The following is a 57,671-nucleotide window of genomic DNA, read 5'->3' on the forward strand; positions in this document are numbered from 1 at the left end:
TATCATGCGGTTCGCGCGTCCAATCATCGACCATATCGAAAAAGAAGAACGCCATGATGATTATAGCTTATTACTAAAAAAATACCTGGAACTATACGAACAGAATGGTGGCTTAACTCCTGAAGAAGAGCAGGAATTTTTACGGCTCGACCGCGAATCTAGTCTGGCCTGGCGTAAATCGCGTCTGACTTAACTGCAGGATCACCATCTGAAAGTTTTAGGGTTAAGCTCGATGGTTTGCGCTCCTTCTGCCATTTGATTGATAATGCGTTCGTAGTCGATCAGATCCGTATGCTGAAAACGGGACATCATAGGGTGGTCAAAAGATTTAAAATCGTTGATCTCCCGTTCGCCTAATAAAAATACAGAAATGATGTCCCCGTCATTTCCATGTTCCTGGATGAAAACACGCTCCGCTTGTTCCTGATAAAATTTGCGGATCAGGATGGAGTAAGCCGTTTTACCGTCTTTGTTTTCATAGGGGATCAATAAATCTGCATGATGTCCCTGCAGATCGCGAGTAGCTGTTACATGCCCCTTACCAAACTTCGCGACCGCTTTCAGGTTATGCTTTTTCTTGTCAGGATACATCGTGTGAACGATCTTGGAATCTTTATAGGTCAATAAATGATATTTTTCTGGCGGATTGTCTTTGAAACCATAACTGCCGGTGTACTTGTCAAATACATCCGGACGATGGTTCGTCGTCACATTTTTATTTTCAGGCTCGAAAATCGCGTCAGCTATTTTGGTAATGTGAATACCCGGTGCCATATCCGGGTGAAATTTACTGGGCCGGTCCAGTTTGACCTGGCCATCATCAGTCGTAATCCAATAGTTTTTATAAATATAAAGAGTATGACGCTCTCTTAAGTGTTTGTAACCGGTATGCTCATTACCTACCGTGAAGATCAGCTTTTTTTCCAAAGAAATCGTACTAATGGAAGCAGCGGTAGCCTTTCCATCAATGACCGTAGTATCCAAATACCGCTTTTCATTGTCGGTCGCTTCTTTGATGATAGCGGCTAGCTCTGCATTTGTAAATAATTGTTCACTCATTGTTGATCACTAATGTAAGTTTTCTGGCGCGTTTGTTTCTAAATCAAAGTCTGTTTGGAGGGCGGTTAAATTGGTATCAAAATCATATTTAGGGATTTTCCGGCGCATGTGTGCGGCGAAGGACCGGTTGTATTCTAAATAGTCAAAGGGATCTTTACCGTTGTGATAGCGTTTTTTCAAGTTGTTTACGCTTTTGATATAGTCGTTTAGCCATTGGCCAAATAGCGCGGGATCTTTTCTGAGTAGATAATAATAGGTCATCAAAATGCTTCCGTTGATCATGGTGATCGGGCGAATGTTTAAAAAAGCATTGAGGTAAGTGGCTGTGCGTTCAAGCCATTGTTCGTTCACGTATTCATTGACGCCGTTGATGTCGAGGTTGGCATCGGAATAGATAATGATCGGATAGACCTGCAACCGTTTACGTTTTTTGATACCTAATGAATCCATTAATTCCTGGTCATTGGCGAGGTGCCCGATCTGCCGGACCAATTGACCAAGGCCTTTGGCTTTCTGGCCGCTTTGTTTGAAAGCCAGGAAATTCCGGTCAACAAAATCCTTAAAGTCCTCAAAGCTGCTACGGTCAAGTCCGTTAGCATTAAATTCTGTCATTTTGATCTCGAATACGAATACCTGGTTCCCGGCACTAACGATATAGTCCTGATATTTTTCAGTATGGACAATGCGATGATTCCATTTACTGAATATCTTTTGAATAAAACGGCCAATGTAATATTCTTCAAAATACTTCAGGCCCAGGTAGCCTTGGTAGTCGTTGTAGTTTTTGAAAATGATGCCATTAACAAGCGAACTTTTATGGTAAAGCGAATAAAAGATGCCTTGATCTAGGCCGAAGCTGAAATAGTTGTAATCGAGCAATATTAGGCGTCCGTCCTCCAGTTGATAGAATGGTTTGGGAATTACTTGTTTGTGTAACGATAACGCCCCTTTGGTCAAGTCGGCTTTGCTCATTACGAATTGTTCCAATACTGGCCATTGGGCACCATTCCTGTCCAGAATATGCCTGGATTGCTTATCGCCTGCGTGTATGACCCGAAACATGTGCAAGATAAAACTGGCGAGTTTCCAAACCGTTCCGATCTCTAATGCCGCACAGTATTCTTGCGCTGCCGCCTTCAACTTCTCGTCATCAGTAAGAAACTTACTGATGAATGTGAACTTCAATAAAGTATTTAATTTCAGATAGGTTTCACGTCGGATATAAAATTGCTGTTGAATATTGCTAATAAACAAGTCGGCAAAGCTGGTCATTGTGAAGTCTTGGTCATAGAAATGCTGGTTATAGGCCAAGATAGCCTGAAAAAGATCTTTGCCGAATTGACGTAGGTCTGGTGGCGCTTCAGCAGCAACGTAATGCTCCATAGCATCTTTGATGATCGCTGACATGACTTGGCCGGAAAAGACAATGCTGTCCTTTCGGTCAAACAGTTGCATGAGTCGCGGCACCAAATCATCTTGGCCTTCAACACCATCAAAGATCGCCTCTTCAAATACGCGCATGTTTTGCAACAATATATTGGGTTGCAAGTAGATAATGGTGTTAATCTTAGCTATTCGAACTAATATTAAATCGGTCGGGTAAGACCTCAACAAATCAAATGGCCGCTCAGGCGGTGCTTGATCATATATCTGTGAATAATCAATGATAGCACGTAGATTGGTTCGGCCCATTAGTTCAGGTCATCAAAATGAATAAAGTCCTTGTTTAATAAATCCATTTGCTGTCTGTTCAATTGTTGCTTGACACTTGGGTAAAGTTCCAGAAGCTGACGAGTGGCCAGTTGTAAATAAGGAATAACATAATTTATAGCTAAATTGATATAATGTAATTCTGTATCTGTTTCCACGCCAGTACCCCGGCGCTGTTCGATCGTTCGGTAAAACGACATGGGCAAGGTATGTGTCTGTATCGAAAGCAAGCGATACACCGCTTTCAAATCTGACCGGCCGGTTCCCATACGGTGCTCTATCGCCTCCCGGTTGAGATAGAAAGCGTGTTCGCCTTTTAACATATTCTTTTGCTCTCCACCCGTGAAGTTCAGGAAGAAACTATTCTGCTTCAAAACATTGCGCAATTCATTTGCCTGCTGTTCGAACTTCGGCAGATCTTCTTCGATCTTGAAATCTGAGAATATTTTTTTCCGGGTAAGGCAGTCATGTAAATTAAAAAGCTGCACCCGGCATGCCCATTCTTCAGTTGATACCTTTTCAATAGTCAAATAAAAGAAGGCATGATAATTCTCGATCAGGTTTCTAGAAAGTGTAGAAATGGAGGCGGCATCCCAATTGTTAAATGCAGAAGGGAATATACCATTACCAGGCAATAATTGGATCATGCTCACGCTGGTCACGCACAATTTGGAAAACAATACGGACGCCCAAAACGCCCGATCATCTACTGGTTGGTGGTGAATACTGCCAGATACCAATGCAGCCAATTGTACCTGATCTTCAAACGCCTTACGGGCGTAGTCGTAGGCTAGTTTTTCCAGTGAGGGCATGATAGGTTTTTCAGAAATCATAAAATTAAAATTAAGAATTTTCACAAACCAAATGATCGTCTGCGCAGCCTATTTGCGTAGCTTTACAATAGATAATAGTAATATGAGCGTCGAGAATCAAGACCAGCGAATGGAGAATGTCATATCCAACTACTTGAAAATGGAGACGAGCTATGCGCTCCTCATCAATGGAAGGCGGGGAATTGGGAAAACATTTTTCATCAAAGACAGAATCATTCCTCGCGTAAAAAAGACCGAGGTTTTTCACGATGCCAGTAAAAAGTACAAGCCGATCTATATTTCATTGTATGGATTGAAGAGTATGGACGAGGTTTTTACACTAATGACTATTGAGTTTATGCCGTGGTTGAACAGCAAAGGAGCCAAAATATGTTTATCCATAGGCAAATTAGTTACCAGGGGATTGCTGAATATCAACAAAGCAGGTGATGTCGATACTTATCTTAAGGATCTGACCGGAACTGCAAAACATGCGATAGACACGAAAGATTTTGTGATCATTTTTGATGACTTGGACCGTATCGCCAAATCACTGGAAATCGGTGAGGTCGTTGGTTTTATCAATTCTTTGGTGGAACACGAGAATAACAAGATATTGGTGATCGCGGATGAAGAGCAACTAGCCAACGAGGCTTACCTTGCTGTTCGTGAGAAAACGATTGGTACCGGTTATAGCGTAAAATAAGCCTGATGTGGCGAAGATGTATCCGGTCAACTGTCAGATCTTAACGTCTTTTAATCAATCAACCCTTTATCATTGGCCTCAGCAATTAATATTGAACATCTATCAAAAGCGTATCAACTAGGTAATTTTGGCACCGGCACCATCTCCCGGGACCTGGAACGATATTGGGCCCGCATACGTGGCAAGGAAGATCCATTTTTAAAAATTGGCGAAGTTAATGACCGAACCACCAAAGGTAAAAGTGACATGGTTTGGAGCCTGAGATATCTTAATTTTGAAATTGAGCAGGATGATGTTATTGGTATCATAGGCCGAAATGGCGCGGGCAAGAGCACTTTACTCAAAATATTAAGTCGGGTGAAGTCCCCGACCAGCGGTTCAGTAATGATAAAAGGACGTATAGCTAGTCTGCTGGAAGTGGGCACCGGCTTTCATCCGGAATTAACCGGCCGGGAAAATAACCAGCGCGTCATCCCGGTTTTCCAAATATTCCAGCCCGGCCCCCCTTTGTTCCTGCACCTCATTCACTATTCCCGCACCGGTAAATTCTCAGGATAGATTCCGGTTTGCATCGGTGCCTGCACATTGGCATACTGTAACCCCAAATGAACCACTAAACCAGCTGTCGCGTCCTCTCCATTTATCAGTCCCTCCCCGATGAGCTGGCAATATAGGCTGGCGTTTAATGTTACCCCAGATTTAATGACAATAGCGGATTGATGATAAGAAAAACAAGGGCTTCCGGAAGATTGGGATCCGATTTGCTGTACGGACGAGGTTTTCGAGAAAATAATATGAGCGGCGATAAGGTTAAAATTATAAATGTAGGCAACGTCATTCTTAAACTCAATATCGGTTCCACCCAAATCAATTGTACCGAGATCGAAATTGCTGATAGCGCCCAAAACAATAATTCCCGTAGAACCGCTTCTGATCATACTTCCTCTGGTTATCGAACTAAGCCCTGCTGCATGAAGATCATAATTTTTGTCCTGTTGCAGGCAGAATCAAATAAAAAAGCTGTGAAATAGCTGATGGTTTTATTGAGATCAGGCAATGTAATAACCTTATTTTGGGCATAAACTTCAGCGTGCCCGGGATGCCATTTATGTAGCCAAAGCCACCTGTTGCATTTCATAATTAAGTGTAAATCAGCTTATCAAATTACATTTCCTCCTCATCTGGAATTTAAAAAGCGTTCTGCTCTTCCAGAACGCTCTAAACTATCAACTGACCTATAAAGAACGAAAGAGTATTTTAAGGTTTTTACCATTTTTACAGAGCTAAATGAAGTGCACAAATATTAGCTCGTATGACCACTGGTTTGTTTTATTTTCCACTGCTTTTTTCCGGCAGCAGCACCAGCCGGATATAGTTCTTGCCGCTTAAATACTTATTAGCCGTGGCTTTTACACTTTCCGGAGTGACTTTCGATAAGTTGGCGTCATAATCATTTACCTCGTGCAGATCTTCCTGATTCTCCAGGTTTTCTATTAAATAACTCATCCACCAAATATTAGATTTCAGGTCAGTTTCCCGGCTGCGCTGATCCTCGGCCTTGTACTTGTCAATATTTACCTGCAGGGGGCCGGATATTTTTAGTTTGTTTATCTCTTCCAAAGCAGAAGCAATGAGTTTTTCTACGTTCTGGGGTGCACAGCCAAATGAAATGTTAAAGTTGTAGCGGGGGTGCGGGAACTTACTCACTTCTTCCCATACTCCAGGGCTGTATACACCGCTTTCATCTTCCCTCAGGCGTTCCGTGAGCCTGATCTGCAGGACTTCTTTTAGTGCATCCAGTTGTGTTTTTTCAGCAGCACTGTAGTCGAAAGTGCCCGAGAATACCAGGTTGACCCTGGCTTTAGCTTCGGTGCCTTTATAAACAGTTTTCTCAATCCTTCCTTCCGGCGAGTGTATGTTCAGATCTTTATAGTTTTCACCCTTGTAGGTAGAAGGCAGACCGCCAAGGTATTTTTCGAGTAAAGGCTTGATTTCCTCAATCCTAAAGTTGCCGATAAAAACAAAGGTAAAATTGGATGCATCTGCGAATCGTTCTTTGTATATCTCAAAAGCACGGTCCGGGTTGATCTGGTCCAGTTTGGCGACCGAAGGACCAGTACGGCGGGCATTGCCCTGGTACAAAACAGCATTGGACGTATCTGCAAAAACACTGTTCGGGTCATTCGCCCGATTAACCAGTCCTGCTTTATTTCGGCTGATAAAACCAGCGGCCAGGCTTTTGTCTAATCGAGGTTCGGTGAAACGCGCATACGTCAATTGCATCATGGTTTCTATGTCGCTGGTCGCTGAAGCGCCGCTAATAAGCGCGTAGCGTTCGCTGATTCCCAATCAATGAAAGAACTTCAAAAGTGCTGGAAATGCTATCCCAGAATTACATCCATTCGAGAATTCGTGGTATGGCCTTTGAGGCGCTTGCATCGGTACATGTGGACGATGCTCCTTTTATTTGGAAAAAAGCCTTGCAGGATAAAGACGAATACGTAAAGCACCAGGCCCTTCAAGCGCTTGAAGGGGTAAACATTTAATTCATCACTGAACAAATAGGATAAATAATGAAACCCATTTTTATCGTCGGTGTTTCCGGCACCCTGGGTCAGGCCACCGCAAGAGTATTCTTAGCTCAAGGCTGGCGGGTAATTGGTACAACACGTCATCCTGACAAGCTGACTGAGTTATCGAAATTAGAGAATGTTAAGCTATTCCAGCTTGATGTCACTAACGTGGAACAGATTGAAGAAACGATTGAGCAAATTATTCACAGGTATGCCATTGATGTTTATTTTAACACCGTTGGCCAAGCACTGATCGGCCCCTTTGAGTGTTACACTGATGAGCATATCAAAGATCTCATTGAAATTAATTTGCTGGGGGTATTAAGAATTTCTAAATACATCATCAAATATTTCCGGGAAAGAAAAAGGCCGGGGGTTGTCTTGGTGACATCATCTGCAGCAGCGGTGGCAGCCCCCGCCCTGACCTCGGTGTACTGTGCTACAAAATGGGCCATTGAAGGTTGGGCAGAATCCGTGTCACATGAGCTGGCACCTTTGGGAATAGCAGTTAAAACAGTTTCACCCGGTGGTATTCATACCCTATCCGGAACAGGGTCATTAACCTGGGTAAATCACGATGCTTACGTTAATTTGTTAAAAGCTGTCATGGCAGGATTCGATGATAATCGTTTTATAACTTATTCTGATCCCTACGTTATTGCCAATGTAGTATACGAAGCCGCAACTGACGACAAAGATCAGTTGAGATATTTTGCAGGCCCTGATGCCTCAAGCGCACAGGCTTTAAGGCAGGAGTTCGAGGCAGAGGGACACCGTAAATTGCTTCGAGATACCCTTTTTAATTAATTTACATACCGAAAATCCCACTTCCTTTCTTTTTCAGAAAATAAATAGTGTCTTTAACCCAAGGGGGCAAAACAAATCCCCTGGGTTTACTTGTTCTATGAACGCAGACGGAGACCCGGCACGCTTAACAGCAAATCTTATTCTGGCATCCCTGCCTGCAGGAACAATGCCAGTTGAGAAAGAAGAGATATCAGCTTGTTTTTTCTCTTCGTCTAATCCTTTCACCAATTGGATTTCAGTTGGTATAAGCGCAAATGATTTTTCTAATTGCTGCTGATAGTTTTGAATTATACCCGATCCTGGAGGCTGTCAAAGCCTGAAATGTCAATTCCCCTTAACTCATCGACCACGCTTTGCTGGCATTCTATTCCCTGCAACAACCCCGCAATGGCAGCTACGGCTTTAGCCATTTTTACCACCTTCAACATTGTTTCTTCCTGTCATACGCAGTCATTGCTTGTACTCAGCAAACCAACCTTCGATTACGCCATCGGTGACAAGTCGTTCCGGATCAGAAGAAATATTTGATAATGACCATCTGAACCCGGTTTTAAAATAATGCTTTCCAGCTGATTTTACTTTTTACCATATGGTAAAAGCCAGCTGTGGAGATATCCGGAACTTTGTCTAACAAACAGACAAAAATTAATCATGTCAAACATAAAAAAATCCTTAGAAGGGAAAAGAGTGATTCTAATGGGCGCAAGTTCAGGAATCGGATTCGCTACTGCAAAAGCGGCAGCTGAAGAAGGTGCTAATATCGTTATTGTATCCAGCAATCAGCAAAGAATTGATACTGCCCTTACTGAATTACCTGCAGGCAGCGAAGGTTACGCTGTTGACCTCAGCAAAGAAGAAAACATTAAAAACTTCTTTAGCAAAATCGGAAGGTTCGATCATCTGGTATTTTCTGCCGGTGAAAATCTCACTTTAAACAGCATCAGCGAAACAAATATTGACCAGGCCCGTGATTTCTTCACCTTACGCTTCTGGGCTCCTTTCGCTGCCATTAAATACGGCGCCGCATCGATCAATGAAGCGGGATCAATCTCTTTAACCAGTGGCACCGCAAGTGCGCGCCCGGGAGCGGGCTGGTCTGTAGCATCAGCCATTTGTGGCGCTATTGAAGGCTTTGTCCGGGCTATGGCAGTCGAGCTTGCGCCTGTTCGGGTTAATTGTGTTGTTCCTGGTGTAATTAAAACACCGCTCTGGGACAGTATACCGGCAAGTGACCGTGAGGGCCTTTATCAATATGTGAGTAACTCCGTTTTAGCAAAAAGAGTGGGTGAAGCTGAAGATGTTGCTGAAGGTTTCCTGTATCTGATGAAACAAAAACACGGTACAGGTCAAAGTTTAGTCATTGACGGTGGTACCCTCTTAGTTTAGTACAAACAGTTATTATTTACTCAACCTTAAAAAAGCTTGTTTATTACAGCACCATAAAATAGTCCCCCAGGTAAATGCTGTAATGTCAATCGTCCACAAAAAAATGCTAAAAATTGGTTATCAGGCTCACCGATATCGGTGATATAAGCAATGCCCGATTGTCCATAATATTGCACTATATCAATAAAATATTCTATATGAAAAAAAATGAAAGCACTACCGAAATAAAAAAACATCGTACCCTGGGTTCGTTGGAACGTTTTTTTTGGCTACTCGATCATCATCATCCCCTGCATTTCAGCATAGCAGCGGAACTGAATGGTACCGCGCCTGTTGAACAATGGTTCAAAGCGTTAAACGCCATAAAAGAGCAGCATCCCCTACTTAGGGTATCTATAAACTTAAATGAAAATAATGCCCCTGTATTCGTACCGTTGGCGGGAGATGTTCCGATACCGTTGAGAATAGTTCAGTACACCGAAAATAATTCATGGAAGGCAGAGTTAAAGCAAGAACATATCACCAGATTCAGTCCATCCGAAGGCCCACTTATACGTGCTGTGTTATATGAGTGCCCACATAGGTCTGTGATTATTTTGTCAGCACATCATTCCATTGCTGATGGACGTTCTTTATCTTATGTTTTAAACGATTTGTTAAACGCGATGAACGGCAAATTCACAGAGCCCAACGCCATGCCCCTGGCTACAGACGAACAGGTGGGGCTCATCATGGATGATCTGCATAAACTACCCATCAATGAAGCAGATTTTGTATTCCTAGAAGGAAATTCAACCGTTGAGCGGGCATTACCTCAAGTGGATACACTACGATTATCGCCGGAACTGAGCACGCGCGTCAGACAGCGCGCCAGGCAGGAAGGAACTACGGTACATGGTGCGCTGTCTGCTGCGCTTGCACTGGTCAGCAAAGACTGGAAACCACAGCCGCTTCGTATTTGGTCGCCCGCATCGGCTCGCGAGACATTAGAAAGCGGTTACAGTGCCAGTCTGCAGCTCACAACCAAAACGGTGTCATTTGACCTTGAAGAACATCGCACTTTTTGGGATGTGGCCCGTTATTCCAATGCAAGCCTAGCCGGTGTTGGATCTATGGAATATATTACAGGCTATACCCAAGAACTATCAGGTCTGATTTCCAGCGGAATTGATATAAACGGCTTAGTTGAATTCGGCGAGACCGTGATCGCCAATGAATATCTGTTAACCAATATAGGCGCTTTAAACTTTGATACCGATTTTGGCAACTTGCAGCTGGAAGCGCTTTGGGGGCCATTCGTTCTGACCGGGTATGAGGGCAGTCAAACGATAGGTGTAACAAGCATTAACGGCATTATCCATTTGGCGCTTACTACGCTGGCGCACATCGAAGCAAAACCTTTACTGGAGGCCGTTGAAGATTTGTTAATGGAAGAATGCGCGCTGGTTGACAATTTACGGTAACGTTTTTAAATGACGCCCAAAGGCTACCTGCCAGGTTGAAAAGCAGCGCCAAGACTTAATTAAAACCATAATATAATTGTTATTATACTATGTTGGAATGTGGGTAACCTGAAGGGTTATCCATATTTCAACAGGGTTCTTTAATCTACCAACTCATCTGCTCTTAGTGAACAGTTCTTGTTGGGGTGTCAGCATTTTGTTATTACGCTTATGGATGACCAATCAGTGATGATCATCAACATAGATTAAAGGAATTCTATACCTGAATTTACTTATTTCTGCATATGGGCGTAAAAACCCGCCAATGGTAAAAATATCGCTGGCTGAGGACCAGCCTCCTGCACCTGGTTATCGAAAAGCCAGTGGCAGTTAAATAATATATATATCAAACAATATAAAAATGAAAGCCAAAATATTAGTCACCGGGTTGCTAGGATTGTGTTTCATCGCTAACAGTCACCGGTCAGCAGCAGGGTCGGTCTTCAATACTCACCCTTCTCCCCTCCCGTCAAGGTTAACCAACCCAACGGCCAGAATTCAAAATAGCATGGCGGCAACCGCTAAAAATAATGATATAGGTAAAACTGTTTCGTTCGGACGACAAAAGACCATCCGGTTAATTTTTCATACCACCTTCGATGACTACACTAAAAACCTTGAAAAACTTTTGGGACGGTTTGATTCGAATATCATTAAAGATTACGCGGATAACCCCGCCGGGCTTCAAAAAAAGTTAGAGGAGAATGAGGGGGAGCAAAACCTGATGCTTTTCCGCATTGAAGACCATGGCATGTATCTGATTTTGTATGGGAAAGCTGTCAAGGCCAGGCGATACTTTATCGGAAATCCGCTTATCGCTACCAGCATGGCTCACTACGATATCCGTTCCGCGCTTTATGTCCCGATGCGTATACTTATTTATGAAGATAACAAACAGGTCCTTCATGTGGAATACGATCTTCCTTCATCCGAATTAGGACAACTGCACAATATCCACATAACAAATATCGCAAAAGATCTGGACCGTAAGATTTATACCGTATTGATGAAAGCAGATCACCCACCAAAATAAAACAACATGGTGAGGAATCTCATGCTGTCGATATAAATAACTTTCCGCAAACTATAATGCCCCGTCATTGCAGTCAACCGCATAGGCTGCGGGTAACCCATCTGTGTAAGGAATAAAGCGAATCAAATTACATTAAGTGGCCACAGAACGGCATTGTAAATTCTTGTATAGCTACCACCGTCAGTGGACCAATGTATTCACTTCCCACAATCAGGTAAAGTAGCTAATTTTATAGCGATACAAACATTGCCCGCTTTCCCGATTATTAAATTCCCCTATGAAAATCTTTTCAGAATTAAAAAAAAACTTAAAGAATGACTTTTCACTTTTAAGGACGGTTAAAATTGCGGTACTTGGTGATACGGCCACACCATTACTGGCTCAGGCCCTCCGGGGTACAGGCTTTGATACCGGTTTTGATCTTCAAATATGGGAGGCCGGTTTTAACCAGATAGAGCGCCAGGTATTCGACCCCAAATCCGAGCTATATGCCTTTGCTCCTGAAGTGGTTATCATATGCCATTCGTCGCATTCGTTATTAGCCAGATACAATAAACAAGACCCTTCGGAATATAACAGCCTGGCCCAAGACCGGCTGGCATTGATTGGTGATCTCCACATCGCTTTAAATGCCGGTCTGAGTGCCAGAGTCATTTACTATAACTACACCGAAATAAACGATGCCGTATTCGGTAATTACGCCAGCAAAACCCCATCTTCCTTCCTCTTTCAGTTACGGAAACTTAATTATGAACTGATGTTGTATGCCATCCATCAGACCAATTTTTACATCTGTGATATTTCTTCCATTCAAAATCAGTTGGGCAAGGCAACCTTTTTCCAATCATCCCTGTATATAAACACAGAGATGGTTTTCAGTATCGATATATTACCATGGGTAGCTGCCCAGACAACCGATCTGATTGGTTCGATGTACGGCCGGCTAAAAAAATGCCTGATCCTTGATCTGGATAATACCTTGTGGGGCGGTATAATCGGTGACGATGGCATTGAAAACATCCAGTTGGGAAACCTCGGCATAGGCAAAGTGTTTACCGAGTTTCAGCACTGGATAAAAAAATTAAAAAACCGGGGTATTATCCTCGCTATTTGCAGTAAAAACACCGAAAGCATTGCCAGGGAACCATTTGAAAAGCACGCTGATATGGTGTTGACCCTTGATGATATCGCCATTTTTAAAGCTAACTGGGATAACAAGGCAGATAACATCAGACAAATTCAGACTGAATTAAACATTGGCTTTGATACCATGGTTTTTCTGGATGATAACCCTTTTGAAAGGGCCCTGGTACGCAACGATATCCCGGCCCTTACTGTTCCTGAATTGCCGGAAGACCCTGCAAATTATCTCGATTATCTATATACATTGAACCTATTTGAATCCACCACACTCACAGATGAGGATGCTAACCGGACCAGGCAGTATCAAATCGCAGTGAAACGAAACGAGGAACAACAACGCTATGCTGATGAAGATACTTTTTTGCAGAGCCTGAACATGACTTCGGCAGTGGAACCTTTCAACGCTTTCAATACACCAAGGATTGCCCAGCTTTCACAACGTTCGAACCAGTTCAACTTACGCACGGTCAGGTATACTGAAACTGATATCAAAGTCATTTCGGATTCAACAGATTTTTTTAGCTTTTCATTTACTTTAACCGATAAATTCGGAGATAACGGCCTCACCTGCGCCATCATCCTAAAGAAAGAGGCTGAAGATACTTTATTTATCGACAACTGGTTTATGAGCTGCCGGATCCTGAAAAGGGGGATGGAGCACTTTACGTTAAACATCATTACCGCTTTTGCAAAAGCGAACGGCTTTAGCTATTTAAAGGGACAATACCTACCAACATCAAAAAATGAAATGGTAAAACATCATTACAGGGATTTGGGCTTTGAAGCGCATGGTGATCACTGGATACTTGACACGGGCACTTATACACCTAAAAAAAACTATGTGAATAGCAAGTAATGGAACAGCCTCTCAATTATATCTACCAGAAAATAGAAACGCTTAGCCCGATGCATAGCAAAAAACTCAAAAAGAACATTGCTTTTTTTGACGAGCGGTATTACGAACAAGCTAATTCATTTTTCGCCCGATACATTAACATACTACACCACGACCATAAAACGCTTGACTATTCGATAGATTGCTACTTACGCATGATTGCCGATGTAAACAGCGAAACAGTTGAGTTTTTGCGTACGGGTAAATATACCAGCAGTACCTTTGCAGAAGTGAACCAGCGGGTATATGCCCGGCCGGAAACCATGGAGTATTATATGCATGGCCTCATCATGTCACAGTTTTTGTGGAAACACCACTACCAGATGCTGCAATATTTTACAGATACATTACCGCAGTACATCAAGGCTACAAAAAGCTATCTCGAGGTTGGTGTGGGGCATGGTCTTTATTTGTCAAAAGCGCTGGAAATCCTAAACGATAATACCACGCTTACTGCTGTTGATATAAGCGAAACATCCATTACCCTGGCCAAAAACTTTATAAAAGATAGTAGAATAAATTACAACCTAAAGGATATTTTTGAGTTTAATAACCGCAAAAAATACGACTTTATTACGCTGGGCGAAGTATTGGAACACGTAGAAGACCCGCTAAAGTTGTTGCAAAAACTAAAAACCCTGTTGAGCGATGAAGGTATCTTGTTTTTCACCACGCCTACCAACGCCCCGGCTATCGATCATATTTACCTGTTTAATACTGTAGGCGAGATACAGGATATCATTAAAGCGGCAGGTTTCGAAATAGAAACCGAGCGATCACTCCTATCTGAAGAGGTATCGCCGGAGCGGGCCGCCAAACTTAAAATAGCTATATTATATGGGGCCTTTCTAAAAAAGAGCAAAGCCTCCTGAACAACATAAAACAACTACGCACAGATGGACAAAAGTGAGATATTAAAAACGGTAAACGATATTTTTATTGATGTACTGGATGATGACACCATAGTGTTAACCTATGAAACCACTGCAAATGATGTGGAAGAGTGGGATTCCTTAAACCATATTCAATTGGTCGTGGCTATTGAAAAGCAATTTAGGATCAGGTTTACTTCGCAGGAAATTCAGAGCTGGAATAATGTCGGTGAACTGGTGAACTCTATAAGCAACAGGGTCCATTAACCGTATATGAAATTTCATCACCTGGGGCTTGCCTGCAAAAATATAGCAGCGGAAATTGCCAGCATCCGTAAAATCCATAACGTTACAACTATAAGCCCGATCATTTTTGATCCGGAACAAAATGCCGAATTGGTCCTACTTACCTTAACTGATGGAACCCGTATCGAACTGATTGCCGGCAAACAGGTCGAAAGCTTTGTGAGAAAAAATATCACCTATTATCATATATGCTTTGAGGTTGATGATATCCATGCCGAAATTAAACGTCTTATTCGTGAGCACGCCCTGTTAATTTCACCACCAAAACCCGCCCTATTGTTCAATAGCCGCAAAGTCGCCTTTCTGCATGTTTCCTACGGATTAATCGAATTGTTAAACTCAAAATAACACCGGGATGCTGTTTACGTCTATCACCTTCGTTATCTTTTTTACCCTGTTTTATTTTTTATACTGGTTTTTTTTCAACCGCAGCCTTAAACTGCAAAATCTGTTGATCCTGACAGGCAGTTACGTATTTTATGCCTGGTGGGATTGGCGCTTTCTGCTCCTACTCATTGCCAGTTCATTGCTGAATTACTTTTTAGGTATCGGCATGTTTAACAGCAAACAAGAAAAATTTCGAACTATTTTGCTTTGGATAGGTTTGCTGCAGGGCCTGGGCAGCTTGCTTTTTTTCAAGTATTTCAACTTCTTTGTTAAATCTATCGTTACTTCATTTAACGCGTTTCACATCAGGCCGGATATCTATACGCTGAACATTATACTGCCATTAGGCATCAGCTTTTATACTTTCCGTACCTTAAGTTATTTACTGGACATTAAGCATGGCAAAATTAAACCCAGTACAGACTGGATGGTATTTTTTTGTTACGTATCCTTTTTCCCGTGTGTAATATCTGGCCCTATTGACCGGCCCAAAACGCTCATACCCCAGTTAGCAAAGAAAAGGGTATTTGATTATACCCAGGCTACAGATGGGATGCGTCAGATACTCTGGGGCTTATTCAAAAAAATTGTGATTGCCGATAATTGCGCGGTGTTTACCAATGATATTTTCGAGCATTATAAAACCCTCCCCGCCAGCTCCCTGCTATTTGGCGCGTTTCTGTCCCTTATACAGGTTTATGCAGATTTTTCGGGTTATTCAGATATAGCCATTGGTTTATCCAACCTTATGGGCTTTAAAATTACCCGAAACTTTAATACACCATTTTTTGCCCAGAACATGGCCGATTTTTGGCGGCGTTGGCATATTTCCCTAACCAGCTGGCTTACCGATTATGTATTTACACCACTCAGCATCTATTTGAGGAATCTTGGAAAAACAGGGCTTATACTAGCTATAGTGACCAATTTTATGGCCATTGGTATCTGGCACGGTGCCAACTGGACCTTTATCCTGTTCGGTTTTTTAAATGGCTGTTATTATATCCCGCTTATCTTACGGGGAACTTTCAATAAGCAGAAGAAGATCGTTACCCGTAAACCTCTGCCCGCATTGTTAAACATGGCTGCTACATTTATCCTGATCATGTTCACTTTTATTCTTTTTCGGGCCGATAGCCTGGCCCAGGCTTTTGATTATTACCAAAGGCTTTTTTCACGTTCCCTATTTTCTGCACCGGTCATTATCGAAAAAGTAAATACCGCTGCAACATTGGTCTGTATGGTGATCATGTTTGGAGCCGAATGGCTGCAGCGTGATAAACAGCATGCCCTTCAGATCGATTGCATCAAAAAGTTCCCGGTGAGAGCGATCATTTATTATAGCTTAATACTGATTATTCTCACGTTTACGGCCACTCGCCATACCGACTTTATTTATTTTAAATTTTAACATGAAAAGCATGGCAATCAAATTCTTACTTAAAACGCTGCTGTTCGTGCTGCCGCTGCTGGTTATTTTTGAGGTGTTGTTTCGCCTGGGTTACTCCCCCATTATTACCAATTCAACGCTTTTTGATTTTAAAATGATCCGTTTGCAAAAGCGACATATTAAAAGTTTAAAAATGTTATCTATTGGTTCATCGGTAAGCTTATATGAATTAAATTCGAATATCATTATACAAAATCTGCATGTATCCTATTATAATTTCGCTTCCTGGGGTTTGCAGATCAGCGATATGCGGGTGCTCCTGAAAAGTTTTGTAAAGGATTATCGGCCCAAGTATGTCATCATTGGTTCTTCCATCGGTGATTTTATATCCCCCTCCAATGATACTTATCTCAACTACGTCAATACCAATGCGTATGTCAGGAACAATTTCCCGGAGATATTTTATTTAAAAAACTACAATTCCGTACACCAGATCATCCGGAGAAAACATTCTGCTTACCCCGTTCAGTTTGATAACTGGGGAGGTGCCACATTAACCATACAAGCCAAAGATATCAACCGCGACAAATGGAATGAGCATAATATATTCCCAACCCAGTATACGCCTGACCAGTACCGGGAATTAGATAGCCTGGGCGTATGGCTTAATGCCCAACACATCAAACTCATTTTTGCCCAGGCCCCCATTAAAGCGTCTTATGCGAATACCCCTGCGTCCAAACAAATTTTACAGGATCATTTTGATAAATGTCGATCCGTTGTTGAAAAACACGGAGGCTATTATTTCAACTATTATAACACCTCTATTTTTACGGACAGCTTGTTTTTTGACCAGTTTCATCTCCAGGCCGCAGGTGGTAGGCTTTTCACCAGGCAGCTTGTTTCCAATCTTAAACAGATTATCAAATAAACACATTCTACGGCACGTTTTCTATAAGGAGGTTTAAAGTATTCCAATGGCGCCAGTCCGTACTAAACCTAATATCCTGATTTTTTAAGCCGGTATCGCTTTTCCCTATGGCCAATAAAAGTATCATCAATTGACGGATCGCACAACCCTAAACCGCTATTAAGCATCAAGATTAATATATCTTAAATGATTTCGTTATTTTAGTGCTCCCAAAATAGGCTATGGTTATTGCTAATAAACTTTCGGATAACGATTTGCTTGCTCAAGTAAAACTTGGAGATAAGGCGGCGTTTACTGAAATTTATGACCGGTATAACGGATTATTGTACTTATTTGCCCTAAAAAGAATTCATGACCGGGAAGAAGCGAAAGACCTGATCCATGAATTGTTCCTCAAATTATGGACAGATCATCAACTGATTAATGATACGATAAACCTTCGAGCGTACTTATATACGTCCTTAAAAAACAGGATAATTAATTCTTTTACCCGGCAAAGAGTTGAAAGCCGCTATATTGATTCGTTTCAACACTATCTTGATACTGTTGACAGTGGTACGACGGACCATTTGGTCAGGCATAATGATCTGCTTGCTTTTATCGAGTCAGAAATCGCCAATCTGCATCCCCGTACACGTCTTGTATTTGAATTAAGCAGGAAAACTAATCTTTCCCGAAAAGAGATCGCCCAAAAGCTGGATATTTCGGAAGAAACGGTCAAAAGTCATATGCACAACGCCTTGAAAATATTGAAGGTAAAATTAGGGCCATTGTTCTTTTTGCTCTTTTAATACATCCAGGTGCTTCATAACACGCCACTATATGATTCTGTCCTAAAGTCAAATAAGGGAAACCTGTAGCCTGGAAATGCATTACCAATGATTATACATCTTTTCTATCTGTAAAACGGAAAATAAACTACCATGAGCGCATTTAGAGCTCCATCTGAAGCCATTATGCAAACGAATCGCCTGTTTGGTTGAAACAAATGCAACATTGCATACGCAAAGTATCCAAAAAATACCTGCGCCTCCATTATCGGTAGAAATTTCGCTCACAATAACGAAGAATTACGACATCGATATAAATTAATTCATTTTCCACTCACCCTTCCCCCTCTTTAGATTGTTATAGTGTTAATTCAGGATAAAATCCTGTTAACGCGATGAAAAAAAAGGTTGCCAAAGTAATTTTAGCAAAATATAAATCAGGTGAAGTAAGCAAAGAAGAAGGGGAATTAGTTGACAACTGGTTTTTCAATAAAATGGCCAGTGATCATAACCTGACAGACGAGGAGCTCCTGAACGACCTGACCGAGATCAGACAGCGATTTGACTCGGAACTGGTCCCCCACAGGAAAGCAATTTTATGGCCGCGTTTTGCTGCAGCTGCAGCCATTTTAATTTTTATCGGTGCTGCATTTTTTTACAGCACACGTCCGGGCCATACAGGCGACCATCCTATCGGTTTCACAAAAACCGATATTCTTCCCGGAGGAAACAAAGCGACCCTGACTTTAGCTAATGGTAAAGTAGTGGTGTTAAACGATGCCGGTAAGGGTACCGTTGCACGGGAATCCGGTGTGAACATCACCAAAAATGCACAAGGTGAGATTACCTATTTAGCCGAGCGCACTGACACCCAAGATGGTCAGGCAAAGTACAACACCACGTCCACCCCGCGTGGCGGGCAATGGCATCTCACACTTGCCGACGGCACCCATGTCTGGCTTAACGCGGCTTCAGCCATCAGATATCCCACCGCATTTTCCGGCAAATCCCGGGAGGTGGAACTGGATGGTGAAGCGTATTTCGAAGTAGCGCACAATGCATCCATGCCTTTTAAAGTCATCAGTAAAGGTCAAACCGTAGAGGTATTGGGGACCCACTTTAATATCAACAGTTATCCGGATGAACCTTCCATAAAAACAACGCTTTTAGAAGGAAAAGTAAAAGTCTACAGCAATGAAAGTGCCTACAAAATCCTACTGCCCGGACAGGAAGCCAGTAACAGCAACAGCCAGATCAGCGTAACTGACGCGGACACAGAAGCAGCGCTAGCGTGGAAAAACAACAGATTTCAATTTACAGGTTCGGATATTAAAGGACTAATGCGGCAATTTGCCCGTTGGTACGATGTCGATGTACAATACCAGGGCGATATACCGGAACATGAATTTACCGGACGAATTTCCAGAAATGTCAGAGCTTCCGATGTTTTTGAAATACTGAAAAAGTACCAGCTCAATTTCAAAATTGAAGGGAAAAAAGTGACTGTTTCCAATAAATGACCCTATTCAACTAAACAGATTGATAAACAATTAAACCCAGAATCATGAAGAAATTTTTACGAAAATAGCATCAACAGGGGGCTCAAAAAAAGCCGGAAGTGGTTCGAAGCACTTACCGGCAAATGTTGGGCTAACCCTTCCCGCATGGCGGGTAAAATCCATTGACACAGAATCAAGTATTAACCCAAACAATACAAATGTAATGAAATTAAGTGTTCTTAGCATTGTTGTGCCCGGAAGTGCGCAGCGTTATTTCTATAAATTTTTGTTGGTTATGAAAATAACAACGCTCCTGTTGATCATAGCCCTTGTCCATGCAAGCGCCGCGAGTTTGAGTCAGGTCAGGCTTTCAGAAAAAAACACTTCTCTGGAAAAGGTATTGAATTCTATTGAAAAACAAACCGGCACCAGCTTTTTTTATGACCGGAAAGATATCCGTGATATCCATATCAGTATCCATGTAAATAATGTTTCCTTAAAAGAAGCATTGGACAAATGCCTGGGAGATCTTCCGCTTACTTATGATATAAAAGACAATACCGTTTTCCTGTCCAAAAAAGTGACTCCGCTTTTGGATAAGGTAATTCCTGCTTTTAAAGCAATTGATGTCCACGGACGGGTGATCGATGAAAAGGGGCAGCCACTGCCAGGTGTCACCATAAAGATAAAAGACGGTTCCCACATGGTCATGACGGACAGTAAGGGGGAATTTAATTTAAAACAGGTTGGTGATAAAGATATTATTGTCATTTCCTCCATAGGCTTTGCAAGCCAGCAACTCAATGTGGCAACTGAACTGGGTAATATCGTCCTGATCGTGAACAGTTCTAAACTGGACGAAATACATGTAATTGCCTACGGCACGGAAAGCAGTCGTTATGCAACAGGATCAACCGCTTCGGTTTCGGCCGCGGATATTGCGAAGCAACCCATTACCAATGCCCTGATGGCCCTAGAAGGACAGGTTCCCGGGTTAGTGGTCACGCCCTCCAGTGGTGCTCCGGGCGCTTCCGTACAGATCCAGATCAGGGGGCAGAACTCTCTCCAAAATAGCCTCACAAATGCCGGGAAACCCTATGACCAACCCTTGTTTATTGTGGACGGAGTTCCTTTTGCACCGCAGAATAACCAGATCAACAAATTAGGTTCACTGGCCAACAATTTTTCTAATTTCAATACCTTCGACACCTTTGGCGGCCTCAGCCCTTTTAACAGCATTAATCCGGCCGATATAGAAAGTATTACTATCCTAAAGGATGCGGATGCTACTTCTATTTATGGAACACAGGGTGCAAACGGCGTTATCCTGATCACAACAAAAAAAGGCCAGGCAGGAAAAACAAGAGTCGAGACCTCCGTCAATTCGGGAGTGAATGTGAATACCCGGCAGGTCCAGATGCTGAACACCCAGCAGTATATCCAACTGAGGAATGAAGCCTTTAAGAACGATGGGCTCACCCCTAATAATATCCCGTCAGATCCGGCCTATGCCCCCGATCTTTTTGTCTTTGATCAGCATAAGAATACCGATTGGTTTAAACAGTTCCTGGGCAAAACTTCAAACAATACGGATGTACATGCCAGCCTTTCCGGTGGCTCGCTCGCCAATACCTTTATCATCTCAACCGGGTATACACGCGCCGATTACAATTTCCCAGGCAATTTCGGAGAGAAGCGCTTAACGCTGCATTCCGGCTTTCACCATAAAAGCGCAGACAGCAAGTTAATCGTAGATTTCACCACGGACTACGGTTACGATCACAATAACTCTGCGGGCGACCCATCTTTAACCAAAGCTGTGCTTGCCCCACCAAATCTTCCTGACCTGATCAATCCTGCCGGTAACCTGGTATGGAATTATAAAGGCGTAGATCTCAATTCCTATCAATACTACAGCTACTTAAAACAGGTCAGCAACCTGCAAACCTATAATTTAAATAATTCACTTCGACTTGGCTATCAGCTGTTCCGGGATCTCAAAATTGGTATTGGCATGGGCTACAGCAGATTGACAACGAACGAATCTTCTTTAAATCCCGCTTCATCTCAGAACCCTCAATACGCATCAGCTTATGCCTCATTTGCCAATTCCGGGTTCCAGACCATCAATATTGAACCCCAACTGGATTACCATCATTTCTTCGGAAACAATGAGTTGAGCTTTCTTGTTGGCGGGACCTATAAAAAGGAACTAAACGACAATACCCAAATGCAGGGTTATAATTATACCGATGATGCCTTTTTAGGCTCCATATCCGGTGCAGGTACCATATTTGCTTCAGCGACCAATAATATTTATAAATATGTCGGCGGTTTTACCAGGCTAAAATACGTTTATGATCAGAAATACATCATTAACCTCACCGGCAGCAGGAACGGATCGAGCAACTTCGGCCCGGGCAAGCAATTCGGATTTTTTGGATCTGTAGGGCTCGGCTGGATATTTTCACAGGAAACTGCTTTTAATAAAGCACCCCCTTTTATAAGCTATGGAAAACTCTCGGGTAATTACGGAACAAGCGGCTCTGATGGCATTGGAAGTTATCAGTACCAGGCTTTCTGGCAACCCGTTAGCTCGGTAAGTCCTTTCCAGGGAATACGCCCCTACAAACCGCTCAATTTATACAATCCGGATTATAGCTGGGATACCAAAAAAGCCCTGAATATCGCTCTGGATCTTGGTTTTTTCCACGACCGCATTTTATTTAAAGCGACCTATTACGAAAATAAGACCAGCAATCAGCTGATCAACTATATCCTGCCCAGCCAAACGGGTTTTAATGCGGTATTGCAAAATTTTAATGCCACCGTGCAAAATAAAGGCCTTGAATTTACCTTAACCGCCAATACTATTGCTGCAAAGGAGTTTTCGTGGAATACCACGTTCAATATTTCCGGTAACCGGAATAAACTATTGGCGTTCCCGGGTCTTGCGGAATCCCCGTATGCCACCATTTATACCATCGGGAAACCCGTTTCGGAGATCAACGGCTATAAATACAAGGATGTCAATCCGACTACCGGTGTTTTTGAATTTTACACTGTAAACGGGGCCGTGACCTCCAGTCCAACATATGGAACAGCAGCCCAGGGTGGCGACCTGGTTCCTATTGCTGATAACCAGCCCAAATTTACCGGCGGATTGGGAAATACATTGACCTACAAGAACTTTAGCCTTTATTTTTTCTTTCAGTTTTCGAAACAAACCAGTGTGAACTACCTGGCCAGCATTTATAGCCAGAATGCTATCCCGGGTACGCTTACCAATGAGCCTGTCGCTATACTCGATCACTGGAAAAACCCGGGTGATATATCCAGTATTCAGCGTTTAACCGCAACGACCTACTCAGACGCTGCCGCCGCCGCTTATAGTTTCCTGCAATCCTCCGGGGCCTATAGTGATGCTTCCTATATCCGGCTTAAAACGCTTGCCTGTTCGTATACATTGCCAGGTACCGTTCAAAAAGCGCTGAAACTTAGTAATTGTCGCTTTTATATTAACGCGCAAAACCTCCTTACCATCACCGGCTTTAAACTGGGAGATCCGGAATTACCCGGAGGGCTGTTCAGCTTTCCATTACAGCGCACAATTGTTTTTGGTTTATCTGCTGATTTTTAATAAAAAAACGATGAAAAAAATAATGTATATACAGAATCTGAAATCGCTGGCACTTATTGTACTGCTTACTGCACTTTCTTTCTCCTGCAAAAAGTTAATCGAAATCCCTGCGAATCCTTCCGACAAGATCCCAACCCAGCTGGTTTTCGCGGATAGCGCCGATGTAATGAGTGCGGTGACAGGAGTTTACAATGGGTTTAATGCGGCCGGCACCGTGGGTATTCACAGTGGCGCCATAACCCGCTCAACCGGTTTGACCGGGGATGAATTAACCCCTTCCCAAGTTGGGGACCCTATCGCGACACAATTGTACCAAAATGCCATTCTTCCTACAAACTCGATAACCGCAAACCTGTGGAGCAGCGCTTACATCATGTCCGGCTTATACCAGATTAATGTTTGCCTGGAACAAATTCCCGGAAGTAAAGCCCTTAGCCCATCGCTTAAAAATCAGTTAATCGGGGAGATCAAGGTGGACCGGGCGTTGTACTATTTTAACCTGGTTAATTTGTTCGGACCGGTACCACTGGTTACCTCAAGCGACTATTCGATGACAAAATCATTGCCAAGGGCCTCCATCGATGATATCTATAAACAGATCATCACAGACCTTACTGATGCGCAAAAACTATTAAATCCCGCCTATTCATCGCCGGGAAGGGCAAGGCCTAATTTATATACGGCGGAGGCGCTACTGGCTAAGGTATATCTATATCGTGGTCAATGGGCCAGTGCAGAAATCGCCGCCACCAGTGTCATCAGTTCCGGGCAGTACAGTCTCAATAAAGATTTGAATACGGTATTCCAGGATGGCAGCAGCGAAGCGATATGGCAACTACCCGCAATCGGCCCTTACAATCAAACAGCAGAGGCGCAGATATTTGTACCCTATGCATCCTCAGCCGTCCCTACTTTTCTCATCAGTCCTGCATTACTCAACACATTTGAGCCGGGGGACATGCGCAGGACTAACTGGATCGGTATCAATTCTATTAGTGACGGTAAAGGTTCATCTGTACCCTATTATTATCCCGCAAAATACAAGAACAGAAACCTGAATGATCAGCCGGCAGAAGATTATATGATTTTCAGACTGGCAGAGATCTACCTGATCCGCGCGGAAGCACAGGCCGAACAAGGAAAAACCACAGCAGCATTAGCTGATCTGAACCAGGTGCGTAACCGTGCAGGCCTGCCGAACAGCCCGGCGACCGGCACGACCACTTTACTTTCAGCGATCATGCATGAACGGCGGACAGAATTGTTTTGCGAATGGGGCAACAGATGGTATGATCTAAAAAGAACAGGAACCATCGACGCGGTGCTCGGCGCAGAAAAGCCGACATGGAAACCAACCCAGGCGCTGTACCCGGTCCCATTGGCGGAAATACAAAGCAATCCATTTTTAAAACAGAACCCGGGTTATTAAACTCAATTCGTCATTTACTGGTAACTGCCGGCCCTGGCCGGCAAGGAATTATTATTTCAAAAATTTTATACATGACAAATCAAATTCTAAAAGTAGAGCAGCTTTCCCACAAGTATAGTAGCTCCTGGGCCATCCGCGACATCAATCTGTCCATCAATAAAACGGGGATACTCGGATTGCTGGGATCAAATGGCGCAGGCAAATCTACGACCATGAATATCATATGCGGCGTACTGAACCAGACCGAAGGAAATGTATTCATTAATGGCATCAACATGCGGGAAGAACCGGAGGAAGCCAAAAAGCTAATCGGTTTCCTGCCGCAAAATCCGCCGCTTTACCTTGACCTTACCGTTGATGAATATCTGACACACTGTGCATGGTTAAGGCTAATGGACAAGAACGCCATTCAACCCGCGCTCGAGGATGCCAAGGAACGTTGCGGTATATCCCATTTCAGCAAAAGACTCATCAAAAATCTTTCCGGCGGATACCGTCAGCGTGTAGGAATCGCCCAGGCGATCATACACCATCCCAAATTGGTCGTACTGGATGAGCCTACCAATGGGCTGGATCCAAACCAGATCGTGGAGGTAAGGTCCCTTATCAAAGATATCGCTAAGGAGCGTACCGTGATTTTTTCTTCGCACATACTCTCTGAAGTACAGGTCTTATGCAATGAGATCACGATGATCGAAGGAGGAAAAATTGTTTTCGCAGATACGATGGATGCCTTTAATAATTATGTAGAGCCGCACAGTGTCCTGGTTGAAATGGAAAATCCGCCGGTAGCAGCGCATTTGTTAAGAATTCCGGGTATCACACATGTTGACTTTTTGACGGAAAGGCAGTTACGGATATTTTTCACTGGCAACCGGGACATTACGGAGACGATTATCGAAACCAGTGTCAAAAACCATTGGAAGCTGAGAGAAATCAGTCTGGATAAGAGCTCCATTGATGAAATATTCGCCCAATTATCAAACAAAACCCAACAAAGAAGTAAATGAAAACAACATTAAGAATAGCAAAATTAGAACTTAATACGCTGTTTTATTCGCCTATTGCATGGCTCCTCTCCATCGTATTTCTCGTGCAATGCGCATTATCCTATATTTCAGGAATTCAGAACCTACTCGTTAATCAGCAGCTTGGAGGGACTTATTTAAGCTACCTTGATTTTTCAACATTGCAGGTTTTTGGCCCCCGATTTGGCCTGTTTGGAGGTGTTGTCGGAAAAGTCTACCTGTATCTACCCCTGCTAACGATGGGGCTGATCAGCCGCGAAACCAGCAGCGGTACGATCAAATTGCTTTATTCCTCTCCCGTAAGGATCAAACAAATCATTTTGGGAAAATTTATCGCCATGATGGGGTACAATCTTTTACTGGTGTTTATTCTTTTCATGCTTGCCGTTGCCGGTATCCTGAATATTCATGCAGCAGATGCCGGGTTAATATTTTCCGGTATCCTCGGGATATATCTGCTGTTATGTGCTTATGCCGCTATAGGCTTGTTCATGTCCTGCCTGACTACCTACCAGGTGGTTGCAGCGATCAGTACATTGGTGGTTTTTGCCATACTTGCATACGTTGGCACCATTTGGCAGGATGTTGATTTTGTAAGAGGCCTTACCTATTTCCTTTCCATATCCGGACGTACGGACCATTTATTACAGGGACTGATCAGCACTAAAGATATTTTATACTTTGTTCTGATCGTCTGCATGTTCCTCAGCTTCGCGGTTATCAGGCTTCAATCCGGGAGGGAATCCAAATCATGGGTACATATCACCGGGCGTTATCTCCTGGTTTTTTTCTTCACACTGATTATTGGCTATACGAGTGCCATACCGGGTCTGATCGGCTATATTGATGCTACAGCGGATAAAACGCAGACCATAACGCCAACAACACAAAAGATATTAAAGGACCTGGGAGACGAACCTTTGGAAATCATCTCCTATGTCAACCTGCTTGACCAGCGGTACTGGATTGGAAAGCCGGATCAGCGGAACCATGATTTTGACCGTTGGGAACCCTATTTAAGATTCAAAAGTAATATCAGCCTGATATATGTTTATTACTATGATTCACCAAGTGACGATCAGCGCATATTTGAAAGTAACCCCGGTAAAACCCTTCAGCAAATAGCCCAGCTTTACGCGCAGTCTTTTAAAATAAACCTTAAAAAATTCAAAACACCTGAAGAGATCCACCAAATAATCGATCTCAAACCGGAGCTTAACCGGTATGTAATGCAGGTAAAATATAAGGGTAAAACGACTTTTCTGCGGTTGTTTAACGATCCTATGCAATTTCCATCCGAAACAGAGATCTCCGCAGCTCTAAAGCGCCTCACCATCAGGCTCCCCAAAATAATTTTCGCTACAGGCGAATATGAACGCAGTAAAGATAAAGTAGACGATAAGGACTATGGGTTACTGATCAATCAGATCACCAACAGGAATGCGCTGGTCAATCAGGGATTCGATACAGATACCATATCCCTTAACCGCCAGGAAATACCTAACGGGATTGCAGCGCTCATCATTGCCGATCCAAGGACGGACTTCACTCCGTTAGCATTGTCGAGAATTCAAAGATACCTGGAACGTGGCGGGAATTTATTAGTTGCCGGAGAGCCAGGAAAAAGCAATGTCATCAACCCGGTTATCCGGTCATTGGGCGTTCAAATGATGGAAGGGCTTCAGGTTCAAAAAAACAAAGTATTCCCTCCCAATATGGTCACAGCGCTTTTGACAAAAACAGCGGCATCGCTTTCAAAGGAACTGGGAAAGGATTTCAGGGACAGCGTTGGTGTCACTATGCCCAATGTTTCCGGTTTAACCTATAACAGCCATGGTCCGTTTACCGTCAGGCCATTGTTGATGACCGACGAAAAGCTGAGCTGGAATAAATTCGACAAACTCGTACTGGATTCGGCCGCCGTAATTTATAATCCGGCAAATGGAGACCTTAAGCGTTCCGTTCCTACCGCATTAGCCCTGACAAGAAAGTTAAACGGTATGGAACAACGCATCATCATTACAGGCGATGCCGATTTTCTCGGCCTTGCGGAATATGGACGGGGGGGCACCGCCAACCGCGATTTTGCTACACCACTATTCGGATGGTTTACTTATGGACAGTTCCCTACGGACACCAGTCACCCCTTTTCAAAAGATAACAGGGTCAATTTAACAGATTCAGGAATAGTAGTCTTGAAAGTCATCCTGCTGGGCATATTGCCGGGTTCCCTGATCATTTTTGCTGCCGTTTTTCTAATCAGGCGAAGAAGAAAATAAGGATAAAGATGTTATTTACAACAGACCAGCAAACAACAGAAGATTTGAACATCTTCGGTAAACATGGGGGAGATTCCATTTTTACGATGTTTAACCATACCTCTACCCGGGGAGGAGCAGCGATTATGGAGTCCATGTTCCATTCTCCCTTGTCAAATCATAGCCTCATTAATAAACGAAGCCGGATCATTCAATATTTTTCGGCTACGGATTCATTCCCTTTTGACGCGGTACTTTTCGATATTGCAGACCAGTACCTGGCCAATACGGATGAAAGAACCAAACTGTCCTTTGAGGCGGGTTCCTTTGTAAAAAGATTAAGTAACCTGGTAGCTGAAGATCCAGCCTATAAATTCGTCTATACCGGGGTTACCGCGATGATCGAGATTCTTTCCTCTCTGCGCAGTTTTACTGAAAAACTCGCGCTGACGCAGGAAGCATCAGTAAAGGAAGACCTGGACGTCATCACCGCTTATTTGCGGTCGTCCCCGTTTGACTCCCTGCCAACAGGAAACCGGAATGGAAAACTCGCTTACACCGAATTGCAGGAAGTTGATGTGCTATTCAGATTTCGTCACCGGGATATAATTAAAAAGCTACTGCAATATATCTATCATATCGACGTGTATATTTCCGTTGGCAAAACTGCAGCGCATCGCGGCTTTACTTTTCCCAAAGCATTGCAAAAGGAACTTCATTTATTGAACCTGCAGGGTGTTTATCATCCCCGGTTAGCTGCCCCGGTTCCCAATGATTTTAATTTAACACCGTCCGGCAATGTAATTTTTCTTACCGGCGCCAATATGGCCGGTAAGTCCACTTTTATGAAATCGGTTGGCATCGCCGTTTACCTGGCCCATATGGGCTTCCCCGTCCCGGCAGACATGATGGAATTTTCCGTACTGGACGGAATTTACACCACCATTAACCTCCCTGATAATTTAGGGAGCGGTACCAGCCATTTTTATGCGGAAGTGCTCCGCGTAAAAAAGGTGGCCAAGGAACTTGCCCTGGGCAAGAACTTATTTGTGATGTTTGATGAACTCTTCCGCGGCACCAATGTGAAGGACGCTTATGAGGCCACCATCGCCATAACAACCGGGTTTGCGGAAAAAAAACATTCCATGTTTGTCATTTCCACCCATATTATTGAAGCGGGAGAAACATTAAGCAAACGCTGCGAGAACATCAGGTTCAGTTACCTCCCCACCAAGATGAATGGTCTCAGCCCGGAATACACATACACCCTCAAAAGTGGCATTACCGCTGACAGGCATGGCATGCTCATCATTAACAATGAAGGTATTATTGAACTCTTAAAAAAAGGTAAAACGCAAGCAAAATGAGTTTCATAACAGATAAACAGACATTGGATGATCTCAACATTTTAGGGAAATACAAGCCTGGTTCCATGTTCAATCTTTTTAATACAGGACAAACAGCGGGCGGTGAACGATTGTTGGAGGATATGTTCCGCTTCCCATTGAGCGACGCTGACCTGATTAACCGGCGAAGTCGTATTTTCCAATTCTTCCGGTCACATGCGCTGACATTTCCATTCGATCAGGACCAGCTTACCCAAATGGAAAGCTACCTGCAGGATAGCGGCGAACATACTTTACTGGAAACAGGGCTTCGGGTCATCAGGAAGCTGGTGTCAGCCTGGTTGTTAAAAGATGAACCGTACGCGGTCATGCAGGCCGGTTTGCTGGCAACCACAGCTGTATTACAGACCTGTCAGGTATTGCTTGACAAGCTGAATATCCAGGATCGCCAGCACCCATATTTTGATCAGGTAGCAGCAGTTGGAGACATTCTGAATGATTCCCGCCTGGCATGGATAAAAACTGAAAAGGAAGCAATTCCATTGTCATTCCTCCACGTCATCAGGTACGATCACTTGCTTAGAAAAATCCTTAAAAACGAGCTGAACATCATCTTATCATTTATTTATCATTTCGATGTGTGTCTGGCCGTAAATCAGGTAGCTATTGCCAATGAGCTCTCCTTTGGCGTAGCATTGCCCGCATCAAGAAACAGAATGGAGGCCGCTAATCTCCGTCATCCCACGATAAAGAAAGCCGTAGGAAACGTCCTGTCACTTTCAGAAAACACCAACCTTATTTTTCTTACCGGTGCCAATATGGCCGGTAAATCAACGCTGATGAAAGCCTTCGGTATTACCATGTACCTGGCTCATATGGGTTTTCCCGTTGCAGCGGAATCCCTGGAATTTTCGGTAAAAGATGGCATATATACCTCCATTAATGTACCGGATAACCTGAATATGGGATATAGTCATTTCTATGCCGAAGTGTTACGCGTAAAAAAGATAGCGGAGAAAGTCAGCCAGGGGGAAAATATGATTATCATTTTTGATGAGCTGTTCAAAGGCACCAACGTGAAAGACGCGTATGAGGCCACGCTGGCTGTTACAGAAGCTTTTGCATCCTACCGTTGTTGCTTTTTTATGATTTCCACGCACATTATTGAAGTGGCTGAAGCATTGAAAACCATCTGCCATAATATCCGCTTTGCCTATTTACCGACTGTCATGAGCGGAAATGTCCCTACCTATACTTATCGATTGGAACAAGGAGTTACATCTGACCGGCAGGGTATGATGATCATTGAAAATGAAAAGATACTTGAAATTCTATATAGTGATCAGGGACTCCACCCCAATACCTGACAAACAGCATACACAACAACAGGTGTTCAAAAGAAAAACAAATAACCAACTTAAGATCAATTTTATGCAAAAAAAAATAAGCTGGCGGCTATCCGCTCTGGTACTATCCTTTATATTTCCCATAACCATAAATGTCCATGCACAACAAAAAAACAGTAAGCCCTCCTCCACTTCAGCTGCATTACCGCTGGACCCCGCCGTGCGTACCGGCAAGCTTTCCAACGGCTTCACTTATTATATCAGGCATAATGAGGAACCCCAAAAGAGGGTTACCCTTTACCTCGTCAATAAAGTAGGGTCTATCCTTGAAGACGAAGATCAACGGGGGCTCGCTCATTTCATGGAACACATGAGCTTTAATGGAACAACACATTATCCTAAAAACGAGCTGATTAATTATCTCCAAAAATCAGGCGTACGTTTTGGCGCGGATATCAATGCCAGCACCAACTATGACCAGACTGTTTATCAACTGCCCTTACCTGCTGATAATCCGGACCTGTTAAAAAACGGCATCCAGATCCTGCGTGACTGGGCGCAGAATGCGACATTGGATCCGGTAGAGATTGACAAGGAACGGGGAGTGGTGCTGGAAGAAAAAAGACTTGGAAAAGGAGCCTCTGAAAGAATGCAACAGCAATATATGCCAGTGATTTTAGATAACTCCAGGTATGCCTCCAGATCACCGATCGGCACCGACAAGGTACTGAATAACTTTAAACCGGCGACGATTCGCCGATTTTACCATGATTGGTACCGCCCCGACTTGCAGGCGATCATCGTCGTCGGCGATATTAATGTGAATCAGATCGAAAAGCAAATACGGCTGAAGTTCGCGGATCTGAAGAACCCGGCAAACGAACGGCCAAGGCCATCATACCATGTTGCCCTCACCGGCAAAAACCATTTTGTGGCCGTAACGGATAAAGAAATGACGGCAACTGTCGCCGAAGTGATCATTAAACATGCTCAATTACCCTTAAGATCGGCTGAAGATTATCGAAAAATGATCATACGCGGCTTATTTAACGCCATGCTTGGCGAGCGGTACGCGGAACTTTCAAGAAAGCCAAACTTACCCTTCATCCAGGCAGCGGCCGGTATCAATGGCTTTATAGGAGCCCTGGATAGCTATGATGCAACAGTTGTCGCCAAGCCGGGTGAACTCGAACATAGTTTTAAGGCTTTATGGCTGGAGACCGAAAGAGTGAAACGTTTCGGGTTTACCATTGCAGAGTTGGAAAGGGCTAAAAAAGTCTCTTTCAATCAAATTGAGGCAACATATGAAGAAAGAGACAAGGCTCCTTCTGAATCTTATGTGGAGGAGTATATGGCGCTTTTTCTAAAGCACACCCCTTCACCGGGAATAGCGCGGGAATTTCAGCTGGTAAAACAATATCTTCCGGGAATAAGCCTGCCGGAAGTTAACCAAATAGCGGCGGATTATGTTACCTCCGCCAACAGGGATATCTTAATTCTGGCTCCTGATAAATATAAGGGACAGCTCCCGGCAGAATCTCTTGTTTTACGTTGGATGGATGAGGTAAGCAGGGAGCAACTTAAGCCCATTGAACACAAGCAGAGCGCCGCAACAGTATTGATCACTCCGCCTGCCCCGGGGAAAATCATTAGCGAACAGCAGGATAAAGAATCAGGCATCACAACATTGGTGCTGAGCAATGGAATTAAGGTCTTGTTAAAGCCAACTACGTATAAAAATAATGAGATCCTGTTCACCGCCTTTTCCCCGGGTGGCACTTCTGTTTATAGCGACGGGGACTTTCAATCGGCATCCTTTGCCAATGTGGTTCCTTCTTTCGGTGCCGGTCACCTGGACAACGATGAGTTAAATAAGTATTTGTCGGGAAAGCAGATCAATATCCGCCCCTTTATCAGTGAAAGAATCCAGGGGGTCAATGGCGCCGCGGCAAATAAAGATATGGAATCAGCCATGGAACTGATGTATGCGTATTTTACAGAACCCCGGAAAGACCCGGTTTTATCGGACAATATGCTGTCGAGTTCCAAGGCTGAACTGGCTAATCGTTCCGATAGCCCCGGCAGTGTTTACCAGGATACGGTGAGTGCGGTATTAGGTAATTATAATATACGGAGAACCGGGCCCTCCATGGAAAAACTGAACCGGATCAACCCGGACAGGGCGTTTGAAATTTATAAGGAACGCTTTGCAAACGCTGCCGGACTTACTTTTCTTTTCGTGGGCAGTACCGACTCTGTATCGATGAAACCATTGATCGAAAAGTATATTGCCAGCCTCCCGGTAACCGGCTCACCGGACGAAGCAAAAGACCTCCATATTCATATTCCTGAAGGGGTTATTGAACGCCGGGTTTACAAAGGGAACGAGCCGAAAGCTACTGTAACGCTGGTTTACTCAGGCCCTTTCGATTACAGTCCGGAGAATGAGCTAAAAATGGAGGCGGTCAAAGAGGTGATACAGATCAGGCTGATAGAAAGGCTACGGGAAGAAGAAAGCGGTGTCTACTCCCCTTATGCAAGAGTGGCCGTAACTAAATTACCCGAAGGCCGGTTTAACCTTTTTATATCCTTCGGATGCGGCCCCCAAAATGCGGACAAACTAATAGCTTCGGCTCAGGATGAGATCACTAAATTAAGAACGGACGGCCCCCGGCAGGTTAACGTAGACAAATTTAAAGCTGAATCCCTCCGCACCATGGAAACAAAGATTCAATCCAACGATTTCTGGCTAGGCTACCTGAACGGGCAGCTTCAGAATGCTGAAAGTATAAACCAGATCAACGGATATTCTGCAATGATCAATAAAATAACAGCAGCAGATATCAAAGAATTTGCCAACACCTATTTAAGCGGGAAGAACTTTATTAAGTTGATCCTCTTACCAGGGAAATAAATATATAGCCCCCCCGCATGAAAACGGGGCTTTCAGAGCCATCAATAAAATACTTTCCCGTTCTTAATAATTAATCAGTTAATAGAAATAACGCCTGCCGGAAGTAGCAGGCGTTATTCATAGTTCAGAAAGGAAAGTCAGCGTCTGAAGCAAAACCTGTCCCATTCCAAACGCGGATGGCGATGATATTCCAGCACGCCGCTATGAAGATGGATGATAACGATGATCCAGCTGATACCAGAAGAAAATTTAGAATTTCGATGAGTTTCCCATTGTATCAAAACGTCTAAATGGCAAGCGATATCCCAACATGTCCATGACATGTGCATAATTTAAAAAAAACACACTTTCAATTTGCATGGCGGACGATAGTCTAAAAAGAAGGACCGCTCCATATAGTATGAAGCGGTCCTTCTAATTCGTACTCGATATTTGTAAGCACCCTTACAGTCTTCCTTCTTTTTAAACAAGGGTTAAACAGATTTCTAATTCCAACAAGATGCTAATAACTGACTAATCACAATGAAGATACTTTTTTAATTCAGCCGCTACCTGTATAAGTGAAGATTTCGTTTGCGAAGTTTCAGCAAGGGCATTTAAACATCCAAAATCATGTATCGTACCATTATAACGAATACAAGTCACCGCCACACCAGCTTCGGCCAGTTTTCTGCCGTATGCTTCAGCTTCATCTCTTAAGACGTCATTTTCAGCGGTAATAATCAAAGCTGGTGGTAATCCGCTTAACTGCTCAACAGTGGCCCTTAAAGGTGATACGTGAATATCCTTTCGCTGATTCGGATCTGGCGCATAAATATCAAACACCCATTTCATCATCGAAGTAGTCAAAAAACGCTGTTCCCCAAACTGCTGGTAAGAACCCGTTTCAAAATCAGTATCTACAACAGGACACATCAATACCTGCAGTTTAATTTCCGGGCCATTATTTTCCTTAGCCAGCAGTGTAGTTACCGTAGACATATTCCCTCCAGCGCTGTTGCCAACTATGGCTATGTTTTTCCCGTCAATATTAATTTCTTCTCCATGTTCGGCCACCCATCTTGTAACCGCATATACCTCGTGAACAGCTTGTGGATAAGGCGCTTCCGGAGAGCGCGTATAATTAACAAAAATAGCCGCACAACCGGAAAGCACGGAAAGATCGCGCACCAGTCTTTTATGCGTATCATAATCGCCAAATATCCACCCGCCGCCATTTATAAATATAAATGCAGGCAGTTTTCCCTTGATCCCAGAGGGCCTGACAATATTCAATTTAATCGTAAAGCCGTCGATTAAGATCGTCTTTTCAGATTCCTCAATTCCTGAAAGGTCAACATTTACTGAAGCCTGTACGGTTGCAAACACATTTCTGGCGTCCTGCCCTGACATCGTTTCTATTCTTATCCCTAGCGCATTTACACCAGTTAGAAGGGCTTTAACCTCAGGTGATAAACGGGTGTCAAGCGCAAAATCAAGCGCCTCTATTTTTTCTTTATTTGTTTTCATAGTTGTCAATAGTCATTTGGTAAATGGCAGCCGTACAGATTATTTTAATCATCATACACTTAACCACGGTCAATAGGCGTGACGATCATCTCCCGGTTTCTATTGGTCATATTCCATCTGTGCTTATAAGAACTCGCCTATGGTTCTTCTATCAGAATTGTCGTATCTTCTCACTCGGGAAAAGAAATGGCGACTAACAAAATTTTATCCACAAAAGAAGAGAAAAACCCTTCTGGATTATGGCTGTGTTATAAACCCATAAATCCCAGTAGGGTATCCATAGATTTTGTGGTGATATCATTCATATTTTCAACTGCTGCGGCTAATCTTCCTCCGCCTACGACAGTCCATAAAGCCCGCTCTCCCGGATCAGCATCAACGATTTTTTGGATAACATCTGTTACTTCCTGAGGATCGGGGTTCGTTTCTTTGGGGGTGAACGTATAAATGAGCGCAGCCTTCACTTTGGCCATGTCCGATCCATATAATGCTTCAGCTTCAGGATGATCTGCCTTTAAGCTCTTCGTAACAATATCTGTTGTTGGGTAAGATCCAGGTTGGATAATTGCAACGTCGATACCTGTTGATCTCAGTTCATAATAATAACTAACAGATAAGGCGTCAACAGCAGCTTTTGTCGCGCTATAAGCGCCTATGACCGGCGTATGAAATCTTGACTGGACGCTAGACAAATTAATAATCAAACCATTTTTCTGTTTATGCATAAAGGGAAGAACCGCTTTAATCATCCGGTCAACACCTATTACATTTATCTGAAACAACTGATCGGTCTGTCCGGCACTCAAGGTCTCGTTAACCCCTACGTAGGAGATTCCTGCATTGTTGATCAGCACATCAATTTGACCATTGGAATGATTCGAAATTTTATTCAATGCTTTTTCAACAGAGGAATCGCTTGTAACGTCAAGCTCAATTACCTGTATATCCACATTGTTATGAATTGCCCATCTGTTAAGTCCTGGGCTGTCGCGGCATTTGAACCATTGATATTACGCATGGTAGCATATACGGTATGACCGTTTTTTGCTAATGTTTTCGCAGTAATTAGACCAAACCACTGCTGCTTCCTGTCAGTACGATTTTTTTTAAATTTTTCATTTTTTTTACTTTATGATATTGATAATAAATGGGTATGGTGTGGATATTCCGAAAGGTGTGACCAGGCGATTCCGTGCTATTTGGAGCACCGATTTGTGTTATCACTTTAAAGAATGGCAGTTATTAATCAATGAATTGATATGGTCAAAGTGTTGCAGAACTAACGGTTCTGCTATTCCGAAACGTAGTGATCAATGGTTCCGGAATGTCCACGATATAGCCATCTGACCGGATCAAGCCCGCACCTGTGTCTACGCCATAAGTTGTCCCTATCGCTTCTTCGTTAATTCCAACGACCTTGACGCGCTCATTTTCAGTAATTTCCCCGTCAAATCAGCAATTTTCATTCGGTACCGCGAAAATGCTCAGACAGCCAGTTGCCATCAGCCAATTGCACATCAGGCGCACGGTCGCCGGCCCGCAATCTGGTCGCTGTTATAAAATCACTGGCAGCTAAACAACTGTTTCGATAATTCAAGTTCAATTTTTACCACTAGCCGCGCCGGCCATCATAACCTTTTGTTTTTGCGACGTAGTTTTTAGTAGCCAGTCTGCGATGGGATACGTTCTTCGCCATAGGTATCCAGCAGGCGGTCAACGGCTTCGCCATTAATGACGGCCGCCAGTTTCCAACCCAGTTATAAGCATCGTGGATGCCGGTATTCATCCCCATGCCGCCAGCGATCAAATGCACATGACCTGAGTCACCAGCAATAAAGGCATTACCTACTCTATAGGCCTCGCGACGACGCACATTCACGCGGTAAATGGATTGCCAGGTACTAGAGGTAAAAGTAATATCTTCGCCGCATCGATAAATTACTAAGTTATGGTTTCTTCTGTTAATTTGGTCTAAACAAATAATTCTATATGTGTACTTTATATTTAGATTGTGCACTTATCCTGCTTAACGACTGTGGGGCTAGTCCTAAATAAGAAGCGACATCATAATTGGAAAATAATTGTAATAAGTAAGGCTCTTCCAATAATAATTTTTCATACCGCTCCTTAGCACTCAGTGCAAGCAAACTGAATACTCGGTTATACGTAATTACAAAAGCAGCCTCATTTAATAAGCTCAACCATTTTGCATACGATGCAGAATATTCTTTTAAAAACTTAATCTGCTCTCTTGTAAATAAGATAGCTTTAATTTCCGTCAAACTTACTATGGATACAGAGCTCGGCACATTACCCAGGAAACTTTTGTAATCAACTAAAAATAGATTTTTAGGATTGCTGTTTTCATCGTTAAAGTGAAACATCCAATTAGAAGTTTTGCCATTGGGATTAGTGTAATATGATTTTGCTTTCCCAGAAACTATGAATAACACCCTATTGCAAAAATCGTTTTCCATAAGTACAAACTGCTTTTTTGAAATTGTAATCTCGCGGGAATGAGTGGCGACCATGGTAACTGTTTCCTGGTCGACCTCAACGGTTTGCTTCATGAAATTAATAAAGGGCTCGTAAAATTCTTTTCGATTTTTCATTGAATGACATCCAAGTTAAACAGCTTCAAATTATAGAAATGTCACCCTGCGGTCATTTGAGATGCAGATATCAGACATCGTTAAAATCTTCACAAATGTGAATGTTTTCCTTTTTGAACTGCCGTTGTTTTGTGCTGTAAATACTGGCAAAGTATTTTATAATAAATACAAAGTAAACTATGGAAAGAGAAAAATGATAAACAGATGACCAATATAAATGCAGGGGCTTTTAGACCTTGAAACTGCGTTAAAAGTTTTTATATACAATAATTAACCTAAAATAATAATGAAAACACATCAAGAAATATTTGAAAAGCAAAAGGCATATTTTCAAACAGATATCACAAAAAGTTATGAATGGCGGATCGATCAGCTTGACCGCATGGAGAAGATGCTGAATGAGCACAAGGATGAATTTTATGCTGCAGTAGGCAAAGATTTTAAAACCGCATTTGCCGAGCAGGTACTTGAGGTTGGCGCTCCGCTTGTTATGATCGAATTTACCCGATCGCAATTAAAAAGTTGGATGGAACCTACTGAGGCACCTTTACCAAAATTCCTTGTTGAAACCGGACATAAGGGATTCGTTTATCGTGAACCTTATGGAGTAACGTTAATAATAGGTCCTTATAACGGCCCGCTAATTTTGTTACTGGATCCAGCTATCGCGGCCATTTCAGCCGGAAATCCGGTAATTCTTAAAGCAAGTCCTGCCACAACTGAAACCAGTAAACTGATGTTAAAATTAATTCCGGAATATTTCGATCCTCAGTCTGTTGCAGTCGTTGATGGTGATATAGAAGCAATGACAGACCTCTTAAAACTGCCTTTTGATTTTATTTTCTTTACAGGCAGTACCAATGTCGGCAAGGTGATTTTACGCGCTGCGGCAGAAAACTTAACACCTGTTATTTTAGAATTGGGTGGACAGAACCCGGCAATTGTCGATCAAACTGCGAACATACCCGATGCTGCCAAAAAGATTGTCTGGGGAGCTACAGCCTGGGGCGGACAATGGTGCGTATCTCCCGGATATGCCTATGTCCACGAATCAGTAGCAGAAGAATTCGTATCAGAAGCAAGGAAAGCATTATTGGAAATGTACGGGGAAGATCCAAAATCAAATCCAGATTATTCAAGGATGATCAGCTCAAAAGAAGTTAACAGAATTGCCTCATTGATCGACAATGATAAGGTTGTTGCCGGCGGGACATACGATGCTAATGAACGGTATATTGCACCGACGATACTGTATCCGACTCAATGGACTGATAAAGTGATGGAAGGAGAAATCTTTGGCCCGATTTTACCCATCATCGTTTACAAGGATCTTGATGAAGCTATCAAGTTGATTCGAAAAAAGCCGAAACCACTTGCAGCTTATATATTTAGCAAAGACGACGCCACAATAAAACACTTTCTTGGAAGCCTGTCTTTTGGAGGTGGTGCAATTAATCAGACCAATGTTCAATCATACATTGAAACGATGCCATTTGGTGGGGTGGGCAATTCAGGTATGGGCAGCTACTATGGCCGCTATGGTTACGAATCACTTACCCATGCAAAGTCAATTTTACACGCCCCGGCTGATCAAACAATTGAACATCTATTTCCGCCATTTACAATGGAAAAAGTACAAGAGATTGGTAAATGGTTTGATTTTTAATTATCATAAAAATCAAAATAGAATTAGCCCTTTCTGTAAAGAGAGGGCTTTTTTTATATACAAATTTACGTCGGATTATAATTTATTCACTTTCCAACCCAGCAGCCTCTCATGGCAAATAATCCTTATTTTCGATGAAATTAAGGAGCACAATGATCCATTTAGCGATTGATACGGATGTCTGGTTATATTTGGTTACAGTTGGTTTTGATAAAGATCATAATCTTTTCGACGAATTTTGCTATTGGCTGGAACTCGGTGAAATTCGCTGTATCGTATCTGAGCAAATTGTTGAAGAATGGGAGCGAAACAAAGAATCAAAGGTTTCCAATATTAAGACCTCAATAGCCGCATCCGTTGGTCAGCTCAAAAACACACCGGTCATCCAGGATCGTAAATTCTTTCAACGCGTATTCAATTCTGATAACTTCGAAGCGTCAGCAAGGGCCCGCCTCGCGAAAGTTGAAGAAATTCTGACCAATTACACCGAAGTTGCGCCGGTAACCGAAAGCATGATGCTGGAAGCCGGCAGAAGAACCAGGAAACGCATTGCCCCCTCCCATATGAAAGACAGCTATAGTGACGCTATCAATATCCTCGCGATAGTTGCCCGGATACAAGAGCTTAATCTGTCGCTAGTGACGTTTGTTTCCAAGAATTACCAGGACTACTCCGAGGTTGGCAATAAGGATAAACTACACCCTGACTTGATCCCGATGTTCGATGAAGTGGCGTTGACCTACGCGGCTGACGTTGATGAACTTTTTCACAAGATACTGCGCCCCCAGCTCAGCTCGTTTGCAGACCATTTGATCCGCCAAAAAGAACAGCGAAAAGCTATCGAGCAGCAAGTATCGATACAGCTGAAAGAACAATTGGCGAACACCGATGAAGATTATATCATCAATACAGCGATGCTGGAACAAATGCTTCAGCAACCTCGTCCAAGCCACTTTCAGGAAAAAATGATTGGCGACCTGATAGATAACGACGAATATTGCCGGAAATATTTCTTCAACAAATTGGAAAAACCAGGTTGGCTGCCCTTCGTTGAAAAGAGTGGTTATCTGAATCCATCCTCACACCCGGGACCTTTGGAAACGTCCAATGGACAGGCCATCAGCCGATGGGAGTCACTCCATTTTCTTGAAAAGTTATCATCCAATAACGATTTCGGCAAATATCCTGATTTGCAAACCTCTGTTCAGCAAATCCTGACTAATATTTCTACTGCACGTGTTGACAATGACTTAACGCATGCCTCGCTCATTCGTATCCTGTCAAACTTACCTAGTGAATTTCTTACGCTGGAAATCCTTGATGAAATTCCAGGTTGGTTCAGCCCCAAAAGCAATAAAATGCTTCCTACTTCCGCCATCTGTCAACATCTGCTTCCCAAATTGATCAACGAGACCGCTACGCCTGGCGATATGGCGAAAGGTGAAAAAATCCTCAAGTATTTGTTCAGCGTATCATTGATAGGAACAGAAATCGATAACACACCGGAGAAAACAGATACCAGCTTTTATGCGAATGCCCATCCCTGGACACTCGCTGAAACATTGGTGCGCAAGGAAATGTTGGACACCATTGCTAAACGATGTTCTTCGGATTTGTTCTTTGAACTGGCCAGGACGATTAGGTTACTTGTTCTTGACTATCCCAGAGGGCTCCAGCTCGCTATAAAGACGGGTGATACTACCTTCGAAATCAAGGTCCGCATTCAAATCGATGACGTTATTTTGTCGTTTCAGGGGCGTGGTATAACCGAAAGCTCAACCACAAAAATTGAAGCCTTTCATCTGCTGGATCGCGAGCAATTAAAAAAAGTGGTCCTGGAGAAATTGGCCCTATTGGGTATCGACTATGAAGATTTACCTGAAAATGATAACGCCATTAGAAGCCTCCTTATCGTACTGACAATTGATCGATTGTCCATAGGCGGGTCTGACAGCATTGCTGAAATGAATATCAACCGGGCCCATTCCAAGCATTTCCGCCATCTCTACTCGATCATATTAATTAAATACCTGTCTGCAATCTCCTTTGCAGATCCTGAAAAAGCCAATGAAATCTCGCATACGCTCTACTTTGATTCGCGCTATAAGCTGCCGATCTTCAGGAGGATTGTACTTCATAATATGGCCCAGCATTTCGAAACACAACGATCCCTGCTGATGGAAATACTCGACCCGAAAAACCCGAATATACTCTTTGATGACTATACCTATCGAAAAGAAGTTTTTAACCTCCTCCGGACTATTCAACGCCAACTGAACGACACTGAATCAAAATTGCTTCAAAAGGTAATTGCGGCAGGGCCTAAAGAAGATGAAAAAAATAATGAGACTTATATTGCCTACTGGCAATACCGTTGGTATCTGGCATTAAACCAGGTACAGCCCTTTACCGAACACTATCGCAGACTGGCGGAAAACTTTGAGCTAACCGATCGAGAAGTTGACCCCAATCGAACCATGCAAATTCGCAGTGGAACGGTAATACCTATTACCTCAGACGACCTGCTTAATATGAGCGATGATGATATGCTCAGCTATATTATGGCCTTTAATCCGAAAGACCGATGGGATGAACCCAACATAGAGGGCATGGCGGCTTCTCTAAAAGCGGCGGTACTTGAACACCCCACCCGCTTTACGGCTATGTTGGACAAGCTTCTTGTTCTTCCCTATATCTACACCTATCATATTCTTTACGCATTCCTGGATACAGGCCGTAAAGAAAATACAGAACTCGACTGGAAGGCGGTAATTAACTTTTGCTGTAATTATATTTCGCAGCCAGATTTCGCGGCGGAGGCACGGTTCCTTCCGGCTGATGGATGGCAAGCTGATCAACATTGGGTACTTGGTGTTATTAGTTATCTGATCAGCGATCTCTGCCGCCTTGACGAAATTGTTCAGCAAAACGAATTGTTGAACGTCTGCGAGTCAACACTTTTCGCTATAAACAGCCACAGCGTTGTTTCCGACAGAGAGGAACCTCAGCACCGCGATTATATCACACACTCTTTTAATTCTGATAACGGTAAATTTTTGAGGGCTTGCATGGATTTCTGCCTTTGCAACAGCAGGTTGAAACTTGGTGACAATCCCTCTTTTCCAGCATCTTTTAAAATGATATTCGAAAACTACCTGGCTGGGGGTTCTATCGACGCGTATAGCATTATCGGATATTACTGGCAACAGTTTAACTATCTGGATCACAAATGGCTGAGATACCAATTCGGTGAACTCAGCAACGTTCCAGAACTTAGCTGGCAGGCATTTATGGGCGGTTTCCTATTCGCGCATGCACCAGGCACATCGGAATTGCTTAATATAATGCTGCCACAATATCAGCGTGCAATTGATGAGCAACTAAATAACAAAGTCACAGGCACGAATGGCTTTGCTACGCAAATGGCAACATTGTACTTGTGGCAAATGCTGGATCTTGCTGATGGTGGCCTGCTCGTAAATTACCTATCAGAAATGCCGCTAGAAGCGATCAATGATTTCCTGCATGTGCTATACTTTAGCCCCTCTTTCTTTGAAGCGCTTGCTGACTCATCATACGAGTCAGCAGAAAAGGAAGTACTCAAACTGACTGATTTCCTTTTCTTGCACTACGGAAAGTCGGACATTAGCGAAGTGTTGGAAATGCTCCGGTCGACAGTTAATATCTTGTACATGGTGCGCACACTAAACAAAGAAAATACGGCCGTCATTAGTCGCGCAATTGGCTTAGCTACAAAACAATATCACTATGACGATCTTTTTGAACCGCTGCATAAATTGATGGGGGCAGGACAGTCAAAAACAACAGCAGTTTATTTGGCTAACATCTTTGACCTGATGTCTTTTGGCGAATACGTGCATCTTCTGCCGGAGGATGTCACCCGGATTACTGAACTGATCCAATTTTTGTACAAGGAGAAACAAAGACAAATAGCCGACAAAATTTGCAACAGGTTGATGGTTGCCGGACAACTGTTCGCAAAAGCAATCTACGAACAAAACAATTTAAACTGATAGCCCGCACCAACCTTGTTAGGCAGTTGAAAGCTTGCGGATGAAATAACCGCAAAAATTCTGCTAAATTTATAGGATGGAGAGCGCATATTCCAACATCCAGCTATTGTATGATTTTACTAATAGAATGCGGTATTGATTCAGATACCATCCTTACAGAAATAATTGAACAAAAATCCTATCCATATCATGTTAAGATGTATCCTGATGAGCGTAAAAGATTGTCATGGATAAGCATCGAACGAATTGTCGTGGACTACGAGGCAAACATTCCCAGGGCGGATATTCAGGAAGGCCAGCTTTCAGGGTTTACGTTTCCGGGAACGACATTTTTAAATGAGCAAAGAGACATTTTACAATATATTGAATCCTTTGCGGCCCTCGATCTAGGCGTAAGAAAGATATTCTACGAAAATCCAACCATCAGGTGGATACCTCAAACAGATGAGGAACAATTGGAAGTTCCCATTCTGGCATACAGTGCTAATCAGGATTATCCCGCAAACAACCGTGAAGTTAGACAGGGTTGGCTGCAGGGTACAATTCTCCACCGTAACAGGCTGATCCATCTCAAAGAACCTTTTCGGTTCTATCGGCTCGGCGCAAATTTTTACGCGGAACAAGAATACGGACTATCCTTTCTCCATTTCTTCCTGATGATCGAAGGCTTGTTTAGCGAAGGAAACTCGGAAAAAAAGTTCCTTATTCCTGCTTTGATGAATGCTGAAGACCTCAACTACGGGATTGAACAAACTTTTATCAACCTTGAAAAGCCTGTCAGCGTGAAACACCTCGATTGGTTTCAAAATCAGCAGCATCAAAATATTGAAGTAAATAATGATCGCAAACTGAAGCTGGTAAACATCTTATACGACCATCGTGGCTTGCTATCCCACTATGCCATGAAAAGCTCACGCAAAAGACATGATTTTGAACAGGCGAAATACCATTCTTTAGCATTTATTACCATGTCCATCTGCAAATTCTGCTCGATTAAGCTGCGAATGAATCCTTTTCGCGCTGAGGACCAACAATAATAAACTCAAAAAATAAAAAAATGGATGTTAAGGTATTTACGATTCCGGGCCTCGAAGAAGAAATGACAGCATTCCACGAGTCATACAATATACACCATATCGTGTCGGCGCTGGATGAAACACCCTCACCACTTAAATCCAAGGGGGAACGGGTCTGCCGTTTTTGCGGCCTAGCAAACGACGCATCCAAATTTCAGAACATATCCCATTTAATCCCCCATCAATTGGGCAATAATCGTTTGATTTCGGATTTTGAGTGCGATGAGTGCAATGCCTTTTTTGGCAAATTTGAAAATGACTTGGCTTATTCGCTTGGGATGACCCGAACCATTTACAAAACAAAAGGAAAGAACAAAGTCCCGGCTTTCAAATCGCCGAACGAGTTGATCACTGCAAAAATCAATAGAGATTTTGGCTTCGAAAGCACGGAAATCAAACGCAAGGATACTACCGTTCCAAATTTCCTGATCAATAAAGAGACCGGTCAAAATTCGATCAGTTATATCAAGAACTCCTATACGCCAGTGCATGTTTATAAAGTCCTCTTAAAGATCGCGCTCTCGCTGCTTCCCGCAGAGGAAGTCAAAAATTATCAAGTCCCACTTGGCTATTTACGGAGGGGCAATTTGGAAAAGGAGTTTTCGGAATTTGCCAAAATTTTTCAATATCAAATGCCCCTCGATCACAGATTGTTGGCTCCGACAGCATTTCTATTTGAAAGGAGGCTACCTGCAAACCGCGTTCCGAAGCACAGTTTTGCTTTATATTTTGAGAACTTTATTTATACCTTCCCCATCCCCTTTTATGAACCTGATATCAAGCAGAATATATACAACGGAGAGGAAATGATCATCCCACTATGTCCACCAATTCTTACGGATAAACCCCAGGGGGAGATTGTTTATCAAAGACGATTGGTTGACCTTTCCAGCAATGAGCTACTGAAGGGTGAAAAAGGTTTCATTCAGTTCAATGCTGATCCTGAAATCCTGAAAAACCTCGTTGCCTTTGATCCTGTAACAGGCAAAGTAAGTAGCAGGGAACTAAACCCGGATGAGATTATCGGCATTCATTTTGTGTCGCCCGATTCGGAAATTAAATTTCCGCCGAACAATAACAGTAGTCTGGAATAAGGGACAAAAAAGTTTTTCCAACGGCTTTATTATATTTGTCGGCCGTTTCAAATGACACGGAAACATTTAAATACATTCATTTATGGAAAAATTAGCAGAATTAAAGCGCTGATAGAAACAGCTGAAAAAGAAGGAGCCGCATTTTATGAGAAAAACAACAATGCAGCCGGAACCCGATTACGCAATGCTTTGCAACAAATAAAGGTTGTAGCGACAGACCTGCGCAAAGACGTGACAGAAAAAAAGAACGCAGCAAAAAATTAAAAAATTTCAATAAATGTTTTGGGAAGCCCTGCCATCGACAGGGCTTTATTTTTATCGATTGATTGGTCTAGCGACCATCTACTCCTAACAATGACGCACAAGTTTTGAGAGATTTCAGATGAATGATCTATTTTCTAAACAAACCAAACGATGTTCCGCAGCACCAATGTTGCGTAAATGACAACCAACGCCTTTTTTACTGAACTCATCAGACATTCCTATTTTCTGAATCCCATACTTTACAGTTATAAATTTTCTGACAACGATCAAACCCAAAGAAATATACTGTGTTCTCCCGTGATTCGTACGCGATAGTAAAGAGTGTAATTCCAATTTTTAGGCATTTAATTTAAAATCGCTGAGAAAATGTAATCTGGAGCATAAATAATAGGCATCCCCCATCATGGTTCCATCAATCTGCAAAACTATGCGATTCCGCCAAATTTATCGCACCAAATACAACTATCTACATGAGCGGAATAGAAACTCCGGTGATTTTTTTGCAGTAATCTAAATATGCTTCCTGAATTTCGGGATTCGCGGCCTGCCGATTGAAAGCTGTTGCCCTTTGATGATAAAAATAACGACCGTTTACCATCGCCTCTTTATCATTACTCGCAGCTAACCAGGCTTGAGTAACTGGAGCTTTTGTCAAATCATCGATGGCATTAGGCCCTCCCATTTTGGTGCTGACCCAGCCAGGTTCAACAGCATTCGAGATTGTTTGAGACCACAATCTTGCAATAGACTGGGAAAGTAACAGGTTGTGAAATTTTGAATCAGCGTACGCCTGAAATCCATTCCAAGTTCTTTTCTCCCATGTCAAGTCTTGCAAGGTGATGTCACCATGAAAGTGAAGTGCAGAACTAATATAAATCAATCTTGTTGGCTTTTTTATTAACGATGTTAAGAGATATGGCGCCAGACTATTAACGGCAAAAACTTCCGGTAAACCATCCCTGGTATTTCCACGATTTGGCTCACAAAAACCGACACCTGCGTTGTGTATGATAGCGTCAAAGTTTCCCAGCCGGTTAATCCTACATGCGAGAAGAACAGTTTCCTTAATTTCGGAGAGATCCCCCGCTATAGCTCCTACAGCACCCGGAAGCGCGCTCATAGCTTCCTCTGCCCGATACTCATTGCGTCCATGGACCCATACATTGTGACCTTCGTTTATTAAAATACGGGCGGCCATCTGCCCAAGCCCACCCGCTGAGCCGGTTATAAAAATATTAGACATAGCATATAAAATGTGTCGGCAAAGTTGACAAAGCAAAAACTTCTCAGACTTATCATATGTTAAATTCACTTGCCGGTTGTTATGATTGCCGACTATTAGTAGGTTTGGTTCAAAGGATCATATATGGATACCTTATTCTTTGTTACCCTACTTTATTTGCCTGCGGAAACACTAATCCAACTTCTAAATACCTTACGACCATTATCACAAGCTGTATTGATAATCTCTAGTTTTAAGTAGGAGCATTTTAGGTTTTTGAGTGTCTTTTTAAAGGGCGAAATCTATATAACATCATTTACTCTGTAATTGATGGAGGTTAATAATTATGATTATTAGGGATAAAGCAGCAGATATTGCCCACCATATTGTAAAACATGGTCAACTTTCAAATATACTTCAGCTAAGTAGGCAAATTGCCAGGCAGGAAGTAGCAACTCTACAAGCTGCTCTCGCTATGACCAGCTAACTCTGATAGCCGCGCATCGGGTCTTTTGCTAAATCGTTCAATACAAGTTTACATGGACCGTTAAAGACCATTGTTGGTTTAGCACAACAATGGTCTACATCAATATTGTTTAATCGCATTCCGGAAGGCTGGTTCTAAAAATAGCGTTGCTAAAACAAAGGTTGTTGTCATTTATGGCTAACCTTATTTATTCTGCGCCGCAGGGGCAATCCCGTTATAATCATAATGAAACCAATCAAATAATGCCGTACCTCCCGCACGTTTTGTATTGTAAGAGAAAAGCGCCGGGCGGACGGCCTTCCAGAAATTATAATCCGACAGTTTGCACGCATCGCCAAGTTGGTGGTAAATTTTTCCGTTTAGACTGTATAAAAGAAGGGTTTTACCATCCACATCTATCTTTACCTGCAAAAAAACGTATTCCTTATTAAAAATCTCCCCTTTCGTCTGTCTGCCGACATTGTCCGCATAAAAAATGGTTCCTGTGTCAGTCTTCAAAACACCAATCTCATGGATGTAATTGCCGATCAGCCCTAAGCCTGCACGTTGTCCGGTCTCCATTTCCCTGACATTCATCTTTACCGTAACGGTTCCTATTCTCCCCATTAACTTTTGAGTCAAAGTATTTCGTGCATGCTTATTGCCGTCGGCATTCATAGCGGTCAAAGCAAGATAGCCCTTATACTGTTCAAGAGACCAATGGTCGTCTACCGGGTTATGGTTCCATTGCCACTGAAAACCCAAAGACGCTGAATTAAACTCATCGGAAGCTTGAATATACACGATCTTTTGCCGACCACTGACTTTTGGCTTTTGATAAATACCAACAGGTTCACCGACACCGTTACCATCATTATCCACGCCCATGACCGGCCAGTCGTCTACCCATTTAACAGGTTCCAGATGCGTTATCCGTCCGATAGCTCCGGCATCCTGGAAATGAATAAACCAGGATTCACCTGATTGCAACTCTACCAGGCCGCCCTGATGGGGGCCATTGATCTTCGTTTTACCTTGTTCGAGCACGATTTTACGTTGGTATGGTCCATAGATATTCTTCGATCTCAAGGCAGTCTCATAACCAGTGCCTACGCCGCCTTCCGGTATGATCAAATAGTAATAGCCATTACGCTTGTAAAATTTTGTGCCCTCTGCCACCGGGCCCTCGTAAACGGTTTTTCCTGAATCCAGCAACTGTCGGCCATCAGGACTCATTTTGTGCACGATAATGGGGCCGGCGCCAAGGCGGCTGTGTCCCAGGTAAGCATTGCCGTCTGTATCCCAAAAAGGACATGGATCTTCCCATCCTTTTACCCGTTTTACATTAGTCAGCGGTGCCCAAGGCCCCGCAGGATTTGTGGCTGTGGACATATATAGCCCCTCATCCGGAGTACAGAAATAGACAAAGAACTTACCGTTCCGGTACCGTAGCGAAGGTGCCCAACTACCGCCACCGTACTTGTCCATCGTATTGAACTTATCATCTATATCCAGCCGGCGATAAACCTGGCCAATGATATGCCAGTTCACCAGATCTGTCGACTGAAGTATGGGCATTCCCATAAAATGGAACTCGGAACAAATCATGTAGAAGTACGCTCCAACCCGGATTACATCCGGATCAGAATAGTCCGCATTGATAATGGGATTTTTATATGTACCATTCATTTGGTCTCCCCAATCACCCCGTTTCAAGAAGCTCCCCTGTGCAAAAATCCCCTGTGTAAAACACATGAGGAAAATACCGCATAAAATATAGCTCAAGTTATCCCTGCTCATAAATTCATTTTTCAAAGTCATATTTCTAGGTCACTTCGTTTATAACACTTCACCGCTGATTTCACGAAGAATTCTTTACGAACACAACGATAAGAAGCCGCCTGTTTTCAAACATGTTAAGCCAAGGGCATAAAGATTTTGATGAGCGCTCTAAGTAACGTTGGCATAGTTTTTAGAGAGGACCTTTTTAAAGGCCCCCTCTAGCCTTCCTCAATATTCAGTTAGAATAATGGCATTGTTGTTTACCCTATCAAGTTCGTTACGGAATACATCATTAATTGGCTTTGGTCTGCACCTGATATACCTTTGAGTAATTCCAGTAATTTTGAGGATTTTTCCCTGAAGCTAATGCTCCAGCACGAATGTAATAAGTCGTACTAGCTTGAAGATTTGTGAAAACCATTGTAAAAGTAGCGTCTCCGGTTAGCCCGGTATGATCGTCACGATAAGTACTATTGTCCACAGGATTGAAGTTAGACCCATACCATGAAAAACGGTTTACGCCCGCTGATGGGCTAAGCCATGCAGCTGCTTCTGAGACATTTTGGAGCGGGTCATTCCCAGTTACCTGATAGCTAACTGCTATTGAGGAATTGGTAAGTGATGTTACCTGCAATGTTACATTAACAAAAGGGGTAACCTTAAAATCATGCTTGGTGTTACCACTAACAACTAATACTGCGGTATCGGCATAGAATGCACCTACCGGAATAGCTTTGTATGTGCCGGCGAAAATAGAATTATTCGTATAAGTTCCATTTTGACTGAATGACGTCCCCTGAGCACCGGAAACAGTTGAACTATACTTCTGCTGATATATATTCAATACTCCATCCGGATAGTTAAAGCCAAAAGCATTGGTATTATTCGCGGTTGGCACTGTATCGTTTTTGGCATCCAGCAACGCTCCTGAAATAGATGCGTTTGGGGAACTATAATTATCTATTTTAGAACAGCTGTAAAACAACAGGCTTGTGAGGATAATGAGTACCGCACTTGTTCTTATATTGTTGATCATCTGATTTAATTTTAATTGATTAATACCCTGGGTTTTGTGTTAAATAGCTATCAGCTCCACTGGTGCCAATAGAAAAATAATACGTGGATGGGATGAAGGTCCGCGTAGGTCGGTTAGGTATCTGCACTTTTCTGAAGATATAGGACATATTAGCAGGACTTGTATTATCCTTCCAAACTAAATAAGGAAATAAAGCATGAAGCGGAGTATTGTTAAATACTTTATCTGCAATATGCCACCTGCGAAGGTCCCAATATCGCTGGTTCTCAAAAGCCATCTCCACCGTACGTTCATGCCTGACCTGGTCCCGGGTAACGGATCCTAATTGTTTTATGCCAGCACGGCTGCGTATTTGATTGATGGCGGTAAGTGCATCCCCTGTATTGCCTAATTCAATAGAGGCCTCAGCAAAATTAAGCAGTACTTCCCCATATCGGAAGATGATCCCTGTTGCTGCACTTTTATTCAAATTAGGAACAAAAGTGGACGATTCGGTGAGGAACTTTTTCATAAAGAACCCTGTCTTAGTGGATTCGTTGGAAACCGTTGGTCCATCCTTGCCATTGAACGTAATGGCATTAGCACCTGTTCCGTAAGTTTTACTCAAATCTTCGTTAATCAGCGTATCCGTTCCGACAACAATCCCCCTTCGTAATTCTATATAACCGCCTTTGGGATCGCCATTGGCATGCCACTCTGCATTAGGATATAAAATGGATGCAAAAAAACGAGGGTCTTTCCCAGCAAACAAGTCTGCTGGATTTTTATATTGAATCGGCTTGCCGTTCGCGTCATTGACTTTTAATTTCCCGGGGCTACCATCGGTATATTCAAACTGCTCAACTAATTCAACGGTTGGGTTCGTGTAGTTTCCCCAATCCACTTTGAAACTTTGTGGCTCATTGAAAAAATCAAGGCTATAGGCATTATTCGGAAGCGCGTATGCTTTAGCAAAAAGAATTTCTTTATTACTTGTAGCATCCGTACCGTTAAACAACTGTTGAAAATTTGTGGCAGGATCAGCATTTGCCTGATAAAGTCCAAATGCACCCGACTGTATGATGGCCAGCCCTGCATCGTGTGCTTTTTGCCAATAATCCCTGGCCGCCGAAGCAGGTATTCCTACCAGGCCATTTAGCTGTACAGATCCGTATTCAGCCTCTGAAGCGGCGTATAACATCGCTCTGCATTTTAGTGCGTAAGCCGTATACTTTGTCGCCCGGAATTTGTCAGAGCCATCGCCATAGGCCGGGTTTAGCACATTGATCACTGTATCCAATTGACTACCCACAAAATCATAAACCTGTTGTTCAGTACTTCTGGGAACTTGCAAATTGTCAACTCCCGGTACCAGTACTTTCGTGATAAGGGGTACGCCACCATAGCGTTTTGCCATGCCAAAATACATATAGGCACGGAGGAATTTTGCTTCCGCCAGATATCTTGTCCGCAAATCCTGCCCGATATTGGCACTGGGGATTTTGGCTATAAAATCGTTCAAATCCTTCATGAGTCCATAATCCCACCAGCCAAATCCCCCCGAAACAGTATTGGAAACGTTAGCCCAGGGGAAAGTCCCTATGGATTCATCTGTCCATGTCCCCGTATAATTTGGTGGAAATCCTTCTGAATATGTTTGATCTTCGAAGTTTGATCCGATCCTGCTGTAAAATGAAGCCATCAGCGCATAAACAGCGCTGGGCGTAGAATATGCCGCGGTTCCTGATATGATGGTTGTTGGCTGCAGGTTTACAAAATCCTTATTGCAGGCCGAAATTGCCAACACGAATAAACATAAAATATATAGTAGCTTTTTCATAGCTTATCGTTTTAACTGTAGAAATTATGAGAGAACTAAAATGTCAGATTCAGGCCTAATGAGAATACCTTTTGTATAGGATAAAAGCTACCACGGCCATTGCCTGCAAGATTTTCCGGATCAAGATATTTCACCCCCGTTAAGATAAACAGGTTCTGCCCGGAAAAATAAAACCTTGCGCTGCCTATACCTGTACCCTGGAGGAGGTTTTTCGAAAGACTATATCCAAAATCCAGTGTCTTCAATCTCAGGTAGGTTCCGCTTTTTGTCCAAAATGTAGACGATTGGTTGTTATTGTTCGAGCCGCCAACAATGGTACTTGGGTATTTTCCGGGCACCCAGGGACTATTGGGGTCAAATATGTTTTCATGATGCCACCGGTCCGTGAAAAACTGAAATGTATTTGATCCATTAAATAAGGGATCCTGCAACTCAGCAGCATAATTTACGTCAAATTCAGATGCACCGGCAAACAGTACCGAAAGATCAAATCCCTTGTAAGAAAGTGTCGTATTCAACCCGTACTGTAACTGCGGGAAAGTTCCCCTGCTGATAGCTGTCTGATCATCGCCATTGATAACGCCGTCACCGTTTATATCTTTATATCGGATATCGCCAGGCCGTAACGTAAGATTTCCTTCGCCATCCTGCACTGGGGCGGAATTGATTTGCTGCTGATTTTGAAATTGTCCGATGGCTATATAGCCGCGTCCTATATTAGCATTGCGATAGGCAGAACCACCGGTATAATTACTCCACGCGCTTCCGGCAGGCGGGTTGACCTGGAAGCCATTTCTGGTACGGCTGTAGGCCACATTAGGCGAAAATGTCAATCCGAAATCACCAAACTTCTTGTTAAAGCTCAACTGCAATTCAAAACCACGGGTATTATCCTGATTAAGATTGGCCTGCGGTGGGTTGATGCCAGTTATCGACGGATAGGTCACCTGCACAGTAGCAGGTAAACCAGTTCTTTTTCTGTAAAATACATTGAACTCACCAGTGATCATGCCATTCCACATGCCCCACTCCAATCCACCATTATACAGGGTGCCTACCAACCAGGTCAAATTGGGGTTTGCATAACTTCCTACCTGAAGCCCGTTGGTTGGTGAACCGGCGGTGAAAAGGTAACTCCCGCTTGGATAGTTGTAGCCTGAAATGTAATTAAAGCCATTAAAATTAGCATCGTCCGGTGTACGTGCCCAGGATAGCTTTAATTTCAAATTAGATATAAAGGGAGCCTTGAAAAAATTTTCCTTACTGATAACCCAACCGGCGGATATTTCAGGAAAAAAACCGGCACCATTAGGAAATTTCCAGGAATAGTCATACCTGCCACCAAACTCTGCGAGGTATTTTGCTTTATAATCATAGTTGATACGGGCGGCATAGCCCATATAGGCTGTTTGGCTGAATGGATTATTGACGTTAATCGTCTGGTTGAGCACATCTCCTAATTGTAATTGATCCAGCGCATCAATAGAGAAATTACGCTGGACGGAATAGCCATCTGAATTTGTTTTTGTCTTTTGTAACAGCAATAGGCCTGTAAAATGATGATCTGCGCCAAACGTGTGATCGTACTTCAATGACAATTGAAGGTCAGAAGGGATCCCCCCCTGGTAATTATATTGGTTTAAAGTCGATGGGGCATTTGCCGTAGAAACGACATTATATGTACTACTGGAAGGCGAATAATTGTACATGGAATATTGTTTCAGCCAGGTCTTTGAATTCGTATTATCATACTCATAGTTGTAATTAAGGCTCGCTGTAAGCCCGTCAATGTAAGGTATCTGATACTCAAGTGTTCCTGAGGCGTTTAAAACGGCGTGGCTGTTAATATAGTAGCCGGCCTGGGTACTGGCAGTGGCTAACGGATTTACACCGATGACATTGGTCGCGCCAAAATAATTTGAATTATTGTTCGCATAAGGCGTATATATAGGATATGACCTGATGATAGCCGAAACCACACTCGTGCCGCCGCCGCCATCCGTGATGCCGGGTCCCGGAGGGGCAAAGGTATTCTCCAGTCGCCCGCTGACATTGAAGGAAGCTTTCAGCCTTTTACTGATCTTGAAATCTATATTACTTCTGAAGTTGTACCGTTTAAATTTTGACGTGTTACTCCGCAGCAAACCATCCTGATCCAGAAACCCGCCGGAAATAAAATACTTTGTCGCTTCCGTTCCACCTCTTACACTTAGATTAACATTTGTCAAAGGCGCATAATTCTTAAAGATCAAATTATGCCAATCTGTGCTCTGATAGCCCGGGGCAGTACCAGCTATCCATTTTTGAACATCTTCCTGGCTGTACGGGAGCGAGGGAAGTGGCCCGTTAGGGTTTTGAGCCGATGCGATATTGATCGCAGCTTCATCACTCAGCTGGACGAACTGTCCCGCGTTCAACAATTTGGGGTAAGCAACCGCATTTCCCTGGAATCCCGTATAGGTATCCAGCGACAGCACCGGCGCACCTGTTTTTCCGTGTTTGGTCGTAACAATGATTGCACCGTTTGCAGCTTTAAATCCATACATGGCAGCCGCTCCGTCTTTCAATACGGTGATCGATTCTATATCATTAGGATTCAACTGGGAAATATCAGTTGCCACGCCATCAACTATCGTCAGCGCGCTCCCAAATCCCCGGATGTTAACAGATGCACCATCAGAGCCGGGCTGACCACTTGTTTGTTGGAATTGTAAGCCTGGCAACCTTCCCTGCAATGCGTTGTTTACATTGGTAACAGGTGATTTTGCAACTTCTTCACCACTTACCTGAGTAACAGCACCTGTTAGTGTAGCCCTCTTTTGCCTGCCATAAGCAACCACCACAACTTCGCTTAGTTCAGCCAGCTTTGGGACCAGTTTTATCGTTACTTTTGCCGAAGCAGGTACTTCCTGATTATCGTAGCCAATAAAAGAGACCAGCAACACTGCCCCTTCATCCACATTACGAAGAATAAATTGACCATTCTTATCAGTTGCAGTACTGATCAGCGTGCCTTTGATAACTACAGTTACCCCGGGCAGCGTTTTTCCGTTTTCATCCAGAACAAGTCCCTGCACATCAATTTTTACTGGTGCAATTGGCGCCTGGATGGGCTTTTGGATCTTGTCCCTCTTTTCGATCACCACCGTATTTTCATATATATTGAAATCAAGCGGTTGATCGGCAAGGCATCTTTTCATCACCTCCGTTAGTGGTGTATTTTTAAAATCCACATTAACTGTGGCATTGGCGTTTACCTCGTTATATTGATATAACACATTATAACCTGTTTGCCGCCTGACCTCTTTAAATAATTGCTTAAGCGTTATATGACGGTCTTTTAGGGTCACATTTTGCGCAAAGGATACAGCGCTTACCTGCATAATGGCTGTAAACAAAAATAAGGCGGTAAGCTTCATAACCCGTACGATTGGTCGGATGCAATATTGCATACGATGAGAAATAATAGCATAGCAAAAGCTAGTATAGTTTTTATACATTTGGGAGTTGGTTTAATTCTTAAAATGTAGTCCGAAATCTCTTTTTAGGATACCGACTTGAATCAGGGGAGCTGGAACTCTCCTGATTTTTTTATGCGGTAACCGATTGTTCTGGGGTTACTGTTTTTTTCTTTTCTTCATCTCTTTAGGTTAATTTAATAATTGGTTTATCTATGGTTTATTGGGTCACGATGATTTTCCTGCCTTCCAATTTAAAGTGAGCAGCCCGTGTCAGCTCTATGGTTTTGAGGACTGAGGAAACGTTGGAAAAACGCGATACAGTACCGCCGAAAAATTTATGCTTAACCGAAGTGTTTTCGTAAACGATATCAACATCATACCATCTGGAAACTTTGCGGAGGATGCTTTCCAAATTATCACCGTCAAACGAGAAATAATTGTTTTTCCAGGCCATGATATCGTCAACGTTGACAGTATGCAAAACAATATCATTACGATCAGCCGATTGCTCAGCTTGCTGCCCTGGTTTTAAGATAACCTCATGCTTATGATTACTTACCTTAATACTACCCTCAACTAATGTCGTTTTAAGAGTAGTTTCGTCATCATAAGCACTAACATTGAACATCGTACCAATATCTTCAATGGTCTGTTGTTTAACTTTAACTTTAAAGGGTTGCGCTGCATTATGAGTCACTTCAAAATAGGCTTCGCCTGTAACTGTAACAAAACGTTCTTTACCATTAAAAGCGGTTGGAAATGTGATTGTAGATGCTGCATCCAGCCAAACTTTAGTACCATCGGCCAGTATTAAAGGATAAGGGGATTGTTGTCCCCTTGCGGTAGAGAGCGTATTGTAGGCTACCTCACCTCCAGAGATAGGCTTATCAGTTGCTGTATAGGAAATCGCCTTACCATTGTTGACCTTTACAACGGTGTTACCCTGTTGGGCAACTGTACCGTTCAAATGAGTGGTAAGTATAATTTTATGACCGTTAGCTAAAGTTAAGGTTGCCTGATTGGTGCCTGGCGCTACGTCGATTGTTTTAGCTGTGGTATTGGGAGATGTTGATTTCTTGACGGATATGAAAAAGATACCTGAAACAAAAATGACAAAAACTGCCGCTGCTGCCGCGATCCGAAGCGCAACGATTCGATTTCTCTTATTTGGTGGCAGCTTGCCCCATACTTCGTTCTTTAATCTTTCGTAATCAGGCTCAGGAAGCGCATCCTTCATGGACGCAGATGAGTGAAGGTACCAGTTTTCTACAACGGCCTTTTCATCTGGGGTGCAATTACCCTCCAGATATTTTTGAAGTAATTCGTCTTCGTAGCTTGTCATAAACGACCCGGTATCTTATTGGTTTTAGTGTATAACGACAAGCCAGGCGCGAGGTAGTAGATTAAAATAAGAAATAACTAAAAAATAGATTGTACCAATTCATTTTTTACTCGAGCTCCAAAATTCAACTATGCTAATCCACCTCTAATACAGTAAGGATCCCGTCCATAGCTTATTAACGGTGCATTATAAAGAAGTTAAAACTGCACTGGTTAATTTGTGAAAAGTATGAGGAATGAATAAGTTTACAGGAGATAAGAAGAGATGGTCGGGGTTTCAACATAATTCACTGAGCATCAACTAGGCCTTTAAGCCCGTTTATGTTTTTATATTCATTTCCTCAACTGTAAGGATCTACTTGATCAGTAATTTGCCTCTTAATATTTGTAAGGCGTTGCTGATTTGCTTTTTGACAGTATTACTGGAAATTGACAATTGTTCCGCAATTTCTTTGTGACACAGATTCTCATTACGGCTAAGTTCAAACACGGCGCGCATTTTTGCCGGTAACGCGGCGACTTCTTTCTCTATTTCAAGAGCTAGTTG

The 57,671-nt window shown here is 42.9% G+C and carries 46 protein-coding genes and 1 pseudogene (1 of these 47 only partly in view); 29 read left to right on the forward strand and 18 right to left on the reverse strand.

Translation table 11 applies throughout. The features are described from left to right. The first annotated feature begins 4 nt into the window (after window positions 1–4). Window positions 5–193 (forward strand): hypothetical protein, encoded by a 189-nt coding sequence (locus FHW89_RS07920; RefSeq protein WP_172334496.1) that lies wholly within the window; start codon window positions 5–7, stop codon window positions 191–193. Window positions 194–201: 8 nt separating this feature from the next. Here the strand turns inward: FHW89_RS07920 and FHW89_RS07925 are convergent, their stop codons facing one another. The 3 genes from FHW89_RS07925 to FHW89_RS07935 form a co-directional block, all read right to left on the reverse strand. Then, the gene (locus FHW89_RS07925) at window positions 202–1,059 is read right to left on the reverse strand and encodes a hypothetical protein (protein WP_172334497.1); all 858 of its coding nucleotides are present in this window, start codon (window positions 1,057–1,059) and stop codon (window positions 202–204) included. A gap of 9 nt (window positions 1,060–1,068) precedes the next feature. Continuing rightward, window positions 1,069–2,580 carry a hypothetical protein gene (locus FHW89_RS07930; protein WP_172334498.1) on the reverse strand — a complete coding sequence of 504 codons (1,512 nt, stop codon included), beginning with the start codon at window positions 2,578–2,580 and terminating at the stop codon, window positions 1,069–1,071. 170 nt (window positions 2,581–2,750) lie between these two features. Further along, window positions 2,751–3,581: a DUF5677 domain-containing protein gene (locus tag FHW89_RS07935; protein WP_172334499.1), complete on the reverse strand. Its 831-nt coding sequence runs from the start codon at window positions 3,579–3,581 to the stop codon at window positions 2,751–2,753. Window positions 3,582–3,684: 103 nt separating this feature from the next. On the opposite strand from FHW89_RS07935, the gene FHW89_RS07940 reads away from it, so the two are divergent. Together FHW89_RS07940 and FHW89_RS07945 are read left to right on the forward strand one after the other, a co-directional pair. Beyond that, window positions 3,685–4,287, forward strand: coding sequence for a P-loop NTPase fold protein (locus FHW89_RS07940; protein WP_172334500.1), 603 nt, complete (start codon window positions 3,685–3,687; stop codon window positions 4,285–4,287). A gap of 72 nt (window positions 4,288–4,359) precedes the next feature. Further along, complete coding sequence (locus tag FHW89_RS07945; protein ID WP_172334501.1) at window positions 4,360–4,845, forward strand: ATP-binding cassette domain-containing protein; 486 nt, start codon at window positions 4,360–4,362, stop codon at window positions 4,843–4,845. On the opposite strand, the gene FHW89_RS07950 is transcribed toward FHW89_RS07945, so the two are convergent. Continuing rightward, a complete protein-coding gene (locus FHW89_RS07950; protein ID WP_172334502.1) occupies window positions 4,815–5,225 on the reverse strand; it encodes a hypothetical protein in 411 nt (136 codons plus the stop codon). The two genes, FHW89_RS07945 and FHW89_RS07950, sit on opposite strands and share 31 nt — an antisense overlap. Window positions 5,226–5,616: 391 nt before the next feature. After that, the gene (locus FHW89_RS07955) at window positions 5,617–6,636 is read right to left on the reverse strand and encodes a pitrilysin family protein (RefSeq protein ID WP_172334503.1); all 1,020 of its coding nucleotides are present in this window, start codon (window positions 6,634–6,636) and stop codon (window positions 5,617–5,619) included. A 29-nt stretch (window positions 6,637–6,665) separates the two neighbouring features. Here FHW89_RS07955 and FHW89_RS07960 point away from each other — a divergent pair, with 29 nt between their 5' ends. From FHW89_RS07960 to FHW89_RS08060, 21 genes are all read left to right on the forward strand, one after another. Further along, window positions 6,666–6,833: a hypothetical protein gene (locus FHW89_RS07960; RefSeq protein WP_172334504.1), complete on the forward strand. Its 168-nt coding sequence runs from the start codon at window positions 6,666–6,668 to the stop codon at window positions 6,831–6,833. A gap of 27 nt (window positions 6,834–6,860) precedes the next feature. Beyond that, window positions 6,861–7,667 (forward strand): SDR family NAD(P)-dependent oxidoreductase, encoded by an 807-nt coding sequence (locus tag FHW89_RS07965; protein ID WP_172334505.1) that lies wholly within the window; start codon window positions 6,861–6,863, stop codon window positions 7,665–7,667. 321 nt (window positions 7,668–7,988) lie between these two features. Continuing rightward, window positions 7,989–8,195, forward strand: coding sequence for a hypothetical protein (locus tag FHW89_RS07970; protein WP_172334506.1), 207 nt, complete (start codon window positions 7,989–7,991; stop codon window positions 8,193–8,195). Between the two features lie 123 nt (window positions 8,196–8,318). Next, window positions 8,319–9,053 carry an SDR family oxidoreductase gene (locus FHW89_RS07975; RefSeq protein WP_172334507.1) on the forward strand — a complete coding sequence of 245 codons (735 nt, stop codon included), beginning with the start codon at window positions 8,319–8,321 and terminating at the stop codon, window positions 9,051–9,053. A 113-nt stretch (window positions 9,054–9,166) separates the two neighbouring features. After that, on the forward strand, window positions 9,167–10,516 hold the full coding sequence (locus FHW89_RS07980) for a condensation domain-containing protein (protein ID WP_172334508.1): 1,350 nt from the start codon (window positions 9,167–9,169) through the stop codon (window positions 10,514–10,516). 400 nt (window positions 10,517–10,916) lie between these two features. Beyond that, window positions 10,917–11,588, forward strand: a complete 672-nt coding sequence (locus FHW89_RS07985) for a DUF302 domain-containing protein (RefSeq protein WP_172334509.1) — start codon at window positions 10,917–10,919, stop codon at window positions 11,586–11,588. A 277-nt stretch (window positions 11,589–11,865) separates the two neighbouring features. Beyond that, the gene (locus FHW89_RS07990) at window positions 11,866–13,587 is read left to right on the forward strand and encodes an HAD family hydrolase (RefSeq protein WP_172334510.1); all 1,722 of its coding nucleotides are present in this window, start codon (window positions 11,866–11,868) and stop codon (window positions 13,585–13,587) included. Continuing rightward, on the forward strand, window positions 13,587–14,498 hold the full coding sequence (locus tag FHW89_RS07995) for a bifunctional 2-polyprenyl-6-hydroxyphenol methylase/3-demethylubiquinol 3-O-methyltransferase UbiG (RefSeq protein ID WP_172334511.1): 912 nt from the start codon (window positions 13,587–13,589) through the stop codon (window positions 14,496–14,498). Before FHW89_RS07990 ends, FHW89_RS07995 begins: the two co-directional genes overlap by 1 nt. A 24-nt stretch (window positions 14,499–14,522) precedes the next feature. Then, the gene (locus FHW89_RS08000) at window positions 14,523–14,765 is read left to right on the forward strand and encodes an acyl carrier protein (RefSeq protein WP_172334512.1); all 243 of its coding nucleotides are present in this window, start codon (window positions 14,523–14,525) and stop codon (window positions 14,763–14,765) included. Between the two features lie 6 nt (window positions 14,766–14,771). After that, window positions 14,772–15,152, forward strand: a complete 381-nt coding sequence (locus FHW89_RS08005; protein ID WP_172334513.1) for a VOC family protein — start codon at window positions 14,772–14,774, stop codon at window positions 15,150–15,152. A 7-nt stretch (window positions 15,153–15,159) separates the two neighbouring features. Next, window positions 15,160–16,602, forward strand: coding sequence for an MBOAT family protein (locus FHW89_RS08010; RefSeq protein ID WP_172334514.1), 1,443 nt, complete (start codon window positions 15,160–15,162; stop codon window positions 16,600–16,602). 10 nt (window positions 16,603–16,612) lie between these two features. Continuing rightward, window positions 16,613–17,512: a hypothetical protein gene (locus FHW89_RS08015; RefSeq protein ID WP_172334515.1), complete on the forward strand. Its 900-nt coding sequence runs from the start codon at window positions 16,613–16,615 to the stop codon at window positions 17,510–17,512. A 221-nt stretch (window positions 17,513–17,733) separates the two neighbouring features. Next, window positions 17,734–18,303: an RNA polymerase sigma factor gene (locus FHW89_RS08020; RefSeq protein ID WP_172334516.1), complete on the forward strand. Its 570-nt coding sequence runs from the start codon at window positions 17,734–17,736 to the stop codon at window positions 18,301–18,303. Window positions 18,304–18,677: 374 nt separating this feature from the next. Then, window positions 18,678–19,802 (forward strand): FecR family protein, encoded by a 1,125-nt coding sequence (locus tag FHW89_RS08025; RefSeq protein ID WP_172334517.1) that lies wholly within the window; start codon window positions 18,678–18,680, stop codon window positions 19,800–19,802. Window positions 19,803–20,004: 202 nt separating this feature from the next. Next, window positions 20,005–23,421 carry a SusC/RagA family TonB-linked outer membrane protein gene (locus FHW89_RS08030; RefSeq protein ID WP_172334518.1) on the forward strand — a complete coding sequence of 1,139 codons (3,417 nt, stop codon included), beginning with the start codon at window positions 20,005–20,007 and terminating at the stop codon, window positions 23,419–23,421. Window positions 23,422–23,431: 10 nt separating this feature from the next. After that, a complete protein-coding gene (locus FHW89_RS08035) occupies window positions 23,432–24,850 on the forward strand; it encodes a RagB/SusD family nutrient uptake outer membrane protein (protein WP_172334519.1) in 1,419 nt (472 codons plus the stop codon). Between the two features lie 71 nt (window positions 24,851–24,921). Next, entirely contained in the window at window positions 24,922–25,860 is a 939-nt protein-coding gene (locus tag FHW89_RS08040; protein WP_172334520.1) for an ABC transporter ATP-binding protein, read from the forward strand. Then, window positions 25,857–28,157 (forward strand): Gldg family protein, encoded by a 2,301-nt coding sequence (locus FHW89_RS08045; RefSeq protein ID WP_172334521.1) that lies wholly within the window; start codon window positions 25,857–25,859, stop codon window positions 28,155–28,157. Before FHW89_RS08040 ends, FHW89_RS08045 begins: the two co-directional genes overlap by 4 nt. Window positions 28,158–28,165: 8 nt before the next feature. Further along, a complete protein-coding gene (locus FHW89_RS08050) occupies window positions 28,166–29,503 on the forward strand; it encodes a DNA mismatch repair protein (RefSeq protein WP_172334522.1) in 1,338 nt (445 codons plus the stop codon). Further along, a complete protein-coding gene (locus tag FHW89_RS08055) occupies window positions 29,500–30,849 on the forward strand; it encodes a DNA mismatch repair protein (protein WP_172334523.1) in 1,350 nt (449 codons plus the stop codon). The genes FHW89_RS08050 and FHW89_RS08055 overlap by 4 nt, the downstream gene beginning before the upstream one ends. Window positions 30,850–30,913: 64 nt before the next feature. Beyond that, a complete protein-coding gene (locus FHW89_RS08060) occupies window positions 30,914–33,742 on the forward strand; it encodes a pitrilysin family protein (RefSeq protein ID WP_172334524.1) in 2,829 nt (942 codons plus the stop codon). A gap of 137 nt (window positions 33,743–33,879) precedes the next feature. Here FHW89_RS08060 and FHW89_RS08065 read toward each other — a convergent pair whose 3' ends face one another. The 6 genes and pseudogenes from FHW89_RS08065 to FHW89_RS08085 form a co-directional block, all read right to left on the reverse strand. After that, a complete protein-coding gene (locus FHW89_RS08065; RefSeq protein WP_172334525.1) occupies window positions 33,880–34,065 on the reverse strand; it encodes a hypothetical protein in 186 nt (61 codons plus the stop codon). Between the two features lie 190 nt (window positions 34,066–34,255). After that, window positions 34,256–35,251, reverse strand: a complete 996-nt coding sequence (locus FHW89_RS08070) for an alpha/beta hydrolase (RefSeq protein WP_172334526.1) — start codon at window positions 35,249–35,251, stop codon at window positions 34,256–34,258. 248 nt (window positions 35,252–35,499) lie between these two features. Beyond that, window positions 35,500–36,201 carry an SDR family NAD(P)-dependent oxidoreductase gene (locus FHW89_RS08075; protein ID WP_172334527.1) on the reverse strand — a complete coding sequence of 234 codons (702 nt, stop codon included), beginning with the start codon at window positions 36,199–36,201 and terminating at the stop codon, window positions 35,500–35,502. A 512-nt stretch (window positions 36,202–36,713) separates the two neighbouring features. Beyond that, window positions 36,714–36,848, reverse strand: a complete 135-nt coding sequence (locus FHW89_RS28945; protein ID WP_256367769.1) for a hypothetical protein — start codon at window positions 36,846–36,848, stop codon at window positions 36,714–36,716. A 61-nt stretch (window positions 36,849–36,909) separates the two neighbouring features. After that, a pseudogene (locus FHW89_RS29110) lies at window positions 36,910–37,268 on the reverse strand (FAD-dependent monooxygenase). Further along, the gene (locus FHW89_RS08085; protein ID WP_172334528.1) at window positions 37,237–37,863 is read right to left on the reverse strand and encodes a Crp/Fnr family transcriptional regulator; all 627 of its coding nucleotides are present in this window, start codon (window positions 37,861–37,863) and stop codon (window positions 37,237–37,239) included. The pseudogene FHW89_RS29110 and the gene FHW89_RS08085 overlap by 32 nt, the downstream one beginning before the upstream one ends. Before the next feature lie 286 nt (window positions 37,864–38,149). On the opposite strand from FHW89_RS08085, the gene FHW89_RS08090 reads away from it, so the two are divergent. The 5 genes from FHW89_RS08090 to FHW89_RS08110 all read left to right on the forward strand — a co-directional run bounded on the left by FHW89_RS08090 (window position 38,150) and on the right by FHW89_RS08110 (window position 45,997). Next, window positions 38,150–39,529 carry an aldehyde dehydrogenase family protein gene (locus tag FHW89_RS08090; protein ID WP_172334529.1) on the forward strand — a complete coding sequence of 460 codons (1,380 nt, stop codon included), beginning with the start codon at window positions 38,150–38,152 and terminating at the stop codon, window positions 39,527–39,529. 152 nt (window positions 39,530–39,681) lie between these two features. After that, window positions 39,682–43,563, forward strand: coding sequence for a PIN domain-containing protein (locus tag FHW89_RS08095; protein WP_172334530.1), 3,882 nt, complete (start codon window positions 39,682–39,684; stop codon window positions 43,561–43,563). A 110-nt stretch (window positions 43,564–43,673) separates the two neighbouring features. Further along, window positions 43,674–44,600, forward strand: coding sequence for a hypothetical protein (locus FHW89_RS08100; RefSeq protein ID WP_172334531.1), 927 nt, complete (start codon window positions 43,674–43,676; stop codon window positions 44,598–44,600). 20 nt (window positions 44,601–44,620) lie between these two features. Beyond that, complete coding sequence (locus tag FHW89_RS08105) at window positions 44,621–45,733, forward strand: hypothetical protein (protein WP_172334532.1); 1,113 nt, start codon at window positions 44,621–44,623, stop codon at window positions 45,731–45,733. Between the two features lie 51 nt (window positions 45,734–45,784). Beyond that, window positions 45,785–45,997 carry a histone H1 gene (locus tag FHW89_RS08110; protein ID WP_172334533.1) on the forward strand — a complete coding sequence of 71 codons (213 nt, stop codon included), beginning with the start codon at window positions 45,785–45,787 and terminating at the stop codon, window positions 45,995–45,997. 466 nt (window positions 45,998–46,463) lie between these two features. On the opposite strand, the gene FHW89_RS08115 is transcribed toward FHW89_RS08110, so the two are convergent. The 7 genes from FHW89_RS08115 to FHW89_RS08145 form a co-directional block, all read right to left on the reverse strand. After that, the gene (locus FHW89_RS08115) at window positions 46,464–47,240 is read right to left on the reverse strand and encodes an SDR family NAD(P)-dependent oxidoreductase (RefSeq protein WP_172334534.1); all 777 of its coding nucleotides are present in this window, start codon (window positions 47,238–47,240) and stop codon (window positions 46,464–46,466) included. Window positions 47,241–47,889: 649 nt separating this feature from the next. After that, window positions 47,890–49,506 carry a glycoside hydrolase 43 family protein gene (locus FHW89_RS08120; RefSeq protein ID WP_216650515.1) on the reverse strand — a complete coding sequence of 539 codons (1,617 nt, stop codon included), beginning with the start codon at window positions 49,504–49,506 and terminating at the stop codon, window positions 47,890–47,892. 253 nt (window positions 49,507–49,759) lie between these two features. Further along, window positions 49,760–50,503, reverse strand: coding sequence for a DUF3823 domain-containing protein (locus tag FHW89_RS08125; protein ID WP_172334535.1), 744 nt, complete (start codon window positions 50,501–50,503; stop codon window positions 49,760–49,762). Window positions 50,504–50,522: 19 nt separating this feature from the next. Then, entirely contained in the window at window positions 50,523–52,322 is a 1,800-nt protein-coding gene (locus tag FHW89_RS08130; protein WP_172334536.1) for a RagB/SusD family nutrient uptake outer membrane protein, read from the reverse strand. 35 nt (window positions 52,323–52,357) lie between these two features. Beyond that, window positions 52,358–55,741 (reverse strand): TonB-dependent receptor, encoded by a 3,384-nt coding sequence (locus FHW89_RS08135; RefSeq protein ID WP_172334537.1) that lies wholly within the window; start codon window positions 55,739–55,741, stop codon window positions 52,358–52,360. A gap of 259 nt (window positions 55,742–56,000) precedes the next feature. Then, window positions 56,001–57,125, reverse strand: coding sequence for a FecR family protein (locus tag FHW89_RS08140; protein WP_172334538.1), 1,125 nt, complete (start codon window positions 57,123–57,125; stop codon window positions 56,001–56,003). A gap of 354 nt (window positions 57,126–57,479) precedes the next feature. After that, on the reverse strand, window positions 57,480–57,671 hold the final stretch of the coding sequence (locus tag FHW89_RS08145; protein ID WP_172334539.1) for an RNA polymerase sigma factor. The gene runs 360 nt beyond the window's last position; the window shows 192 of its 552 coding nt (coding positions 361–552); its start codon lies beyond the right edge, outside the window — the gene reads right to left on this strand; the stop codon is at window positions 57,480–57,482.

Source organism: Mucilaginibacter sp. SG564 (assembly GCF_013149275.1).
Taxonomy (GTDB): Bacteria; Bacteroidota; Bacteroidia; order Sphingobacteriales; family Sphingobacteriaceae; genus Mucilaginibacter.

Excerpts from the sequence above, each read along its gene's own strand:
- FHW89_RS08050 (WP_172334522.1), top strand. The coding sequence starts at position 28,166 with ATGTTATTTACAACAGACCAGCAAACAACAGAAGATTTGAACATCTTC.
- FHW89_RS08000 (WP_172334512.1), top strand. The coding sequence starts at position 14,523 with ATGGACAAAAGTGAGATATTAAAAACGGTAAACGATATTTTTATTGAT.
- FHW89_RS07920 (WP_172334496.1), top strand. The coding sequence starts at position 5 with ATGCGGTTCGCGCGTCCAATCATCGACCATATCGAAAAAGAAGAACGC.
- FHW89_RS07990 (WP_172334510.1), top strand. The coding sequence starts at position 11,866 with ATGAAAATCTTTTCAGAATTAAAAAAAAACTTAAAGAATGACTTTTCA.
- FHW89_RS08030 (WP_172334518.1), top strand. The coding sequence starts at position 20,005 with ATGAAATTAAGTGTTCTTAGCATTGTTGTGCCCGGAAGTGCGCAGCGT.
- FHW89_RS07975 (WP_172334507.1), top strand. The coding sequence starts at position 8,319 with ATGTCAAACATAAAAAAATCCTTAGAAGGGAAAAGAGTGATTCTAATG.
- FHW89_RS08025 (WP_172334517.1), top strand. The coding sequence starts at position 18,678 with ATGAAAAAAAAGGTTGCCAAAGTAATTTTAGCAAAATATAAATCAGGT.
- FHW89_RS08035 (WP_172334519.1), top strand. The coding sequence starts at position 23,432 with ATGAAAAAAATAATGTATATACAGAATCTGAAATCGCTGGCACTTATT.
- FHW89_RS07940 (WP_172334500.1), top strand. The coding sequence starts at position 3,685 with ATGAGCGTCGAGAATCAAGACCAGCGAATGGAGAATGTCATATCCAAC.
- FHW89_RS08015 (WP_172334515.1), top strand. The coding sequence starts at position 16,613 with ATGGCAATCAAATTCTTACTTAAAACGCTGCTGTTCGTGCTGCCGCTG.
- FHW89_RS08010 (WP_172334514.1), top strand. The coding sequence starts at position 15,160 with ATGCTGTTTACGTCTATCACCTTCGTTATCTTTTTTACCCTGTTTTAT.
- FHW89_RS08100 (WP_172334531.1), top strand. The coding sequence starts at position 43,674 with ATGATTTTACTAATAGAATGCGGTATTGATTCAGATACCATCCTTACA.
- FHW89_RS08110 (WP_172334533.1), top strand. The coding sequence starts at position 45,785 with ATGACACGGAAACATTTAAATACATTCATTTATGGAAAAATTAGCAGA.
- FHW89_RS08005 (WP_172334513.1), top strand. The coding sequence starts at position 14,772 with ATGAAATTTCATCACCTGGGGCTTGCCTGCAAAAATATAGCAGCGGAA.
- FHW89_RS07995 (WP_172334511.1), top strand. The coding sequence starts at position 13,587 with ATGGAACAGCCTCTCAATTATATCTACCAGAAAATAGAAACGCTTAGC.
- FHW89_RS08140 (WP_172334538.1), bottom strand. The coding sequence starts at position 57,125 with ATGACAAGCTACGAAGACGAATTACTTCAAAAATATCTGGAGGGTAAT.
- FHW89_RS08135 (WP_172334537.1), bottom strand. The coding sequence starts at position 55,741 with ATGAAGCTTACCGCCTTATTTTTGTTTACAGCCATTATGCAGGTAAGC.
- FHW89_RS07960 (WP_172334504.1), top strand. The coding sequence starts at position 6,666 with ATGCTATCCCAGAATTACATCCATTCGAGAATTCGTGGTATGGCCTTT.
- FHW89_RS08090 (WP_172334529.1), top strand. The coding sequence starts at position 38,150 with ATGAAAACACATCAAGAAATATTTGAAAAGCAAAAGGCATATTTTCAA.
- FHW89_RS07935 (WP_172334499.1), bottom strand. The coding sequence starts at position 3,581 with ATGCCCTCACTGGAAAAACTAGCCTACGACTACGCCCGTAAGGCGTTT.
- FHW89_RS07925 (WP_172334497.1), bottom strand. The coding sequence starts at position 1,059 with ATGAGTGAACAATTATTTACAAATGCAGAGCTAGCCGCTATCATCAAA.
- FHW89_RS07965 (WP_172334505.1), top strand. The coding sequence starts at position 6,861 with ATGAAACCCATTTTTATCGTCGGTGTTTCCGGCACCCTGGGTCAGGCC.
- FHW89_RS08045 (WP_172334521.1), top strand. The coding sequence starts at position 25,857 with ATGAAAACAACATTAAGAATAGCAAAATTAGAACTTAATACGCTGTTT.
- FHW89_RS08125 (WP_172334535.1), bottom strand. The coding sequence starts at position 50,503 with ATGATCAACAATATAAGAACAAGTGCGGTACTCATTATCCTCACAAGC.
- FHW89_RS08085 (WP_172334528.1), bottom strand. The coding sequence starts at position 37,863 with ATGAAAAATCGAAAAGAATTTTACGAGCCCTTTATTAATTTCATGAAG.
- FHW89_RS07970 (WP_172334506.1), top strand. The coding sequence starts at position 7,989 with ATGTCAATTCCCCTTAACTCATCGACCACGCTTTGCTGGCATTCTATT.
- FHW89_RS08120 (WP_216650515.1), bottom strand. The coding sequence starts at position 49,506 with ATGACTTTGAAAAATGAATTTATGAGCAGGGATAACTTGAGCTATATT.
- FHW89_RS08115 (WP_172334534.1), bottom strand. The coding sequence starts at position 47,240 with ATGTCTAATATTTTTATAACCGGCTCAGCGGGTGGGCTTGGGCAGATG.
- FHW89_RS07930 (WP_172334498.1), bottom strand. The coding sequence starts at position 2,580 with ATGCGCGTATTTGAAGAGGCGATCTTTGATGGTGTTGAAGGCCAAGAT.
- FHW89_RS08095 (WP_172334530.1), top strand. The coding sequence starts at position 39,682 with ATGATCCATTTAGCGATTGATACGGATGTCTGGTTATATTTGGTTACA.
- FHW89_RS08070 (WP_172334526.1), bottom strand. The coding sequence starts at position 35,251 with ATGAAAACAAATAAAGAAAAAATAGAGGCGCTTGATTTTGCGCTTGAC.
- FHW89_RS08040 (WP_172334520.1), top strand. The coding sequence starts at position 24,922 with ATGACAAATCAAATTCTAAAAGTAGAGCAGCTTTCCCACAAGTATAGT.
- FHW89_RS07985 (WP_172334509.1), top strand. The coding sequence starts at position 10,917 with ATGAAAGCCAAAATATTAGTCACCGGGTTGCTAGGATTGTGTTTCATC.
- FHW89_RS08130 (WP_172334536.1), bottom strand. The coding sequence starts at position 52,322 with ATGAAAAAGCTACTATATATTTTATGTTTATTCGTGTTGGCAATTTCG.
- FHW89_RS08055 (WP_172334523.1), top strand. The coding sequence starts at position 29,500 with ATGAGTTTCATAACAGATAAACAGACATTGGATGATCTCAACATTTTA.
- FHW89_RS08020 (WP_172334516.1), top strand. The coding sequence starts at position 17,734 with ATGGTTATTGCTAATAAACTTTCGGATAACGATTTGCTTGCTCAAGTA.
- FHW89_RS07950 (WP_172334502.1), bottom strand. The coding sequence starts at position 5,225 with ATGATCAGAAGCGGTTCTACGGGAATTATTGTTTTGGGCGCTATCAGC.
- FHW89_RS08065 (WP_172334525.1), bottom strand. The coding sequence starts at position 34,065 with ATGTCATGGACATGTTGGGATATCGCTTGCCATTTAGACGTTTTGATA.
- FHW89_RS08105 (WP_172334532.1), top strand. The coding sequence starts at position 44,621 with ATGGATGTTAAGGTATTTACGATTCCGGGCCTCGAAGAAGAAATGACA.
- FHW89_RS08060 (WP_172334524.1), top strand. The coding sequence starts at position 30,914 with ATGCAAAAAAAAATAAGCTGGCGGCTATCCGCTCTGGTACTATCCTTT.